Raw genomic sequence first — 57671 nt, 5'->3', positions numbered from 1 at the left:
GCCGGGGCCGCTCTCCGTCGCCGAGCTGATCCGGCTGCTCTCCCCGCTCGGTGTGGATCCGCCGTCCGTGCGTCCGGCGGTCTCCCGGCTGAGGAGCCGCGGGGTGCTCACCGCGGGGCAGGCGGCGGACGGCGGCGCCGGGTACGAGCTCTCCGCCGAGACCCTCCAGTCACTGGCCGACGGCGACCGGCGGGTCCATGCCCGGCGGGCGCCGCTGCTCAGCGAGGGCTGGGTGCTGGCGCTCTTCTCGGCACCGGGTGCGGAACGCCATGAGCGGCAGTTGCTCCGCTCCCGCCTGCACCGGCTCGGTTTCGGAACCGTGGCGCCGGGGGTGTGGATCGCTCCGGCGCGGCTGTACGAGGAGACGCGGCACACCCTGCGGCGGCGCAGGCTCGATCCGTACGCCGAGCTCTTCCGCGGCGAGCACCTCGGTTTCGCGGCGACGGCGGAGGCGGTGGCGGGCTGGTGGGATCTGACCGTGCTCGCCAAGGCGCACGAGGAGTTCCTGGGCGTCCACGAGCCGGTGCTGCGGTCCTGGCCGAAGGGCCGGGAGGCCGATCCCGTGGACGCCTACCGGGACTATCTGTACGCGCTCGACGCCTGGCGGCGGCTGGTGTACACCGATCCCGGGCTGCCGCTGGAGCTGCTGCCGGAAGGGTGGCCGGGCATCCGGTCGGCGGAGGTGTTCGCGACCCTGCACGAGCTGCTGCGGGACGCGGGGGCCGTCTTCGCGGGGGCGGCATGCGGTACGGGGCGGTGAGCACGCGCCCCACCGGGGCGCGGACCCCACCGGGGGCGGCGCGGGGGCCGCGCCGGGTCAGCCGGCGGCTCCGGAGAGGGTCGCCACCAGGACGGCCTTGATGGTGTGCAGCCGGTTCTCCGCCTCGTCGAAGACGACCGAGTGCTCCGACTCGAACACCTCGTCCGTGACCTCCAGCTCGGACAGGCCGTACCGCTCGTGGATGTCGCGGGCGACGCTGGTGCCGAGGTCGTGGAAGGCCGGCAGGCAGTGGAGGAACTTGACCTCCGGATTGCCGGTGGCGCGCAGCACGTCCATGGTCACCGAGTACGGGCCGAGCGCCTTGATCCGCTCGTCCCAGATCTCCTTGGGCTCCCCCATGGAGACCCAGACGTCCGTGACGACGAAGTCCGCCCCCGGGACGCCCTCGGCGATCTCCTCGGTCAGGGTGATCCTGGCGCCGCTGGTCTCCGCCGCCTCGCGCGCCCGGCGCACCACCTCGTCATCGGGCCAGTACTGCCGGGGCGCCACGATCCGTACGTCCATCCCGAGCAGGGCGCCGGTGATCAGATAGGAATTGCCCATGTTGTGGCGCGCGTCGCCGAGGTAGGCGTAGGAGATGCGCTCCAGCGGCTTGGTGCTGTGCTCGGTCATGGTGAGCACATCGGCGAGCATCTGGGTGGGGTGCCACTCATTGGTGAGGCCGTTGTAGACCGGGACGCCGGCGAATCTCGCCAGCTCCTCCACCGTGGCCTGGGAGTCACCGCGGAACTCGATGGCGTCGAACATCCGGCCGAGGACCCGTGCGGTGTCCCTGGCCGACTCCTTGCCGCCGATGTGGGAGGCGGACGGATCGATGTAGGTGGTGGACGCGCCCTGGTCCGCGGCGGCGACCTCGAAGGCGCAGCGGGTCCGGGTGGATGCCTTCTCGAAGATCAGCGCGATGTTCCTGCCGCGCAGAAACTGCTCCTCGGCGCCGGCCCTCTTGGCGGCCTTGAGTGTGGCGGCCAGCTCGACCAGGCCGCGAAACTCCCCGGCCGTGAAGTCCAGCTCCTTGAGGAAGTGGCGGCCTTCGAGATGTATCGCCATGATGGCTGCTCCTGCGTCGCGGATGCGGTGACGATGGAAGTCTATACGAGTCGCCGCATTGCTATACAGCATTTTGAGGGTTCACCGGGATGCGCGGGGGCGCGCCCGGCTATACGGCGTCCCGCTCCACCGGGCAGCTCATACAGCGCGGTCCGCCCCGGCCCCGGCCCAGCTCGCTGCCGCGGATCTCGATCACCTCGATGCCCTGCTTGCGCAGATGGGTGTTGGTGGTGGCATTGCGCTCATAGGCCACCACCACCCCCGGCTCGACGGCGAGCACATTGCAGCCGTCGTCCCACTGCTCCCGCTCCGCCGAGTGCACGTCCTGGGTCGCCGTCAGGACACGGATCGCCGGTATCCCCAGCGCGTCGGCGATCGCCCGGTGCATGTGCTCCGGCGGATGGTCGCTCACCCGCAGCCCCCGGGTGCCCGAGGCCGGTTCGATGGTGTACGAGCGGAGCATCCCCAGCCCCGCGTACTGCGTGAAGGTGTCCGCGCCGACCATGGTCATCACGGTGTCGAGATGCATGAACGCGCGCCGCTTGGGCATGTCCAGCGCCACGATGGTGCGCGCCGAACCGGCCGCGAAGAGCCCGCGGGCCAGCATCTCCACCGCCTGCGGGGTGGTCCGCTCGCTCATCCCGATCAGTACCGCGCCATTGCCGATCACCAGCACATCGCCGCCCTCGATGGTGGAGGGGTAGTCGTCCTGCCCCTCCGACCAGTGGTGGAACTCCCCGGCGGACGGTCCGGTGAAGAGCGGATGGTGTTTGTAGATCGCCTCGAAATGGACCGTCTCGCGCTGCCGGGCGGGCCACCGCATGGCGTTGATCGAGACACCGTCGTAGATCCAGGCGGAGGTGTCGCGGGTGAAGAGATGGTTCGGCAGCGGATCGAGGAGGAAGTCGTCCATCTCCATCACATGGAACCGGACCGAGGTCGGCTCGGGATGGCCGGCGAGGAAATCCCGCTTGGTCATCCCGCCGACCAGCGCCTCGGTGAGCGCGGCCGTCTCCATCCCGTCGAACACGGCCCTGAGGTGGTCGGTGGCGAGCGGCCCGTACGCCTTCTCGTCGAAGACCCGGTCCAGGACGAGCTTCCGGGCCTCGGGGATGTCCAGCGCCTCCTGAAGCAGCTCGCCGAAGAGGTGCACGTGGACCCCGCGCTCGCGCAGCACGGCGGCGAACGCGTCGTGCTCGTGCTGGGCCCGGCGCACCCAGAGCACATCGTCGAAGAGGAGCGCGTCCTTGTTGCTCGGCGTCAGCCGCTTCAGCTCCAGGCCGGGCCGGTGGAGCACGACCCGGCGCAGCCGCCCGGCCTCGGAGTCGACGTGGAATCCCATGCACCCATCCTCACCGCGCGGTACGCGCTTCACTCGGCGAACTCCCCGGATCTCTCCTCTCGTATCCCGCACCGCGCCGCTCCGTACACCGGTTCGGAGCCGCGAACGCCGGGCGCGGCCCGGAAACGTCCGGCCGGCGGGCGGGGAGCGGGGCGGACGGCGGGGCGAGCGGCGGGGCGAGCGGCGGGGCGGGGAGCGGCCGGAGATTTTCACCGGCCGCTCCCCCGCTGATGGCGTCGTACCAGGTCAGAGCCGCGGGTCGACGGGCTCCGACTCCAGGGCCAGGACGGCGAAGACCGCCTCGTGGATCCGCCACAGCGGCTCCCCGTCGGCCAGCCGGTCCAGCGCCTCCAGACCCAGCGCGTACTCCCGCAGCGCCAGCGACCGCTTGTGGCCGAGGAACCGGCCGCGCAGCCGGGCGAGGTTCTCCGGGCGGGTGTACTCGGGGCCGTAGATGATCCGCAGATACTCCCGGCCGCGGACCTTGATGCCCGGCTGGACGAGTCTGCCCTTGCCGTCCCGGGCCAGCGCCTGAAGCGGTTTGACGACCATGCCCTCACCGCCGCGGCCGGTCATCTCCAGCCACCAGTCCGTGCCGGCGGCGACCGACGCCTCGTCCGAGGTGTCGACGATCAGCCGCCGGGTCACCTGGAGCAGCCCGGTCGGGTCGTGCTCCACCAGCCGGTCGATCCAGGCGAGCTGCTCGTCGTGGGGCACGGCCGCGAGCGAGCGGCCCCGGACGGCGAGGAGCTGGAACGGCGCCATCCGGACCCCGTCCAGGCCCTCCGTGGTCCAGCAGTACCGGCGGTACGCCTCGGTGAAGGCGGCGGCGTCCGCGGCGCGCTCCCGCTGGGCGGAGAGCAGCCCGCCGACGTCGATCCCGCGTGCGCCGGCCGCTTCGAGCGCCGCGGCGGCGGCCGGCAGCGCGGCGCCGGAGGCCGCGCCGACCGCCGCGTACTGCGAGCGCAGCAGCCCGGCTGCCTTCAGCGACCAGGGCATCAGCTCGGTGTCGAGCAGCAGGAAGTCCGTGTCCAGCTCGTCCCAGAGCCCGGCCGCGGTGACGGCGGTGCGCAGCCGTCCCAGGATCTCCTCGGTGACGGCCTCGTCGTCGAGGAAGGGGCGGCCGGTACGGGTGTAGAGCGCTCCGGTGGGGCCGTCGACGCCGAATCGCTCACCGGCCGCCGCGGCGTCCCGGCAGACCAGCGCGACCGCGCGGGAGCCCATGTGCTTCTCCTCGCACACGACCCGCTCGATTCCGTCGGCGCGGTACTGGGCGAACGCCTCCGCCGGGTGCTCCAGCCAGCCCTCCCGGCCGGAGGCCGCGGTCGGTGCCATGGTCGGCGGCAGATAGGGCAGCAGCCGGGGGTCGACGGCGAACCGGCTCATGACCTCCAGCGCCGCCGCGGCGTTCTCCTCGCGGACGCCGATCCGGGCCATCTGCCGCGTCTCCACGACCCGCCGCCCCTGGACATCGGCGAGGTCCAGCGGCCGTCCCTCGCGGGCGCCGGGCGCCTCGGTGAGCAGCGGGCGGACGGGCTCGTACCAGACGCGCTCGGCGGGTACGTCGACGAGCTCGCGCTCGGGCCAGCGCAGTGCGGTCATCCGGCCGCCGAAGACGGCTCCGGTGTCCAGACAGATGGTGTTGTTGATCCAGGAGGTGCTGGGCACCGGGGTGTGGCCGTAGACGACGGCGGCGCTGCCCCGGTAGTCCTCGGCCCACGGGTAGCGGACCGGCAGGCCGAACTCGTCGGTCTCGCCGGTGGTGTCCCCGTAGAGCGCGTGGGCACGGACCCGGCCCGAGGTGCGGCCGTGGTACTTCTCGGGCAGCCCGGCGTGGCAGACGACCAGCTTGCCGCCGTCCAGGACGTAGTGGCTGACCAGTCCGTCGATGAACTCCGCGACCTGTGCGCGGAAGGTGTCGTCCTCCTTCTCCAGCTGCTCGATGGTCTCGGCGAGTCCGTGGGTCCGCTGGACCTTCCGTCCCCGGAGATAACGGCCGAGCTTGTTCTCGTGGTTCCCGGGTACGCAGAGGGCGTTGCCGGAGGCCACCATGGACATGACGCGGCGCAGCACACCGGGGCTGTCGGGTCCCCGGTCCACCAGGTCGCCGACGAAGACGGCGGTGCGCCCGCCGGGGTGGACGCCGTCCGCGTATCCGAGCTCGCCGAGCAGGGTCTCCAGCTCGGAGCTGCATCCGTGGATGTCGCCGATGATGTCGAACGGGCCGGTGAGATGGGTCAGGTCGTTGTAGCGGCGCTCCAGGACGACCTCGGCGGTGTCGGCCTCCTCGGCGGTGCGCAGGATGTGCACCTTGCGGAAGCCCTCGCGTTCGAGTCCGCGCAGCGAGCGGCGGAGTTCGCGCTGGTGGCGCTTGATGACATGGGCGGGCATGCCGGCCCGGTCGGGGCGGGCGGCGTTCCGTTCGGAGCAGACCGACTCCGGCATGTCCAGGACGATGGCGATCGGGAGTACGTCGTGCTCGCGGGCGAGCCGGATCAGCGCGCGCCGGCTCTCGGACTGGACGCTGGTTGCGTCGATGACCGTCAGACGGCCGGCCGCGAGCCGCTTCCCGGCGATGTAGTGGAGGACGTCGAACGCCTCCCGGCTGGCGCTCTGGTCGTTCTCGTCATCGGCGACGAGCCCCCGGCAGAAGTCGGAGGAGATGATCTCGGTGGGCTTGAAGTGCTTTCGCGCGAAGGTGGACTTGCCGGATCCGGTGGCGCCGATGAGGACGACGAGGGACAGGTCGGTCACCGGGAGGACGCGCTGGGCGGGCCCGGTCTCGGTGGTGGTGGTCGTGGTGGTCATCCGGCCTTCGCCTGCTTCGTGTCGATGTTCTTCGCCGGCTCGCGGTGGGCGGTCTCGGGCTGGGCGGTCTCGGGCTGGGCGGTTTCGGAGTGGGTGGCGTCGGGGCGGGCGGTCTCGCCGAAAACGGGCTCGGGGCGGGCGGTCCCGGCATCGGCGGCGGGGTCCTTCCCGGCGGACTCCCCGGCACGGGTGAAGACGGCCATCTGGGTGGGCGGCCCCACCTCGGGGTCGTCGGGCCCGACGGGGGTGAACGCGACCTCGTAGCCGTGGCGCTCGGCCGCCTTGGCCGCCCAGCCGGCGAATTCGGCGCGGGTCCACTCGAAGCGGTGGTCACCGTGGCGCGCATGCCCGGCGGGCAGGGTTTCCCAGCGCACGTTGTACTCGACGTTCGGCGTGGTCACGATCACGGTCCCGGGCCGGGCGGAGCCGAACACGGCGTACTCCAGGGCGGGCAGCCGCGGCAGGTCGAGATGTTCGATCACCTCGCAGAGCACGGCGGCGTCATAGCCGGTGAGCCGCTTGTCGGTGTAGGTGAGCGAACCCTGTGTCAGTTTGACCCGCGCGGCCTGCCGCTCGCCCATGCGGTCGAGCTTCAGCCGGCGTTCGGCGATGGTCAGCGCCCGCGCGGAGACATCGACGCCGACGATCTCGGTGTACCGCGGCTCCTTGAGGAGCGCCTGCACCAGCTGCCCCTGTCCGCAGCCGAGGTCGAGCACCCGGCTCGCCCCGGCGGCGCGCAGCGCCTCCAGGATGGCGTCCCGCCGCTGTGCCGCGAGCGGTACCGGCTTCTCCTCCGTGTCGGTCGTCTCGTCGACCGCGTTGTCCACGTCCTCGACGTCGAGACCGTCCGCCTCGGCCAGCCGGACCAGCTCCAGCCGCTCCGTCGCCTGCCGGGTGAGACTCCAGCGGCGGGCGAGATAACGGCTGGTGATCAGCTTCTGCTCGGGGTGGTCCGCCAGCCAGCCCTCACCCGCGCGCAGCAGCTTGTCGACCTCGTCGGGCGCCACCCAGTAGTGCTTGGCGTCGTCCAGCACCGGCAGGAGCACATAGAGCTGGCGCAGCGCGTCGGCGAGCCGGAGCTCGCCCTCCAGCACCAGCTGGACATAGCGCGAGTCGCCCCACTCGGGGACCTGTTCGTCCAGCGGTACGGGACGGGCCTCGACCGAGCTCCAGCCGAGCGGGCCGAAGAGCTTCCGGACCAGCTCGGCACCGCCGCGCGCCGGGAGCGCGGGCACCTCGATCCGCAGCGGCAGCGGCTCCTCGGCCCGCCCGGGCAGCGCGGCGCACACACCGCGCAGGGCGCTCTTGAAGACGGTGCTGAGCGCGACGGCCAGCAGTGAGGAGGCCGCGTACGGGCGGTCGTTGACGTACTGCGCGAGCGCCGTGTCGGGCGCACCGCCCCGGCCCTTGCCCTTGCCCCGCCGCACCAGGCCGATGGGATCGACCTCCAGGAGCAGCGCGGCCGTGCAGCGCTGCTCGGTCGCCTCGGGGTAGAAGACATGCGCCTCGCCGTGCGCGGTGGAGAAGCGCTGCGCCTTCCCCGGATGCTTGTGCAGCAGGAAGCCGAGGTCGGTGGCGGGGCGCTCTGGGGTGCCGGTTGTACTGATTGTCAGGAACACCCGAGTCATTATGGTCGTAGGGAAAACCACTTGACCAGGCATTTCCCCGTGCCCACGGCACCGGCCCCCGGGTCATGTCACCCGGCACCTTGACCATGGCCGGCGCTGTCGCTGTTGCTGTCGGCGTCGGCGTCGGCGTCGGCGAGCGCGGCCAGCCGGGCGATGGTGTCCGGGCCGACCCGGCAGCATCCGCCGATCAGGGCGGCGCCCGAGGCCCGCCAACGCCGCATCAGCTCGGGCCGATACGTGACGGGCCCCCGCCAGGCGCGCCGGACGGGGTCCCACCGCTCCCCGCTGTTGGGGTAGACGACCACCGGCTTCCCGGTCACCCGGGCCGCGAGGGCCACCGCACGGTCCGCGTCGCGCGGCTCACAGCAGTTGACCCCGACGGCGATCACCTCGTCGCGGCCGGCCGCGAGGGCGAAGGCGTCCGCCAGCGGCTGACCGGCCCGGGTGCGCTCACCGGCGACGGTGTACGAGAGCCAGACCGGGATCCCGCAGCCCTCGGCCGCCCGCAACAGCGCCGCCGCCTCGTCGGTGTCGGGCACTGTCTCCAGGGCGAGCACATCGGGGCCCGCCGCGGCCAGCGCCTCGATCCGGGGACGGTGGAAGCGCTCCAGCTCGCGCACGGACCGCCCGTACCGGCCCCGGTACTCACTGCCGTCGGCGAGCGTCGCACCGTACGGCCCGACCGAGGCCGCCACCCAGACCGGCGCCCGGGCCGTCCCGGCGGCGGCGCGGGCCAGCCGGACACTGTCGGCGAACAGCTCCGCGGCCCGTGCCCGCCCGATGCCGGCACGGGCGAATCCCTCGAAGCCCGCCTGATAACTCGCGGTGACGAGCACCCGCGCACCCGCCCGCACATAGGCCGCGTGGGCCGCCTCGATCCGTCCGGGGTCGTCCGCGAGAAGCCGCGCGGACCAGAGGGCTCCGGACAGATCGCACCCCCGCGCCTCCAGCTCGTTGGAGAGGCCGCCGTCGAGCACGACGGCCGTCCCGGCACCGGCCGCCCCGGTGAGGGCGGCGGCGAGCGCGTGTGCGGGGCGCACCGGGATCAGCCCAGCTGGGACTGGACCTGCGCGGAGATCAGCTCCAGGTGGTCCAGATCGTCCAGGTCGAGCACCTGGAGATAGATCCGGGAGGAACCGGTCGCGGCATAACGGCCGATCTTGTCGACGACCTCGGCGGGCGAGCCGGCGAGACCATTGGCGCGCAGTTCGTCCACCTCACGGCCGATGGCGGCGGCGCGGCGCGCCACCTCGGCGTCGTCCCGGCCGACACAGACGACCAGGGCGTTGGAGTACACCAGATCGCCGGCCGGCCGCCCGGCGGCCTCGGCGGCGTCCCGCACCCGGCCGAACTGCCGCTCGCTGTCCTCGACCGAGGCGAAGGGGATGTTGAACTCATCGGCGTACCGCGCGGCCAGCCGGGGCGTGCGCACGGCACCGTGCCCGCCGATCAGGACCGGCACCTTGCCCTGGGCGGGCTTGGGCAGTGCGGGCGAGTCGGTCAGCTGGTAGTGGGTGCCCTCGTACGAGAAGGTCTTGCCGGCCTCGGTCGCCCACAGACCGGTGACGATCGCCAGCTGCTCCTCCAGCCGGGCGAACTTCTCCTTGGGGAACGGAATGCCGTACGCCTTGTGCTCCTCCTCGAACCACCCGGCTCCCAGACCCAGCTCGACGCGTCCGCCCGACATCTGGTCCACCTGGGCGACCTGGATCGCCAGCACACCCGGGAGCCGGAAGGTGCCCGCGGTCATCAGGGTGCCGAGGCGGATCCGCCGGGTCTCGCGGGCCAGCCCGGCGAGGGTGATCCAGGCGTCGGTGGGTCCGGGCAGCCCGTCGGCGGAGCCCATGGCGACATAGTGGTCGGAGCGGAAGAACGCGTCGAAGCCGAGGTCCTCGGTGGCCTTGGCGACGGTCAGCAGAGTGTCATAGCTCGCCCCTTGCTGGGGCTCGGTGAAGATTCGCAGGTCCATGGCTCCATCCTGCACCTTCCCCGGCCGGCCGACGGCACCGCCGGGCCCGGGCCGCCCCGGGGCCGGTCGGGTGAGACCTGCGGGCGGACGGCGGGCCGCCCGCCGGGACGGACGGCGCGGAGGGCAGCACGAAGGACGGCGTGACGGCGTGAAGGGCAGCGCGAAAGACGGTGTGACGCACGGCGCGGAGGGCGGCCCGAAGGACGGCCGGCCGCGCGGGCGGCGGGTCAGGCGGGGCCCGCCGCCGAGTCGACCGCGTCCGGCACCTCCCGCGTGCCCAGGGACCCGCCGCGCCCGCACGACGCGGGGACGCCGGAAGGAGCGGGAAGCCCCGGCGGGCGGGGGGCACCCGGGGAGGGACCGGGCGGCCCCGGCGGGCCGAAGGAGCCGAAGGAGTCGGACGGGCCGGACGAGCCCGGCGGGGTGGGTATGCCCGATGCCCTCGGCGCCCCGGACGGTGGCCGGGGCATCCCCCGCGCCTCCGGATTCCCGGCGGGGTAGGTGCGGCCCGGCCGTGTGCCGGCCGGGCCGGCTCTCTCCCTGGCGGAGTCGGGAGGCCGGCCCGCCTCCCGCGCCGCGATCTTGCGCAGCATCGAGTGGACCCGGTCATTGGACTCGTCGGCCGCGTCCATCGCCTCGATGCACTGCCAGTACAGACTCTCCTCGTCGGTGGCACAGGCGACACCCACCAGGGCCATGCCCACATCCTCCAGGAGCTCGCCCAGCACGAGCAGGGTCTGGCGCGGGCCCGCCACCCCGGACATCCGCGCGGCCCTGATCCCGCCGCTGCGCACACCCGGGTGATCCAGCGCTCCGACCCCTCGTCCACCGGACTCGCTCAGCCCGCGCGCGTCACCTCTCAACTCCGGCGGTCCGTAGACCGCGAGGCGCCCGCCGATCGCCTGGGCGAGCGCCTGTGCCTGCCATGCCTCCGCCACGATGTCCGGTACCGACCGGCTCTGTGCCAAGGCACGCCGACTGACGATCACGAGTCGCTCCGCGTCCATGTACGCCACCCCCGTTCGTACGTTTTACTGCCCACTCATTCCATTACCCAGAGTGAGGCGCGTTGAGCCCAAAAGCCAGAGGAAATCGGAAATCTGTGGACAGCCAGACGGTTGTGAACAAGTTCATAACTCCATAGAGTGACGAAGACATGATCCAACCCCGATCCGCCCCGGTCCACGGGGGTCCGGGGGCCCCGATCCCCCCTGATCCCACGGCGAACTCACGTCACCGGAAAGCGTCCCTCATTGCGTTCGATCTTGTCGGCGAGCACGGCCAGCGCGTCCACCCCGAGCACCTCGCAGAGCTGGAGCAGATAGGCCAGCACATCCGCGACCTCGTCCCGGACCCGATGCGCCGTCTCCTCCCGGTCCATCACCCGGGCCGCTTCCTCAAGGGTCAGCCACTGGAAAATCTCCAGGAGTTCGGATGTCTCCACGCTGAGCGCCGCCGCGAGATTCTTCGGGTTGTGGTACCGCCCCCAGCCGCGCGCCTCCGCGAATCCCGCGAGCCTGCGCTGCAACAGCGCGACATCCAGCCCATCGGTCCGCCCGTCGTCCAACCCGCCGGTCCGCCCGTCCGCCGGAACCCCGTCACCGTCACCATCGCCGTCACCGGCCACCCGCGGCCCGCTCTCGTTCGTCTCCGTCACGGCACCAGATCTACCACCGTCGCCCCCGCCTCCCCCGCCGGCCCGCGCGCGGACGACACGTCCGCGACCGTCCCCACCAGCCGCACATGCCCCCGACCCGCCATCTCCGCGGCCAGCGCGACGAGTCCGCGCGTCTGGCGGAGATCGAGGGACCGGTCGAACCCGTCCGCCAGAACGGTCAGCGACTGATACGCGGCGGGCACCTCCGCCACCGGATCCATGGCGAGCACCCCCGGCCCGGTCAACAGCACCACCGCGAGCGCCAGATAGCGCAACTCCCCCTCGCCGAGCCGCTCCACCGGAGTCGCCCCGCGCCCCGGCCCCCGGGCGAGCAGGGCGCGCACCCTCCCGTCGGCGAGTTCCTCCACGGCAAGATCCGCCACCTCCCCCGCGCATCCCGCCCGCGCGGCGGCAGTGAGCCGGGCATGGCGCCGGGCGCATTCGGTCCGGGTGCGGTGCAGCACCTCGGCGAGATTGTCACAGGAGCGCCGGAGCCTGCCCTCGCCCGCCGGCACCGGACGGCGCATCCCGTGCGGCTGCGGATCGCAGACGAAGACCGACCGCAGCGCGACCACCACCTGCTCGGCCGCGGCCAGCACCAGTAACTGACCATCCGTCCGGCCCGCCACCCGCAGCGGCAGCAGCGCCGTGGCCAGCCTGTCGTCCGGCAGCGGCGCGCGCGTCACCCGGCCCGATCCGGCGGTGTACCAGGCGGCCTCCACCGCGGGCCGCCGCGGATCCCGCATCGCCGTGGTCAGCAGGGTGCGCCCGCCGCAGGTCAGCCGTTCCCCGGCGATCCGGAGCTCGGGCTCCGCCTGGACCGCGAGGTCGAGCCGTACCGGGCCGGCCGGGCCGTCGACCGTACAGCCGATCCGGAATCCGCGCCGCCCCTGTTCATCGGCCCCGGCCCGCTCCGGCACACACCGGCCGGGATCCGGGAACGCCTCCCGCAGCCCGCCGCCCGCGGCAAGCCGGGCCAGCGCCTCGTACGCCCGCAGCGCGCTGGACTTGCCGCTGCCGCTCGCCCCCGCGAAGAGTGTCAGCGGGGTGAGCGGCAGGGTGACGCCCCGGTGCACCCCGAAGGCGGAGAGCCGCAATTCGGTCACAGCAGGGCGGGCGCCTCGGGTGTCCACGGCGCCGCTGAGCAGGGTATTCGCGTCCATGTGCCGGACGGTACGCAGCGGTTGCCGCGCTGAACCGTTCCGCCGCCGCGATCTTCCTACTAATGAGGGACCACGGAGGGACTAGTGGGGGACGGAGCGGGTGAAGGTGTCGGTGGCTCCGGTGATCCCGTCGACCTCCATCCCGAGGGGGGCAAGGAGGAAGACATTCCGGTCGACCCGGTGCATGGCGCTGCCGAGGCCGAAGACAACACCACTGCTGAAGTCCAGAATCCGCTTCGCCACATCGGCATCCGCGCTGGTGAGATCGAGGAGTACCGGAATCTGGTTGATCAGATACTCGGCGACCTCTCGGGCGTCGGAGAAGATCCGTACCCGCAGCACGACCATACGGCGCGGTTCGGTCTCCGCGCCGTCCTGCGGAACCGTGTGGTCCGACCGCGAGGACCATTCGCCGCGCCCCCGCAAGGGGACGACCTGTGCAAGACCTTCCCACTGCTCATCGGTGACGTCGTACCTCTCGTACCTACTCATGAACCCATCCTCGCGCCCCTCACCCGTTCGGCCCAACTCCGACACGGATACCAGCGGTGCGGATCCTCCGGGCGGGGACGGCGGCAAGCCGTCCGCCCCCTCCTGACAGAGTGTCGGAGACCACACCATTCACAGAAGTCCCGGCAGCCACACGGGCCGCGGCGTCCCGCCATTCGGCTCCGCACCGGGCCGGCCCGCCGTCCGCCACCCGGTTCGCCGATGACGCTCCGGGCACCGTACCGCCGATGACCGTGAGGGACTCACGGTACGGGACGCCGCCCGCGGTCCTCACCCGACCCGCCTCTCCAGCGTGTGCCGCCTGCCGTGGACCTCGCACCGGTGGCCCGGCAGGTCGTATCCGCCGGACGGACCGGCGAACGGCGAGTGCACCGGCCGGTATCCCGTCGTCCGGTAGATGGTCTCGGCCTGCCGCCGGGCCCGGCTCGCGGCGTCGATGTCGCCGCGGCCGGCCTGGGCCAGGGCGATGACGATCTGTGCCTGGCCCTCCAGCAGGCGCAGCTGTGACTCCTGGGCGAGTTCCAGCGCGGCACCCGCGTGGCAGAGCGCGTCCAGCGGGCGGTCCGAGCGGGCGGCGCAGACACCGAGACCGAGCAGGGCCATGGTGCGGCCCTTCAGCAGGCCGATTCCCTCGGCGATCCGGCAGGCGATCCGGAAGTGCTCGTGGGCGCGCGCGTACTGGCCGAGCTGATAGCGGGCGTGCCCCATCGCGAGCATCGCCTCCATCCGGAGCCGCGGGCGCCCCGCCCGGCGGCTGAGCCGGCAGGCCGCGAGCCCGAACTTCAGCGCGGCGGGCCCCTCGCCCGAGGTGGCCGTGATCATGGCGAGAGCGCAGACCGTCTCGGCCTCGCCGGCGAGATTGCCGATCGACTGGAAGCCCTTGCGGGAGGCCGAGGCCAGTTCGTGGGCGGTCTCCAGCTCGCCGAGATGGGCCGAGATATGGGCCAGGGTCGTACTGATCCGGGCGATGCTGTCGGGCGCGGCGATCTTCCGGGAGAGGGCGAGCGCGCTCCGGCAGAGCTGTTCCGCTTCCTTCAGCCTGCCCATGCCGTGCAACACCTCGCTCAGGCCCTGGAGCGGCTGATGCGGTGTGCGCTCCAGCCTCCGGTTGAGGGTGATGCACTGGTCGTAGTACTCCGCGGCCTGGTTGAGCAGGCCCAGATCGGCGGAGACACCGGCGAGGTTGGAGAGCGCGACCGATTCGCAGACGCCCCAGTCGGCCCGCCGGGCCAGCTCGATGGCCTGCTCGAAGCGGCCCCGGCTCAGTTCCAGATCGCCCATGGTGAAGGCGGCGAGACCCAGGCTCTGATACGCGGCGGCCTGGCCGCGGAAGTCGCCGGCCTGCTGGGCGGCGCGGAGTCCGGCGGTGGCCACCGCGATCCAGGTCTCGGCGTCCCGGCGGAGCCAGAAATAGCCGCGCATGATGTCCGCGAGGATCCAGACGGCGGGGCAGGGCTCACGGTCCGACTCGGCCTCGATCAGCCGGACGAGATCGGTGTGTTCGGCGTCGAACCAGTCGGCCGCGCGCTCGGGGTCGGCGAAGGTCTCGGGCTCGGCCACCGCGTCCAGCTGTTCGATCCCGAGGCGCAGTATCTGGGGGTAGAGACTGCGGGCCGCCGCGTCGGCCGACGCGGTGTACCAGTGGAGCAGCCGGAGCCGGGCCTCGCGGTGCGCGGCCTTGTCCTCGTCGGCGTCGACCAGGAGCCGGGCGTACCACCAGATCAGATCGTGCAGCCGCAGGCGCTCCTGGCCGTTGTGCTCGACGAGGTGTTCGGCGAAGAGCCGGTCCAGGACGTGGTGCGCGGCGCAGGAGCCGTCGCCGAGGAGGGCGCCGACGGCGGCGACGCTGGTCGAGGGTCCGGGCAGCAGCCCGAGCATCCGGAACGCCTTGGCGGCCTCCGGGTCGAGCCGCCGGTAGGAGAGTTCGAAGGCGCGGCGGACGGCCGAGTCGGGGTGGCCGGCGACGGCCAGGCTCTCCAGCGGGTTGCCCGACCGCAGGTCCCGGACATGGTCGGCGATGGAGACGTCGGGGCGCAGCGCGATGTTGGCCGCGGCGATGCGCAGGGCGAGCGGGGTGCGTCCGCAGATGGCCACGAGCTCGGCCAGGGCCTCCGGTTCGGCGGCGGCCCGGCACTCCCCGACGACGCAGCGGACCAGTTCCTCCGCCTCGTCGGAGGCGAGCGGGCGCAGCGGGAGCATGGCGGCGCCATGGCTGACGATCAGTGCGCCGAGGCGGTTGCGGCTGGTGACCAGGGCGAGGCAGCCCGCTTCGTACGGCAGCAGCTGGCGCACCTGGTCGGCGGATTCGGCGTTGTCGAGGACGATGAGCACCCGGCGCCCGGCGAGGGTGCGCTGGTAGAGCTCGGCCATCTCGGCGCAGTCGTGCGGAATGTCCTTGAAGGGGACGCCGAGGGCGCGGAGCAACCCGGAGAGCGCTTCCCAGGGGCGCATGGGGCTGTCGTCGCTGTGGCCGCGGAGGTCGAGGAAGAGCTGCCCGTCGGGGAACTCGGCCTCGGTGCCGCGGCACCACTGGAGGGCCAGCGCGGTCTTTCCGCTGCCGGCCGGTCCGACGATCATCACGACGCCGGAGCCGCCGTGGGCGCCGGCCGCGAGCTCGGTGAGCTGTTCCAGTTCCAGGGCGCGCCCGATGAAGGCGCCGGTGCGGGACTGCCGCCGCACGGACTCGGCGACCGAACGGGCGGGCAGCGGACCGGGTGCGCCGGAGGCCCGTCCGGCGGGGCCCCGGCCCGGGGGCGGGTGACCGTGCGTGGCCATGCCGCGGCCGTCGTGGCCGGCGGCGGTACGGTCACGGGCGGCCCGGTCCCGGCCGGTGTCCGGGTGGGTGTCGCGCGGGTGGTGCTGCCCGTCCCGGCCGGAGCCGGTGCGGAAGCCGTCCCCGGGGTCCGCGGCGCCGGGACGGCGGTCGCCGGGGCCGGGGCCGGGGTCCGAGGGAGAGCGGGGGCCGGCGTTCCCGTAGCCGTCACCGCCGCCGCCGGAGGTGACGGCGGGGTCTCTGTTGTTCCCGCGTTTGCGGTTGTCCCCATCGCCCCGGCCCGTCCCTTCCTGGACGGTTTCGCCGCGCCAGGCGTTCCGCTGTTCGGCGGCGGGCGCGGCGGAATGGCCGAAAACATCCGTATGGCCGGGCCGGTCCGGGTGGTCCCGGTCGGTACTGCCGTGTCCCGCGGCCGGCCGGCCCGGGGTGGCGGCCGGCGGCCGGGCACCGCCGTCGCCGGAGCGCCGGTCCCCCGGAACCGCGTGGTTCTCCAGGAGCGCGGAGTCCGCGCGGAGGATCATGCTCTGCACCCGGCGCAGGTCGGCGCCCGGGTCGAGGCCGAGGTCCTCGGCGAGCCGGGTCCTGGTCTCGTTGTAGACCTCCAGCGCCTCCCCCCGGTGGTCGGCGCGGTAGAGCGCCACCATGCGGAGCAGCGCGAGACGTTCGTGGTGGGGGTGGTCCGCGGTCGCCCGGGCCAGCTCCTCCAGGACCAGACCGCGCTGGCCGAGCGCGAGACGGGCCTCGGCGCGCTGGGTGACGGCGGAGAGATAGAGCTCGTCGAACCCGGCCCCGAGGCGCCGCACCAGCCCGTCGGGCGCGGTACCGGCGAGGACGGGGCCGCCCCAGTCGGCGAGGGCGGACTCCAGCAGCCGGAGCCGGTCGGCGTACTCCTCCGTGCGTTCCGCTTTGCGGAGCAGGCCGCGGAAGCGGTGTACGTCGACGGCTTCCGGATCGCCCTCCACGAGATAGCCGTCGCTGCCCTTGGCAAGGGCGAACCCATGGCGCTCCGCACCGGCCTCCAGAAAGCGGCCGCGCAGGCGCGAGACATGGACCTGAAGACTGCCGCGCGCGCTCGCCGGCGGTTCCCCCTCGTCCCAGAGCAGGTCGATCAGACGGTGCGCCGGGACCACCCGGCCCATATCCAGCAACAACAGACCGAGCAGGAGTCTTTCCCGCCGACGGCCAATGTGCAGCGAGACACCATGGGAGTCCCATTCCAGGCCCCCCAGGACGCGAAAACGCATACCCCCATCGGTCATGCAATGCATCCTCTGCAATCGCTTGCCGTGTGGCAAGCGAATGGCAAAGTCATGGCCAGGCAGTGGCCGGTCGTGCCTGAGATCTTGCCATTCTGCCCGGGGTTACAGGCGGGGAACTCGGGCGGCAGGCAAGAGGAAGGGTTCCATCAGCATGTCAATCGAGATGTTCACCGAAGTCGACCCTGGGCAGCCCCACTCAGACGCCACCCTCCGGCACCCCACGGAGCTGCCACTGAGCTGGATCGGTCAGAACCCCGACAATCCGCGTGAGGCACTGCGCGACCTCGGTCCGCTGACCACCAGTATCCGCGAGATCGGCCTCGTCAACGCCATCACCGTGGCGTCGGTCGAGGCGTACGCAAGTGAGCGGCCGAGCCGGTTGCGGGAGCTGGACCCGGCGGCGCGGTACATCGTTGTCGACGGTCACCGCCGCCTGGAGGCGGCACGGAGCGCGGGGCTGACCCATGTCCGCGTCAGTGTCGACGACGCCCTGGTGTCCACCGATCGGTCCCTGCTCGAAGCCGCTTTCGTCGCCAATGTGCACCGCGACGACATGAACCCCCTGGAACAGGCGCACGCCCTGAAGAAACTGGTGGAGTTCTACGGTTCGCAGAACAAGGCGGCGAAGCGGCTGGGGATCGCCCAGTCGACGATCTCCTCCAAGCTCTCCGTCCTCGAACTCGGCCCGGAGCTCCAGGCCGATCTCCTGGCGGGGCGCCGCAAGGTCGTCCATGTGCGGAATCTGTCCCGGCTCACTCCCCAGCAGCAGAAGCAGCGGGCCGACGCCCGCGCCGCGGCCACGGAGTCGCGGGCCATGTCCCGGCTGCCGGAGCCGCGTTCGCCCGAGACCCGCTCGGCCGATCCCCGGCACCAGCACGGCCGGGGATCGAACACCCTGCCGGGGATCCCCAGGCAGCGGCCCACGCTCACCATGCCGTGGGCGGACGGTGTCGCCTGCGCGGAGATCGCCATCGCGCGGATGCGGCCCGCCGAGCGTGCGCGGATGCTGCGCCGCCTGTGGCAGGAGGCGGAGAAGGAAGCCCGCGCCGCACGCCTGGCCGCACCCCGCCGGGACTGACCCCGCACCGGGCCGCGTTCCGCCGGAACGGGTCCGCGCCCCACCCGGTACGAGCCGCTCCGGACCACGGGGAGGCACCTCGCACCACCGACCGCGCCACCTGCCTTCCGCACTTCCCGCACTTCCCGCACTTCCGCATCACCCTCTCCATCCGCGCCACCCGCTCCACCCGCTCCACCTGCCTCGCACCACATCGCCTCCCGCACACCTTCCGCCCACCGCACGTCTCCGCAGGACATGTGTCCCCCTGCTCGTCATGAGCACGCCAGGAGATGGCAACAGGGTTCAGCGCCGCCCTTCGGCCCCGGCCGGCCCCCGCCGACCGGGGCCGTTTGCTGTGTGTTCGCTGTCGGTTCGCTGTTCGCGGGCTGTCCGCCGCCCTGTCGCCGACTGCCCACCGCCCGATCGCGGGGCCGTTCGGCACGGCCCGCCGAGCCCGGCCGGACGCGTCGCCCCGCGAAGGAGAGCGGCCCGGTGCCGACCTACAATTTGCACCCGAACAACTCACCTGTCCGGGGGATCACACCGAGGAGGGTCCATGCCTGGTCAGCGACCCATCGCCGAGACCGAACGCATGATCCGCGCCAAGCTGGGCGATACGCCGATCCGGCACGATCAGATGGCCATGGTGGGAAACATCCATCGCGCGGCCGCCGCGGTCCGCCAGCATGTGGAGAACTCCGTACTGCGCGGATCGGATCTGACCTGGACCGGTTTCGTGGTGCTCTGGGTGGTCTGGATCTGGGGCGAGATGGAGACCCGGCTGGTGGCCGCGGAGGCCGGGATCTCCAAGGGCACTCTGACGGGAGTCTCCCGCACCCTGGAGTCGCGCGGACTGATCCGGCGCACCGAACACCCCTCGGACGGCCGCCGGGTGCTGCTGGCGCTCACCGCCGGGGGCGAGGAGCTGATGCGGAGTCTGTTCCCGGAGTTCAATGCCGAGGAGGCGTTTGTCGCCGGCCCCCTGAGCGACGAGGAGTGCCGCAGCACGGCGGACGCCCTGCGCCGTGTGGTGGTGCAGATCGAGAGCCATGGCGAGGAGCGCCGGGCCCAGCTGCTGGGCGGTGAGCCGCCGGTCCCGCGCCGGAGCGGGCGGCGCCCGAGGCCCGCCGGCGGCCCGCTCGGCTGACCCCCGGCCGGGCGGCTCTCAGCGCCTCGGCGGCCGGATGCCGCGGAACTCCCAGTCGCCGCCGAGCGCCGTGGAGAGCACTTCCTCCGACTCGGACGGCTGCGCGCCCACGTCGGTGCGGATGGCGGCCGGCCCGCCGACGATGTGATTGGTGAGGCGGCCGAGCCCCTCGACCGTCACCTCCACCACATCGCCCGGCTCGACCGGCCGTGAATGGGCCGGTGTCCCGGAGAGCAGCACATCGCCGGGGAGCAGGGTGATCGTGCGGGCGATGTCGGCGACGAGATAGTGCATGTCCCACTCCATCTCATCGGTGGAGCCGTCCTGGACGAGTTCGCCGTTGACATGGGTGCGGATGGACCTGCCGCGGAAGTCCCACTCCGTGACCAGCCCGGGGCCGATCGGCGCCAGGGTGTCCGAACCCTTCACCCGCAGCATCGAACCGGCGTCGGTGTCGCGGAAGTCATGGAGCCCGAAGTCATTGGCGACGGTGTATCCGGCGATATGGGCGCCGGCGTCGCGCGGGGCGATGTTGCGGCAGGTGCGGCCGATGACGATGGCGATCTCGCCCTCGTAGTTGAGCCAGCGGCAGCCCTCGGGCCGGACCACGGCACCGCCGTGCGCGTTGAGCGCGGAGACGGGCTTGTGGAAGTAGGTGGGCGCGGCCGGCAGTACGGCACCGAACTCGGCCGCCCGGCTGCGGTGGTTGAGATGGACCGCGATGATCTTGCCGGGGACCACGGGCGGCAGATGCCGGGCCTCGCGGGCGGCGATCCGGCGGCCGTCCCCGGCGACCAGCTCATCGCCGTCGCGCACGGTCTCGGTCACCACCCCGTCGAGCAGGATGCGGCGGTACTCGGGCATGGTCAGCTCTCCCGGGGGTCGGGCATGTGGGGTACGGGGATGTCGGACGGGCCGGACGGGGCGGACGGGCGGGCGGGTTCGGACGGGGCAGAGGGGCCGGACGAGGCAGAGGGGGCGGAGAGGTCGGAGAGGTCGGACGGGGCGGTCCAGCCGGCGGCCGGACGGTCGAACCACAGATGCGCCTGGCCGGTGCCGATCGCGTTCTCGTACTCCCCGTACTGCCGGGCCCGGGCGGTGCAGGCACTCTCCCCGAGCGCTCCGGCCATCATCAGATAGTGGGAGAACCCGGCCTCGGGCCGGAATCGCGCGAACTCCGGCATGGTGGCCAGCACCCGGTCGTGGCGCCCCTCCTTGAACCAGGCGATGCGCTCGCGGTCGGCCGCGCGGGCCCCCGCGCTGAAGACATGGGACGGATCCCCGGACTCGTGGTCCCGCAGTTCGCGCAGCGGCCAGAAGGTGTGCGAGAGGGCGCCGGAGGCGATCAGCAGCACCCTGCGGCCCGGGGTGGCCGCGATCCCGTCGGCGAGCGCGCGGCCGAGCCGCAGATGATCCTCCATGTCGCCGGTCTGCACCACACCGATGCTGATCCAGCGCTTGCCGGGGAGCCCCTCGCCGAGGAACTTCCACAGATTGAGGGTGGCGTAGTGCACCGGGAGACAGCTGTCGTCGACGGCGGTGATCCAGGTGCCGCGCCCGGGCCCGGACCGGGCGATGTTCGCGGCCAGCTCGGGATCGCCGGGATAGTCGTACGGCATGCGGCGCATCCCGCGCGGGAGTTCGTCGGAGGTGAAGAGCCCGGCCCTGCGGGCGTGGGCGGAGACCACGAATTCGACAGTGGTGGCCCAGTGCGAGTCCAGGACGACCACGGTGTCGTACGCGGCGGTCTCGAAGACCTCGCGGCGCAGCCGGCGCAAGCCGGTGACCAGGGTGATCTCCCGGCCCTCATTGAGCTCCCGGCGCTGCTTCCCGGGGAGGACCATGGTGGGAACGTGCGAGAGCAGTCCGGCGCCGGTGATCTCACCCATGGTCGCGCCATCCCTTCGGTGCGGTCACGGTGTTCTTGACGTCGCAGTGGAAGTCGAAGCTCCAGCCGCCGCCCTCGCGGCCGGTGCCGGAGTCCCGCGAGCCGCCGAAGGGGGCCCGGAGGTCGCGTACGAAGAAGCAGTTGACCCAGACGGTGCCCGCGACGAGCTGTGCGGCGACCCGGGCTGCCCGGGCGCGGTCGCCGGTGACGAGGGTGGCGGCGAGACCGAAGCGGGTGCCGTTGGCGAGGCCGACGGCCTCCTCCTCGGTGGTGAAGGTCTGGAGGGTCAGCACCGGCCCGAAGACCTCCTCCTGGACGATCTCGCTCTCCTGCGCCACATCGGTGAGCAGGGTGGGACGGTAATGGAGCCCGGACTCACCGGTGCCCGAATCGCCGGTGCCGGGGCCGCCGCCGATGACGGCGCGGGCGCCCGCCGCGAGCGCCCGCCGGACGAAGCCGTCGATCCGCTCCAGCTGGCGGGCGTCGACGACCGGGCCGAGGTCGGTCCCCGGCTCTCTCGGGTCGCCCGGACGCAGCCGCTCCGCCCGCTCCGTGAAGAGCCGGGTGAACTCCCCGGCCACGGACTCCTCCACCAGGAGCCGGGTGGCGGCGAGACAGACCTGGCCCGCGTTGTCGTACTGCTCCACCGCGAGGTCGGCGGCGAGACCGAGATCGGCGTCGGCGAAGACCAGCAGGGGCGATTTCCCGCCGAGTTCCAGACTCAGCGGGGTGAGGTTGGGGGCAGCGGCGGCGGCGATGCGCCGTGCGGTGGGCACGGAGCCGGTGAAGCTGATGCGGCGCACCCCGGGGTGGGAGACGAGCGCCCGGCCGAGGTCCTCCCCGTACCCCTGGACGACATTGAGCACACCGGGCGGGACTCCGGCACCGGCCGCGATGTCGGCGAGGAGTGAGGCGGTGAGCGGGGACCACTCGGCCGGTTTGAGGACGACGGTGTTCCCGGCGGCGAGCGCGGGGGCGATCTTCCAGCTGGCCAGCATCAGGGGCGCGTTCCACGGGGTGATGAGCACACAGGGGCCGGCCGGGTCCCAGCTGATGTGGTTGGTGTGGCCCCGGGTGGCGAAGTCGTCCCGGCCGAGGGTGAGCAGCCACTCGGCGAAGAAGCGGAAGTTGTGGGCGACCCGGGGCATGACGCCGCGGCGGTGCGAGCGCAGCAGGGCGCCGTTGTCGTGGGTCTCGACCGCGGCGAGGTCTTCGAGGCGCTGTTCGACACCGTCGGCGACGGCATGCAGGATCCGGGCGCGTTCGGCGCGGCCGGTGGCGGCCCAGCCGGGAAAGGCCGCCCGCGCGGCGGCGACGGCGGCCTCCGCCTCAAGGGCGGTGCCCCGGGACATCTCGGCGAGGGCGGTCCGGGTGACGGGTGAGGTGGTGGTGAAGGTGCCCGGGGAGGCGACCCGCCGGCCGCCGATCCAGTGCCGGGTGTCGACGGGGACGCCCGCGACGATCGCCCGCTCGGTCATGAGCGGCTGCCCGGGCCGGCGGATTCCAGCAGCCGGCCGCCGTCCCACACCACGCCGACCTGCCGGTAGTACGCGGCGATCGGCTCCCGGACCGCGAGTCCGGCCAGCTTCTCCACCGGGGAGTCGAAGAGTTCCAGCTCGGCCTCCCCGCGCCAGGCGGGACCGGCCTCGAAGGACGCCGCGCCGGTCTCGATCAGTTCGTCGAGCGCGAGACCCCGCCCCTTCTCGATCGCGCGCACCCTGCGGTGATGGGCCATCGGATGGCCATTGACGAAACCGCCGGTCTCCGAGGGTCCGGTGAGGGTCACCACCGCCTGCGCCAGCCGCCGGTCCGCCGCCGCCAGTGTCGCGCCGATGCGGGCCCCGGCCTCGATCCGGGGAGCGGGGCCGTACGGATGCGGCCGGGTGAGGTGGACGGAGCCGAGCCGCTTCGGGTAACCCTGGTGGAGTCCCCGGGCGATGGCGAAGTCCTTGTCGACCCAGATGTGAACGCAGCGGGAGAAGGTGCGGCCCCGGTGGGAGCAGCGGACCACCGCGAACGTTTCCTTGTACTGGGCCCGTACCGGATCCAGGAGTTCCTCCCGCGAGGGGCCGCAGGACTGCCAGTCCGCCCAGATCAGGGCGACCGCGCCGGGGTCCTCCGCGGCGAGTTCCAGGGGTTCGGGGAGGAGTTCGCGCACCCGGCCGGGGTCGGTGCGGTACTCGATGGTGAGCAGGTCCCCGGAGTAGTGCCAGGGAGGTGCGGGGATCAGCGAGAACTCGCCGGTGTCCGGTGCGGGGTGAAAGTCTCCGCGCGTCTGCGGCACGGTGCCTCCTCGTCCGATGGGTGGCGGCACACTTCATTCATTTGGGGCCAAATAATAATGCCCGCAGACCGCCCGTCAACCCCCCGCCGATCCCCGCCGCCAACCCCTGCCGACCCCCGATGGCGTTGGTGCGCAAGGCTTGCCACCGCACTCGCGCAGCGAATACGTTTGAGTCCAAATGGAGCGTCGGGGCGCCCGGAGCCGGGCCGCTGGGCCGCCGGCCGGACCACCCGGACAACCGGAATGGAGCAGTCCGTGCCCCGACCTCTCTCCCCCGGCCGATCCACGTCCCGCCGGCCCGCCCCCGGCCGGCCCGCGCCCGGCGATCTCACCGCGCGGGCCGGCGATCTCACCGCGCTGGCCGCCGCGCTGACGGACCGGGGCATCGATCTCGTCCGGGTGCTCTGGAGCGATCTCCACGGCGCCGCGCGCGGCAAGGAGATCCATGTGAGCGAGGTGTCCCGGTTCGCCGCCCCCGGGCTCTCCTTCTGCCGGGCCGTGATGGTGACGGATCTCGCCGGGAACCCCCTGGATCTGCCCGAGAGTTCGGGCGGCGGCTGGCCGGACGCCCACGCCAGGATCGACCCGGAGACCCTCGCCGTACCCGACCACACACCCGGGACCGCCTATCTGCTGGCCGATCTGGTGGAGGCCGGGGCCGGGCATCCGCCGCTCGCCCTCGATCCGCGCGGCATCCTGCGGCACCAGGTGGACCGGCTCGCGCTCCGCGGTCTGCATGCGGTCGCCGCCCCCGAGCTGGAGTTCTATCTCCTCGCCCCGGACCCCGCCGGACCGCTCGGCTGGCGGCAGTACTCGGCGCACGACACCGCGGGCTACACCGTCGGGACCGCCCATGACCCGGACCGGCTGCTCTCCCTGATGATCCGTTCCTGTCATGCGCTGGGGCTCGGTGTCCACGCGGGCAACCAGGAGTTCAGCGGCGGGCAGTTCGAGCTCAACCACACCCACGGCCCGGCCCTGCGCGCCGCCGACCGGGCGTTTCTCTTCAAGTACACGATCAAGGAGATCGCCGCCGGACGCGGGCTGCGGGCGACCTTCATGGGAAAGCCGTTCAACGGGAAGGCGGGCAGCGGGCAGCATGTGCATCTCTCGCTGAGCGGCGGCGACGGAGTGAACCTCTTCGCGGATCCGGCGGCGGACGACGGCCTGAGCTCGCTGGCCCGGTCGTTCCTGGCCGGGATCCTGACCCATGCCCCGGCACTGACGGCGGTGCTCAACCCCACCGTCAACGCCTACAAACGACTGGCCGCGCCCGACTCCCTCGCCCCGGCCGCCGCCGACTGGGGCCATGACAACCGGACCGCGTACGCCCGGATCCCGCCCGAGCGCGGTGCCGGCACCCGGATCGAGATCCGGGTCGCGGACGGCGCGGCCAACTCCCATCTCGTCCTCGCGGCACTGCTGGCGGCCGGGCTGGACGGGGTCGAGCGACGGCTCGTCCCGCCCCCGCCGGTCACCGGAGCGCCGTCGGGGGGAGGAGCGCCGCTGCCGGCCGGTCTGCGGGACGCGCTCATCGCGCTGGAGCGGGACACCGTACTGGCCGCGGCCCTCGGCGCCCGCTTCACCGAGGTCTTCATCGCGATGAAACGCGCCGAGCTGAAACGTTTCGAGAGCACCGTCACCGAGTGGGAGTTCCGCGAGTACGCCCGGATGCTCTGATCCGCGTACGCCTTCCGTCCACGGCCCCCGTCGCCCCGGGCGTGGCTCACGCGCACCGGTCCGCCGCCCCCGCCCGGCGCCGGGCATCGCCCTGCCCCGATCCACGTACGAAGGGACACGACATCACCCATGGACCTCCAGCACTGGCTCCGCGAGGCGGCCAGATCCAACCAGGAGTGGTCGGCCGCGTTCGGCCCGTATGAGACGCACCCCTCGCTCCGGGTCGACGACGGCCGCTTCGGCGAGGTCTTCGGTGAGTTCACCGAGCGGCTGAAGGACAATTACCCGTTCTTCCATCCCCGTTACGCCGGCCAGATGCTCAAGCCGCCGCATCCGGCGGCCGTGGTCGGCTATGCGACGGCGATGATGATCAACCCCAACAACCACGCGCTGGACGGCGGTCCGGCGACCGCCCGGATGGAACGGGAGGTGGTCGCCGATCTGGCGGGGATGTTCGGATTCGCCGCCCATCTCGGCCATCTGACCACCAGTGGCACGGTCGCCAACCTCGAAGCCCTCTTCGTCGCCCGCGAACTCCACCCGGGTCTCGGGGTGGCCTACAGCGAAGAGGCCCACTACACCCATGGCCGGATGTGCGGAGTACTCGGGGTGACCGGGCACCCCGTGGCCGTGGACGACCGGGGCCGGATGGACTTGGACGCCCTGGAGGAGCTGCTGCGCACCGGACGGGTGGGCACCGTCGTCCTGACCGCCGGCACCACCGGGCTCGGGGCGATCGACCCGATCGACCGGGCCGTGGCGCTGCGCGAGAAGTACGGCATACGCCTGCATGTGGACGCCGCGTACGGGGGCTTCTTCACCCTGCTGGCCGGGGCGGCGGGGCCCGAGGGGCTGGCGGAGGGCCCGTGGCACGCCATCGCGCGGTGCGATTCGGTGGTGGTCGACCCGCACAAGCACGGGCTCCAGCCCTATGGCTGCGGTGCGGTGATCTTCGCCGATCCGGAGGTGGGCCGGTTCTATCTGCACGACTCGCCCTATACGTACTTCACCTCGGCCGAGCTCCATCTCGGGGAGATCAGCCTGGAGTGCTCCCGGGCGGGCGCCTCGGCCGCCGCGCTCTGGCTCACCCTGCGGCTGCTGCCGCTCACCGCCGGCGGACTCGGCGGGGTGCTCGCCGCCGGGCGGCGGGCGGCGCTGCGCTGGTCGGAAATGATCGGCGGCTCCGAGGTGCTGAAGCTCTATCAGCCGCCCGAGCTGGACATCGTCTCCTACTACCCGGTGACCGACCCGGCCGCGCTCTCGGCGATCGACCCGGCGTCCGAGCGGATCCTCCAGCGGGGCATGGCCGGGGAGGATCCGGTCTTCGTCAGTACCCTGCGCGCCTCGGACCGCGCCTTCGCGGCCCGTCACCCCGGGGTGACGGCGGACGCGGACGGCGCGCGGATTCTGCGGAGCGCGCTGATGAAACCGGAGTCGGAGGGCCGGGTGGAGTGGCTGCACACCCGGCTGGAGGAGCTGGCGGCCACCCGGACCTAGGCCGTTTCTCACGGATCTTGCTGGGCGGAGAGGCGGGGGCCGTGCGCCCGGGGCGTACGGCCCGCGCTCAGTCCTGCTTCTTGCGGCGGGTGCCGAAGACGATCTCGTCCCAGCTGGGCACGGCGGCCCGGCGGCCCGGACGGACACCGTCCGCCTCCGCCTGACGGTCCGTCGTACCGGTCAGCCGGTCGCGGTGACCCGCCACCGAGCGGGGCATCAGAACATCCGCGTACGCCGATCCGGCGCCCGCCGAGGCCACCGGCTCCTCTTCCTCCGGCTCCTCCTCGGACTCCGCCGAGACGTCCTCGGGGGCCGAGAGGTCCGGTACGACCATGTCGCCGCGGAAGCTGGGCACCGCCTCCAGCAGGCTGGTCAGCGAATCCCGCTCACTGGTGTCGTCGGGGCCCCCGGTGGGGCCGTTGGCGCTCGGCCGCTCCATGGGGCGGTCGAGTGTGCGGTCCAGCGGACGGTCCCGGGGCAGCCGCGCGATCCTCGGTACGAAGGGAAAGCTCGGTTCCTGGGTGGTGATGGTGTCGTCGGTCTCGCCGATGAGAGCGCGCGCCTCGTCGTCGACGGCCTGCACCAGCCGGCGCGGCGGATCGTAGGTCCAGCTCGCGGAGTGGGGTTCACCGGCCACCCGGTAGACGAGCAGCACCTCCCAGGTGCCGTCGTCACGGCGCCAGGAATCCCACAGCACGGTGTCCTTCTCGGCCCCGCGCAGCGTCAGCCGCTCCTGCACGGCCTCGCCGAGCTGGGGGCCGGCATTCTCACCGGGACGGCGTACGGGGGTCTTGCGCGCCCGCTCCGCCATGAACGCACGCTCCGCGAGGACCGGGCCCTCGAAGCGGCGCACCCGCTCCACCGGAATCCCGGCGAGCTGGGCGACCTCCTCGGCGGACGCTCCGGCTCGTATCCGGGCCTGGATGTCACGGGGGCGGAGATGGCTCTCCACCTCGATCTCGATCTGGCCGAGCCGGGCGCGGTCGTTGCGCACCGCGGCGCGCAGCCGCTCGTCGATGGGGAGGGTGTACTCCGTGCTGTCGGCAGCCTTGAGCACCAGTCGTGTGCCGTCGTTGGAGACGGCCACGACACGCAGTTCGGGCATGGGGACCTCCCGGGTGGTGCCTGCCGACGTCACCTGTGCGTCGCTGCTTCCGCTAGTCGAGTGTGGCCTGCCCGGGTGCAGCCTGCCACAACCTTGCCGAGTTGACCGGCGTACCGGGCTCAGGCCCTTGATCGCCGTTGTGGCAAGGTTACCCGTTCGCCACTCAGTGTAACCACTTGGTCACTCCGAGTGCGGATCTCCATGCGATACCGCGGCGCCGCCGGATCGAGCGCCAGTTTCGGCCCCCTCCCCCGAATCCGAGCACCCATGAGGGAGCGCAGGCCCGGGGCTCGTCACAGTACTCCATTCGGGCCATCCGGGTGGACTGCCGCGCCGCCGAACTTCTCACCGCATACGGCAGTTCACGCCGGGCACACGGGTGCGGGGTGTCCTGATTCACAGAATCTCCGCAAGGGGAACTATTCAATTCACTCATTTGTCCCTGATAGGTGCAGACACCAACAGAAAGGCCCACAGGGACTGAGGATGCGTCAGACGCCGGAGACCGGATCAGACCAGCACGAGCAGTGGCACGAGCGGGGGCACGACGACCGGGGGGACGAGCGGCGGGAGGAGCGGACCGGACGGTTGGATCTGAGCGTTCCGCAGGTCGCGGGCAGCGCCCTCGCGGCCGTCGCGGCGGCGGTGCTCGCCTCCAGACTCGGTGTGTACGGCACGATCATCGGCGCGGGTGTGGTCAGTGTGGTGGCGACCTGCGGGGGCTCGGTCTTCCAGCACATGTTCAGCCGTACCGGCGAGCAGCTGAAGGTCTCCCGGGTGCGGACGCCCGCCCCGGCGGCGGCTCCCGGCCCCGTCCCGGAGCGGGCGGCCGGGCGGACGGAGAGCGGGGAGTTCGGCCCGGCCGCCACCCACGGCACCCGTTTCCGGGGAGCGCGGCGCCCGCTCGCGGCGGCCGCCGTGGTCTTCGGCGTCGCCATGGCCGGCATCACCGGATACGAGCTGCTCTCGGATTCCGGGCTGAGCGGCGGCCGGGGCACCACCGTGGGTTCCGCGGTGCGCGGCGGTGACGACGGCGGCGGCTCCGGCACCACCGGACCGGACGGCGGCGGCGAGCGGAATCACCGGACGGAGGAAGAGGAGGGCCCGTCCGGCGGGGAGCCCGGTGACGGGGAGCGGGAGTCCGTACCCGGCGGGAAGGGCTCCGATTCGGAGTCCGGGGAGCCGGGCCCCGGCGACGAGTCCCCCGGCCCCGGTTCCGGTACGGAAACGGCGGAGAAGCCCGGTGACGGATCCGCCTCACCCGGCGCGACCACCCCGGAGACCTCCGCGCCGGCCGGCGAGGGCGGCGGCAACGGCGATGGCAACGGCACAAGTCCAGGTACAGGTACAGGTGAGAGCGGCACGGCACCGGATCCGGCGAAATCCCGCCCCGGCGCCGGCTCCGCACCCGGGTCCACTCCCGGCTCCGGCGGCTGACGCACGCGCCCGGGCCCGCTTCCCGCCCCGGCCGGTACGGGGTGCCGGGCCCTCAGGCGCCCAGCACCCGCCGCAGATGGTCGTTGCCGAACCGGCGCTCCGGATCGAGCCGGTCCCGTACCGCCGTGAACTCACCGAACCGCGGATAGACCGCGGCGAGCTCGTCCGCGGTGCGGGAGTGGATCTTGCCCCAGTGCGGACGGCCGCCGTGCGCGGTCATGAGGCGCTCCACCGCGGAGAAGTACGCGCGGTACGGCGTGCCCCGGTAGAGGTGGACCGCGATGTAAGCGGTGTCGCGCTCCGAAGCCGTGGAGAGGGTGATGTCGTCGGCCGGGGCGGTGCGCACCTCCACCGGGAAGCTGATCCGCAGCGGGGAGCGCTCGATCATCGCCCGGAGCTCGCGCAGCGCCATGACCGCGGCCTCGCGCGGAATCGCGTACTCCATCTCCACGAAGCGGACCCTGCGCGGTGAGGTGAACACCTTGTACGGGATGTCGGTGTAGGTACGGGCGGAGAGCGCCCGGCTGGCGAGCCGCGCGATCCCGGGAATGGCCGCGGGGACGGCCCGGCCGAGGGAGTTGGCGGCCTGGAAGAGGCCATTGGCGAGGAGTTCGTCCTCGATCCAGCCGCCGACCCGTCCGGGCGGGGCGGCGGGACCCGCGCTGCGGTTGTTGCGCTTGGTGTTGCAGTTGCCGGTGTGCGGGAACCAGTAGAACTCGAAGTGCTCGTTCTCGGCATGCAGCCGGTCGAACTCGGCGGTGACCCGGTCGAAGGACATCGGCTCCTCGCGGGCGCGGAGCAGAAAGAGCGGTTCCACGGCGAGGGTGACCGCCGTGATCACACCGAGCGCCCCGAGCCCGATCCGCGCCGCCGCGAAGACCTCCGGATTCTCCTCCTTGGAGCAGGTCAGCAGGGAGCCGTCGGCGGTGACCAGCTCCAGTGCGGTGATCTGCGCGGCGATGGAGGCCGAGTCGCGGCCGGTGCCGTGGGTGCCGGTGCTGATGGCACCCGCGAGGGTCTGCTCCATGATGTCGCCCATGTTGGTGAGCGAGAGACCCTCCCGGGCGAGGGCCGCGTTCAGCCGCTTCAGGGGCATACCGGACTCGGCGGTGACCGTCATCGCCGTACGGTCGACCCGGCGTATCCCGGTCAGCAGATCGGGGCGGATCAGCACTCCGTCGGTGGCGGCTATCGCCGTGAAGGAGTGACCGGAGCCGACGGTCTTCACCCGCAGACCGCGCTCGGCCGCCTGCCGCACCGCGTCGGCGACCTCCTCGGCGGAGGCCGGGGAGACCTCCCGGGCCGGGCGGGCGGTGACCGTGCCCGCCCAGTTACGCCAGGTTCGTGTCGCGCTCGTCGTGCTGATGGTGCTCATCGATCCGCTGCCCCTCCCGCGTCGGCACCGGCGTGTTGAGCCGGCGGTATCCCAGGAACGCCACCACCGCCGCGGCGGCTCCCGCGACCCCGGGCACCCCGTACGCCGTCTCGGCGCCGTACGCGTCGACGGCCCGGCCGCCGGCCGAGAAGCCCAGCGCCACCCCGACGGCGAGGCCGGTGCTGATCCAGGTCATGCCCTCGGTGAGCCGGGAGCGCGGCACCCGGGCCTCGACGAGAGCCATGGTGGTGACCATCGTGGGAGCGATGGCCAGGCCCGCGACGAGCAGTGCCACGGACAGGAACACGAGGTTCCCGGCCATCTGGAGGGGGATCATACTCACGGCCATCGCGCAGACCCCCACCAGCCAGCGCCGGGCCGCCGGGCCGCGCGGATCGAGCAGGCCGAAGACGAGTCCGGCGACGCAGGAGCCGAGTGCGTACACGGCGAGGACGATGCTGGCCGCCGCCTTGTGCCCCTGCTCCTCGGCGAAGGCCACGGTGATCACGTCGACCGAGCCGAAGACCGCGCCGGTGGCCACGGCGGTGAGCACCAGGATCCGGAGCGGGCCGGAGGCGAGCGCCGAGCCGCCGCGGTGCTCGCGCGGATGCGGCGCCGGTTCGGTGGCGCGCTGGGCGGTCAGCCAGAAGACACCGGTGAGCAGCAGCACCGCCGCCAGTACGGGGCCCGCCGCCGGGAACCAGGCGGTGGAGAGCCCGATCGAGATGATCGGACCGCAGATGAAGCACATCTCGTCGATGATCGATTCCCAGGAGTACGCGGCATGCAGCTCGCGCGGCGATCCCCGGAGGATCTCGGCCCAGCGGGCGCGGACCATGGCGCCCACGCTCGGCACACAGCCCGCCGCGGCGGAGAAGACGAAGAGGGTCCATTCCGGGGCCCCCTGGAGGGCGCAGATCAGCAGTCCGGCGACGGCGGCGACGGAGACGAGCGAGGCCGGCCGGAGCACCTTGGCCTGGCCGTGCCGGTCGACCAGCCGGGAGATCCGGGGGCCGAGCACGGCCACCGAGAGCGCGAGGGTGGCCGAGAGGGCTCCGGCGAGCCCGTACGCCCCGGTGAGCTGGGAGATCATGGTCACAATGCCGATGCCCATCATCGCCAGCGGCATCCGGCCGATGAAGCCCGCGGCGGTGAACCGCCTGCTGCCGGGGGCGGAGAATATGGCGCGGTACGGGCTGGGCAACAGCTCCTCCAGTGGGGCGTGTCCTCGGGTGCGGACGGCGGCCTCGCCAGGCTACGCCCGTCCCGTGCGGTGTACAGGTGTCCGGCGGGCCCGGCCGCGGCCCGCCGGCGCACGGCCGGATTCCTCGGTCGTCGGCGGGTGGGTGGCGGGCGGCGCGGCACCGGGTGGCAGGATCGGTGTCATGTCCGATCAGCGTGATCCCACCCCTTACGACGCCCTGCTGCTGCTCTCCTTCGGGGGCCCCGAGGGCCCGGACGAAGTCGTCCCGTTCCTGGAGAATGTGACACGCGGCCGGGGCATCCCCGCGGAGCGGCTGAAGGAGGTGGGGCAGCACTACTTCCTCTTCGGCGGGGTCAGCCCCATCAATGAGCAGAACCGCGAGCTGCTCGCCGCGCTCCGCGCGGACTTCGCGGAGCACGGGCTGGATCTGCCGGTCCACTGGGGCAACCGGAATTGGTCCCCGTATCTGACCGACACCCTGAGAGAGATGGCCAAGGCGGGTCATCGCCGGATCGCTGTTCTCACCACCAGCGCGTACGCCTCCTACTCGGGCTGCCGCCAGTACCGCGAGAATCTGGCGGACGCACTGGCCGCACTGGAAGCGGAAGGTCTTGAGCCGCCCCGGGTCGACAAGCTCCGGCACTACTTCAACCACCCGGGTTTCCTCGGACCGATGACGGACGGGGTGCTGCGGTCCCTGGCCGATCTGCCCGGCGGGGTACGGGAGGGGGCGCGGCTGGTCTTCACCACCCACTCCATCCCGGTCGCCTCGGCCGACGCGTCGGGGCCGGTGGAGGAGCACGGCGACGGCGGCGCCTATGTGCGCGAGCATCTGGAGGTGGCCCGGCTGATCGCCGGTGCCGTGCGCGCGGAGACGGGCGTGGATCACCCCTGGGATCTCGTGTACCAGTCGCGCAGCGGCCCCCCGCACGTGCCGTGGCTGGAGCCGGATGTCTGCGACCACCTGGAGGAGCTGCACGGCTCCGGGACCCCGGCGGCCGTCATCATCCCGATCGGCTTCGTCTCGGACCACATGGAGGTGCTGTACGACCTCGACACGGAGGCCCTCGCGAAGGCGGCCGAGCTGGGGCTGCCGGTGCGGCGCTCGGCGACGGTCGGCGCGGATCCGAGGTTCGCCGCGGCCGTGCGCGAACTGCTGCTGGAGCGGGCCGCCGGCGAGCGCGGGGTGCCCGTGGAACGCTGTGCGCTGGGGTCGCTGGGTCCTTCGCACGATCTCTGCCCGATCGGCTGCTGCCCGGCGCGGGCGCCGAGGCCCGCGGCGGCGGGCGCCGACAGTCCCTATGCGTGAGGATGCCGTGACCGATCCGACAGGTGGTACCCGTGCCGCACTCGCCGACGAGCTCCTGGGCCTGGCCCTGGAGGCCGCGCGGCGGGCCGGAGAGCTGCTGCGCGACGGCCGTCCCGCCGATCTGGGGGTGGCCGCGACCAAATCGAGCCCCATCGATGTCGTCACCGAGATGGACATCGCCGCGGAGAAGCTGATCACCGGTTTCCTCTCCGGGCACCGGCCGGACGACGGCTTCCTCGGCGAGGAGGGCGCGTCGTCGGCGGGCACCAGCGGGGTCCGCTGGGTGGTCGATCCGCTGGACGGCACGGTGAACTACCTCTACGGGCTGCCGACCTGGGCGGTCTCCATCGCGGCCGAGGTCGGCGGGGAGACCGTGGCCGGGGTGGTGGAGGTGCCGATGCGCGGGGAGACCTTCCGGGCGGTACGGGGCGCGGGGGCGTTCCTGAACGACGCCCCGGTCCGCTGCCGGGCCGCGGCGCCGCTGGAGCAGTCCCTGGTGGCCACGGGCTTCAACTATGTGCGGACGGTACGGGCGCATCAGGCCGGGGTGGCGGAGCGGCTGATCCCGCTGCTGAGGGACATCCGCCGCGGCGGTTCGGCGGCGGTCGATCTCTGCGATGTGGCGGCGGGCCGGCTGGACGGCTACTACGAGCGCGGGCTGCACCCCTGGGATCTGGCGGCGGGCGACCTGATCGCCCGCGAGGCGGGCGCGCTGACGGGCGGGCGCCCGGGCGGCGGTCCGTCGAACGATCTGGCGGTGGCGGCGAGCCCGGGTCTCTTCGGACCGCTCCAGGCTCTGCTGGAGGAGTTCGGCGCCTGGCACGACTGACGGGGCCGGAGGGGCGGCCGGTCACGGAGTGTCACAGGAGGTCGGCGGGGCAGCCGGTCACGGGGGTGGCACCGGGGGTCGGCGGGACGGCAGGTCACGGGGTCGCGTACGGGACCGGCGGGACGGCTGATGTGTCCCGCCGGTACGGGGCGGGCGCAGCCGGCCGCGCGCCCGCCCGCGCGCCGGACAGCCGGGGCGTGCGCACCACGCGAAGCCGCCCCGGCGCGATGGTGATCGCACCGGGGCGGTTCTCCGGCGCCGCGCGCGGCTGCCGGGGTGTCCACCGGGTCGTGCCGGGGACGGGGCTCAGGCGGCGCTGACCTCCACGCCGTGCTCGGCCGCGAGGCGGTGCAGGTCGTCCAGCTCTGCCTGCTCCACGTCCGCGAGGAAGTCGTCTCCGGTCTCACGGGCCACGGTCAGATCCGTCTGGGCGGCCTTGATGCGCTGTAGGAGTCCTGCGGTGAATGCGTCCATGTGCGCCCCCTCGTCGTGGGTCGGTGGCACGGGGGTGTGCCGGGGATACCCCCCGCCGCAGCAGGGGACGGGGTGATCACTCATGGCCCGGATAGCGGCGTGCCACTACGGGGCGTGATCGCGGGTGTTCTGTCGTCCTCCCCCGGCCCTCGGCGGGGGAAACCTCAACCCGCCCGGGAATCCGCCCGCTTGAGCGCCGGGCGCCGCCGGGCGGGCCGGGTGCGCTCCGCCTTACCGCCGGTTTACGCGCGTAACGGGCAGGATGGACGCGCACAGCCAGTGCGTGAGACAGCCCTGATCATGGGTGACGGGCACAAGGGAAGGAACCGAGACGTGCGCGTACTCGTCGTCGAGGACGAGCAGCTGCTCGCCGATGCGGTGGCCACCGGACTGCGCCGGGAGGCCATGGCCGTCGACGTCGTGTACGACGGTGCGGCGGCCCTGGAGCGCATCGGGGTGAACGACTACGACGTGGTGGTGCTCGACCGGGACCTTCCGCTGGTCCACGGTGACGATGTGTGCCGCAAGGTCGTGGAGCTGGGGATGCCGACCCGGGTGCTGATGCTGACCGCGTCCGGGGATGTCAGCGACCGGGTCGAGGGGCTGGAGCTGGGGGCGGACGACTATCTGCCCAAGCCGTTCGCCTTCACCGAGCTGATCGCCCGGGTGCGGGCGCTGGGGCGGCGCACCACCGTGCCGCTGCCGCCGGTGCTGGAGCGGGCCGGGATCAAGCTCGACCCGAACCGCCGGGAGGTCTTCCGGGACGGCCGGGAGATCCAGCTGGCACCGAAGGAGTTCGCGGTGCTGGAGGTGCTGATGCGCAGCGAGGGTGCGGTGGTCTCGGCCGAGCAGCTCCTCGAAAAGGCGTGGGACGAGAACACCGACCCGTTCACCAATGTGGTCCGGGTGACCGTGATGACCCTGCGGCGCAAGCTCGGGGAGCCGCCGGTGATCGTCACCGTGCCCGGCTCCGGCTACCGGATCTGACCGGGTGGCCGCCACTCCGGCGCCGCCGTCGGCGCCCCCGAAACCCACCTGGGATCCGCGCGATCCCGTCCGCCCCCTGCTCCGCCCGACCATCCGGATACGGCTGACGCTGCTGTACGGCGGGATGTTCCTGATCGCCGGCGTACTGCTGCTGTCGATCATCTATCTGCTGGCCGCGCAGGCGCTGCACTCGGGCAGCTCGCTGCCGTTCAAGCTGCTCCCGGAGAGCCGGATCCAGCTGACCAACAACTCCTGCCCGGCGCTGGCCCCCGGCCTCTCGGCGGATCAGGCCAATTCCGAGCTGGCCAAGTGCTTCGCGTACCAGCGCGGGGCGGCCCTGGACGATCTGCTGCGCAGGTCCCTCTTCGCGCTGCTGGGGCTGAGCATCATCGCCTTCGCGTTCGGATACGCGATGGCGGGCCGGGTGCTGTCGCCGCTGGGGCGGATCACCCGGACCGCCCGGCAGGTGGCCGGTTCCGATCTGACCCGGCGGATCGAGCTGGACGGCCCGGACGACGAGCTGCGGGAGCTCTCCGACACCTTCGACGAGATGCTGGACCGCCTGGAGCGGGCCTTCACGGCCCAGCAGCGGTTCGTGGCCAATGCCTCGCACGAGCTGCGCACCCCGCTGGCGATCAACCGCACCCTGCTGGAGGTGCACCTCTCCGACCCCGGGGCCCCGGTGGAGCTCCAGCAGCTGGGCAGGACCCTGCTGGCCACCAATGAGCGCAGTGAGCAGCTGGTGGAGGGCCTGCTGCTGCTGGCCCGCAGCGACAATCAGACCTTTGAGCGAAAGCCGGTCGATCTGGCCGAGGTCGCCACCCGCGCGGTCGACCAGACCCGGGCGGAGGCCGAGGCGAAGGACGTGGAGATCCGCGGCGAGTGCGCTCCCGCGGTGGTCCAGGGCAATGGGGTGCTGCTGGAGCGCATCGCCCTCAATCTGGTCCAGAACGCCGTCCGCTACAACGTCCCGGAGGACGGCTGGGTGGAGGTGACCACCGAGGTGCTGGCCGGCCAGGCGGTCCTGGTGGTGTCGAACACCGGTCCGGTGGTTCCCGCGTACGAGATCGACAGCATCTGGGAGCCGTTCCGGCGGCTCCGGCAGGACCGCACCGGCTCCGACAAGGGCGTGGGGCTCGGCCTCTCGATCGCGAGGTCGGTCGCGCGGGCTCACGGGGGACGTATTATCGCGGAGCCCCGCGAGGGGGGAGGGCTGGTGATGCGCGTCACTCTTCCGGTCTGAGGCAGTTTTCGGTGACCTCCGCTTCGTTCGCTTTACGCGGAATTTTCGTGACCTGTTCCCCGGTGCGGGGTGTGCGATCGATCACAGAGGAGACTTTCAGGCCATCTACTCTCCGTGATCAAGAATCTCTCCGGAAAGCCGGTAAAAGTCCGGGTTTCCGGGGGTCGAGATCACGGGAAGTACACGGGGTGGCGCCCGTGAGCAGCGACATTGGGATCGTGTACGGTCCCCATCGCCGTCCAACCCGATCACTCCACGGAGATCCGGTTGGGTGTCGATTGAGTAACAGACCTTGATGTGAGGCAAAATCTCCGCCTCAGGTCGGGCACAAGACCGGCCTCTCACGCGTTACGTGCGCTGAGACCACCGCAACCACCCAGAGGGGGAGAGCGACATGGCAACGGACTACGACACCCCACGCAAGACCGACGACGACGTCGATTCGGACAGCCTTGAGGAACTGAAGGCCCGCCGGAATGACAAGTCGACCTCGACGGTCGACGTCGACGAATTCGAGGCCGCCGAGGGCATGGAACTGCCCGGCGCGGACCTTTCCAACGAGGAACTGGCCGTCCGGGTCCTGCCCAAGCAGGCGGATGAGTTCACCTGCATGAGCTGCTTCCTGGTTCACCACCGCAGCCAGCTGGCCCGCGAGAAGAACGGCCAGCCGATCTGCCGCGACTGCGACTGAGGCAGGGTCGCAGTGGAAGGCGATACACCGTCCAGGAAACGGCGCTTCCGGCGCCACCAGGAGCCGGAAGCGTCCTGGGGCGGCCCGGGACCGGCGGAAGGCGTCACGCCCCCCGCCGAGGACTCGGGTGCCCTCCTGCCGCACCGTGCGGGAGAGACCGGGCAGGGCAGCCCTTCGGCCCGGCTCGACACCCTCCCGCACAGGGCGGCCGGCGATCCGGCGGCATTTCCGCCCGGCGCGGCGGGCGGGTCCGCCGAGACCCGGCCCGGCCGTCTGGCGGCCATGCGGCAGGGCGTCCGCAGAAGCCGTGAGGGCGCCAAGGCCGCCGTCGGCTACATAGCCGACCGGATCATCGACATCGCACCCCGGGTGCCGGTGCGCGATCTCGCGACGCTCCGCCGGCAGTTCCCCGGGCTGACCCCCGAGCAGCTTGCCGACAAGCTGGTCGCGGGCGCCTCCGGCGCCACCGCCACGGTGGGCGCCGGTATCGGGGCGGCGGCGATGCTGCCGGTTCCGCCGGCGATGCCGGCCGAGCTGGCGGCGGAGATCACCGGCGTCGCCGCGATCGAGCTGAAGCTGATCGCCGAGCTCCACGAGGTCTACGGCGTGCGCGCCGAAGGCAGCCTCAAGGAGCGCGCCACCGCCTATCTGGCCGCCTGGTCGGAGGAGCGGGGCATCGACGTGGGCAAGCCGTCCACGTACAAGAACGCCGCGCTGAGCGGCGGTCTCAAGCGGGAACTGCGCCAGCAGATCATGAAGCGCATGATCCGCAATCTGCCGAACCTGCTGCCGTTCATGGTCGGCGCGGCCGTCGGCGCGGTGATGAACCGCCGGGACACCAGGGCACTCGCGGAACGCGTGCGCAAGGATCTGCGGACCAAACAGGTCCCGTGGGAAGCACTGCCCGCGCTGCCCCCGCTGGAGCAGCCCAGACACCCGCTGGAGGGCCTTCACAGCCCTCGTGAGCTGGAGGGCTGAGCCCGCCGCGCAGAGCCGCCGGGGAGCGGTACACCTCTCCGGGGCACCGCGGAAGCCATCACATTTCCGTTCCCACCGGGCACTGCGGTGCCCGGGATCATTCCTTCGGGCCCGTGGCGGCCCCGGCCCGGCCGACCGGGCAGGAGACCGCCCCGGGCCTCTTTGGTCTGTCCGCGTCCGGGCGGACCGGTGCCCTGTCGCCGGGCACGCCGCGTTCGCGGTGCGCGGCCCGACCGGGCGGGTGGCGGTCGCCGGGCACGCCGTCCGCGGTCGTCCGCTCCGCGATCCGCGAAACGGTTCGGCGCTCACCCCCCGTACCCGCCGGCTGCACGGCGCGGGCCGCCCGCGCCGGGAGGCGCCCCCCGGTCAGGACGTCAGCGCGGCGGCCAGGCCCTCCGGGTTCCGGGTGGAGAGGTAGACGTACGGGGTGGGGTCGGCCGGGTCGGTGATCTCGATCCGCACCGCCGTCGGCACATAGCTGCGCAGCAGCATGAAGGCCCTCGGGTCGGCCTTGTACGAACGCCAGGCGCGCGCCTCCTCCGGGTCGAGCACCTCGGGGGTGCCCAGCGCGGTGAGCGGGATCCGCGCCTCGCCCGCCACGAGGGAGTCCGCGACCACCCGGATCCGCGCCGAGCCGTAGGAGCTCACCACGACCGCCGCCAGCGCGGCGGCGGCGACCACTCCGCCGAGCATCCACAGGGTGCCGAGGGGCAGGGTGACCAGGCCGCCCGAGACCCCCAGCAGGGCGGCGATGAGCCACCAGGCGCGGGGAGCGGTCAGGCGTTCTTCGTAGCGGGGGACGGAAGGCTGCATACGGGCAAGCTTGGCACGCGTCCCTTCCCCGCCCGGCGGCGGGAGCCGGGGCGGGAAGGGGCGCTCGGGCGGCGGGGCGGAACCGGCGGGCCCGCGGGAGCGGACCGGGCGGGCGGCGCATGGGGGCGTGCGGGCCGCGCGCGGGTAAGGTCTGCGGCTGTGAGCACAGCGAATTCCCCGGAGGCGTACCCCGCGCCCCCGGCTCTGACCCCTCCCCCGGACGCCCGGCCGCCGGTGCGGCATCCCGATGCCCCGGCCCCCGGTGAACTGCTCGGTTCCCACTACGACCACTGTTTCGGCTGCGGTGTCGGCCAGCCGCACGGTCTGCACCTTCAGGCGCGGGCCGGGGACGGTGTGAGCATCACGGCGGAGTTCACCGTGAAGCCGGCCCACCAGGGCGCGCCGGGTCTGGCGCACGGCGGTGTGCTGGCGACGGCCCTGGACGAGACACTGGGCTCGCTGAACTGGCTGCTGCGGGTGATCGCGGTGACCGGCAGGCTGGAGACCGATTTTCTGCGTCCCGTGCCGGTGGACACCGTGCTCTTCCTCCGGGCCGAGGTCACCGCGGTGGCCGGCCGGAAGATCTTCTCGACCGCCGTGGGCCGGATCGGCGGCCCCGACGGGCCGGTGGCCGTCCGCGCCAGGGGCCTCTTCATCGAGGTGAAGGTCGAACATTTCATCGACAACGGCCGCCCGGAGGAGATCCGGAGCGTGATGTCCGACCCCGACCAGATCCGGCGCGTGCGCGCCTTCGAGGTGAACCCCTGATGCCCCAGAACCCCGGCGAGGCCGTCGACGTACTGATCCGGCGGGTGGACCCGGAAGTGCCCCTTCCGGTCTTTGCCCATCCCGGCGACGCCGGCGCCGATCTGGTCACCCGCGAGGCCGCCGAGCTGGCCCCCGGGGAGCGGGCCGTGCTGCCCACCGGGATCGCCATCGCGCTCCCGGACGGGTACGCCGCCTTCGTGCACCCGCGCTCCGGACTGGCCGCCCGGTGCGGTGTGGCTCTGGTCAATGCCCCGGGGACGGTTGATGCCGGGTACCGTGGGGAAATCAAGGTGATCGTGGTCAATCTCGACCCGCGCGAGACGGTGCGGTTCGAGCGATTTGACCGTATTGCCCAACTGGTTGTCCAGCAGGTCGAGAAGGTGCGCTTCCACGAGGTGGCGGAGCTCCCCGGCTCTGCGCGGGCCGACGGGGGCTTCGGGTCCACCGGCGGTCACGCCGCTGTGGACGGCTCAACGGGTGGGAATCGATACGCTTCCGTCGTATCCGACCGGGAAGGACAGTGACGTGTTCGGACGTCGCAAGAAGAGTGGTTCCGCGGAGGACGCGGACGCAACGGGCGAGGCCGAGCGAGTCGCCGGGCAGTCAGCAGAGCTCGACAGTGAATCCGCCGCAGGCGACGAGGCCCCCCGCCGGGTGAACCTCCCGCCCGCGCCGCGGCCCGACGGCCCCTGGGATGTCTCCGAGGTGACCAAGCCCGGCGAGGGCCGGGTCGACCTGGGCGGGCTCTTCGTGCCCGGAGTCGAGGGCATGGAGCTCCGCGTCGAGGTCGCCGGTGACGCGATCGTCGCCGCGACGGTCGTTCTGCGCGACAGCGCCGTACAGCTTCAGGCATTCGCCGCGCCCAAGAAGGAGGGCATCTGGGGCGAGGTGCGCGATGAGATCGCCTCGGGCATCACCCAGCAGGGCGGCATCATCGACGAGGTCGAGGGCCCGCTGGGCTGGGAGCTGCGGGCCCAGGTGCCCGTACAGCTGCCGGACGGCACCGGTGGAGTGCAGCTGGTGCGCTTCGTCGGCGTGGACGGTCCCCGCTGGTTCCTGCGCGGAGTGATCTCCGGGCAGGGCGCGGTGCAGCCGGAGGCCGCCGGGCTGCTGGAGCAGATCTTCAAGGACACCGTCGTGGTGCGCGGCGAGGCCCCGATGGCCCCCCGCGACCCGATCGTCCTGAAGCTGCCGGAGGACGCCCAGATGGTCCCCGAGGGCGTGCAGCAGGAGGAGCAGGAGAATTCCCGCTTCTCCGGCGGCATGGGACAGCTCCAGCGCGGTCCCGAGATCACCGAGGTGCGCTGATCCGCTCCGCCGCCGCGGGCCGTACTCCCCGACGGGGGGTGCGGCCCGCGCGCTTTCCCCCGTACTGTGCCCGCACGGGGGTCCCCACCAGGGGGTTCCCCGCTCGTACAAGGGGGTCCGATGGCCGGGAGTACTGAGGCGCGCGGCGGCGCTGCCCTCGCGGAGACCAAGACGGCGGAGCCGATGGTGCGGGTGGAGGACGTGCACCGCTCATACGGCTCCGGGGCGGCGGCCGTGCATGCGCTGCGGGGAGTCTCCTTCGAGATCCCGCGCGGTGAGCTGGTCGCCCTCAAGGGAAGATCCGGTTCGGGGAAGACGACCCTGCTCAATCTCGTCGGCGGACTGGACTTCCCCGACGCGGGGCGGGTCACCGTGGACGGCACCGATCTGGCCGGCCTCGGCGAGAACGGGCTGCTGGAGCTGCGCCGTGACCGGGTCGGCTTCATCTTCCAGTCCTTCGGGCTGATCCCGATTCTCACCGCCGCCGAGAATGTCGGTGTGCCGATGCGGCTGCGCCGGACCCCGCCGCGCGAGCGGGACGAACGCGTCGAGCTGCTGCTCTCCCTGGTCGGGCTGGCCGACCAGGCCGCACAGCGGCCCGGCGAGATGTCCGGCGGCCAGCAGCAGCGGGTCGCCATCGCACGCGCGCTGGCCAACCGTCCGGCGCTGCTGATCGCCGATGAGCCGACGGGCCAGCTCGACGCGGAGACCGGTCTGGCGGTGATGGAGCTGCTGCGCGCGGTGGTGCGCGCCGAGGGGGTCACGGCGCTGGTGGCCACGCACGACGCCCAGCTGCTGGGTCTCGCCGACCGGGTCCTGGAACTGAGCGACGGCGAGATCGCCGAGCGCTGAGGGCGGGGGCCGGCCCCGCTCTCCGTGCCCGGGAGGGGGCGGGGCGGCGCATCAGAGTTGCGTCAAATAGACCGCTCTCGCCCACCCCGGGCCCGATTTGCCGGAATCCGTGGCCGTATGGTCGTGGCAGCACGACCAGCAGTTTCGGGAAGACAATGAGGCCATGGGACGCGGCAAGCTACGGATCTATCTCGGCGCGGCGCCGGGCGTCGGCAAGACGTACGCCATGCTCTCGGAGGCGCATCGCCGGGTGGAGCGCGGCACGGACTGTGTCGTGGCCTTCGTCGAGCACCACGACCGGCCGCGCACCGAGGTGATGCTGCACGGCCTGGAGCAGATCCACCGCCGTGAGCTGGAGTACCGGGATTCGATCTTCACCGAGATGGACGTCGACGCGGTGCTGGAGCGCCGCCCCGCGGTCGCGCTGGTGGACGAGCTGGCGCACACCAATGTGCCCGGTTCGCGGAACGCCAAGCGGTGGCAGGACGTCGAGGAGCTGCTGGCCGCCGGGATCGATGTGATCTCGACCGTCAACATCCAGCACTTCGAGTCGCTGGGCGATGTCGTCGAATCGATAACCGGGGTGCGGCAGCGGGAGACCGTGCCCGATGAGATGGTGCGCCGGGCCGATCAGATAGAGCTTGTCGACATGTCTCCGCAGGCGCTGCGGAGACGGATGGCGCACGGCAACATCTACAAGTCCGACAAGGTGGACGCGGCCCTCTCCAACTACTTCCGGCCGGGGAATCTGACCGCGCTGCGCGAGCTGGCGCTGCTCTGGGTGGCCGACCGGGTCGACGAGTATCTCCAGCAGTACCGGGGCGAGCACAACATCCGCTCCACCTGGCAGGCCCGGGAGCGGATCGTCGTCGGGCTGACCGGCGGTCCCGAGGGCCGCACCCTGATACGGCGGGCCGCGCGGATGGCGGCCAAGGGGTCGGGCAGCGAGATCCTCGCCGTCTACATCGCCCGCAGCGACGGGCTGACCTCGGCCTCGCCCAAGGAGCTGGCGGTTCAGCGGACCCTGGTCGAGGATCTGGGCGGCACCTTCCACCATGTGATCGGCGATGACATCCCGGCCTCGCTGCTCGATTTCGCGCGGGGGGTCAACGGCACCCAGATCGTGCTCGGCTCCAGCCGCCGCAAGGCATGGCAGTACATCTTCGGCCCCGGTGTCGGAGCGACCGTCGCCCGGGACTCCGGGCCCGATCTCGATGTCCACATCGTCACCCATGACGAGGCGGGCAAGGGGCGCGGGCTGCCGGTGGCGCGGGGGGCGCGGCTCGGCCGGACCCGGATCATCGCGGGCTGGCTGGTCGGGGTCGTCGCGCCGGTGCTGCTCTCGCTGCTGCTCACGGCGGTGGACGACAGCCTCGGCCTCGCCAATGACGTACTGCTCTTCCTCTTCCTGACGGTGCTCTCGGCGCTGCTCGGCGGTCTGCTGCCGGCGCTCGCCTCGGCGGCCGTCGGGTCCCTGCTGCTGAATTTCTACTTCACTCCGCCGGTACGGACGCTGACCGTGTACGACCCGAAGAACATCGTCGCCATAGTGATCTTCTTCGCGGTGGCGGTCGCGGTGGCCTCCGTGGTGGATCTGGCGGCCCGCCGCACCCATCAGGCGGCCCGGCTGCGGGCCGAGTCGGAGGTGCTGTCCTTCCTGGCCGGCAGTGTGCTGCGGGGCGAGACCTCGCTGGAGGCGCTGCTGGAGCGGGTCCGGGAGACCTTCGCGATGGAGTCGGTGGCGCTGCTGGAGCGCGCCAGCGAGGTGGAGCCGTGGACACCCGCGGGGAGTGTGGGCCCGCGCTCAGTGGTGCGGCCCGAGGACGCCGACGTGGACATGCCCGTCAGCGACAACATGGCCCTCGCCCTCTCCGGGCGGGTGCTGCCCGCCGAGGACCGGCGGGTGCTGGCCGCCTTCGCGGCGCAGGCAGCCGTCGTACTGGACCGGCAGCGGCTGGTCGGGGAGGCGGAGGACGCCCGGCGGATGGCCGAGGGCAACCGGATCCGTACCGCGCTGCTCGCGGCCGTCAGCCATGATCTGCGCACCCCGCTGGCGGCGATCAAGGCCGCCGTCTCCTCGCTGCGCTCCGATGACGTGGCCTGGTCGGACGAGGACGAGGCGGAGCTGCTGGAGGGGATCGAGGACGGCGCCGACCGGCTGGATCATCTGGTGGGCAATCTGCTCGACATGTCCCGGCTCCAGACCGGCACGGTCACCCCGCTGATCCGGGTGACCGATCTGGACGAGGTGGTGCCGATGGCACTGGTCTCGGTGCCGCCGGAGAGCGTGGAGCTGGACATCCCGGAGTCGCTGCCGATGGTCGCGGTGGACCGGGGACTCCTGGAACGGGCGGTCGCCAACATCGTCGAGAACGCGGTGAAGTACAGCCCGGACGGGATACCGGTGACGGTGGCCGCGAGCGCGCTGGGCGACCGGGTGGAGGTGCGGGTCGCGGACCGGGGCCCCGGGGTCCCGGACGACGGGAAGGACCGGATCTTCGAGCCGTTCCAGCGGTACGGGGACGCGCCGCGGGGTGCCGGGGTGGGGCTCGGGCTGGCGGTGGCGCGCGGTTTCACCGAGGCGATGGGCGGCACTCTCTCGGCCGAGGACACTCCCGGCGGGGGTATGACGATGGTGCTCACGCTGCGGGCGGCGCCGGGTCTCGAACCCGTCTCGCCGGATCTTCCCGCGCGGGTCACCTCGTGAACCCGGTGAGCCCCGCGAACCCCGCGAACCCGGTGACCGGCGGGGCGGGGACCGGCACAGGTATCGGCATCGGCTCGGGAACGGGCTCGACGACAGTGACAGCGCAGAAAGGCAGGCCCGCATGACCAGGGTGCTCGTGGTCGACGACGAGCCGCAGATCGTCCGCGCCCTCGTGATCAATCTCAAGGCGCGGAAGTACGAGGTCGACGCGGCCCCCGACGGCGCGACCGCGCTCCAGCTCGCCGCCGCCCGGCACCCCGATGTGGTCGTGCTCGACCTCGGTCTGCCGGACATGGACGGCGTGGAGGTGATCCGGGGGCTGCGGGGCTGGACCAGGGTGCCGATTCTGGTGCTCTCCGCGCGCCAGACCTCCGACGAGAAGGTGGAGGCGCTGGACGCCGGCGCCGACGACTATGTCACCAAGCCCTTCGGGATGGACGAGCTGCTGGCCCGGCTGCGGGCCGCGGTCCGCAGGGCCGAGCCCGTGGGCGGCGGTGACGACGATGTGGTGATCGTCGAGACGGCGGGGTTCACCGTCGATCTGGCGGCGAAGAAGGTGCACCGCGAGGGCCGCGATGTGCGGCTCACCCCGACCGAGTGGCATCTGCTGGAGGTCCTGGTGCGCAACACGGGACGGCTGGTCAGCCAGAAGCAGCTGCTCCAGGAGGTGTGGGGGCCGTCGTACGGGACGGAGACCAACTACCTCCGGGTCTACATGGCGCAGCTGCGGCGGAAGCTGGAGGCCGACCCCTCGCACCCGAGGCACTTCGTCACCGAGCCGGGCATGGGGTACCGCTTCGAGCGCTCCTGACTCCCCCGGCGACCGCCCCGGGAAGGCTCCCGGGGCATACGGTCCGCGACACCGTTCGACCAGGGGAAGTGTCGGCGATGGCCGGTACGCTTGCTGCATGAGCGCCACACCCCGCACCGGGAAGACCTCCGGGAGCGAAACCGACCCCGGCCACGGCCCCCGGACCCCGTCCGGGCACGGTCCGGCGAGCGCCGGCGGGGCGCCCGCCAAGCCCGCCGGGCGCTTCCGCCGCATGCTCGACCGGCTCTCCAGCTCCCAGCAGGATCTGGAGTCCGAGGAGCTGCGGGAGGACTCCCAGGCGTCGGGGTGCACCCGCATCGCCGAGTGCGGTGACCGGCAGATAGTGAGAGTGACTGGTACGTTGCGCACGGTCACCTTCCGTCCCCGTGCCGGTGTGCCCGCTCTGGAGGCGGAGCTCTTCGACGGCAGTGCCCCGCTGGATGTCGTATGGCTCGGCCGGCGCTCCATCGTGGGCATCGAGCCGGGCCGCAGGCTCATAGCCTCCGGCAGAATCTCCATGAGCCACGGCCGACGTGTGCTGTTCAACCCCAAATACGAACTCCGACCGCTCGGACAGGAGTAGCCGGTGACGTCCCTCGACAAGCCGACCACCACGACGAACACCAATGACCAGCCGGAACCGGACGACAGCGCGCAGTCCCGCCCCGCCGCCCCGGACGACTCCAGGGCCGTGACGGAGGCGGCGCTGTTCGAGGCGTTCGGCGGCGTGCGCGGCACCGTGGAGACGGTCCTGCCCGGACTGCTGTTCGTCACGATCTACACCATCAACAAGGACCTGCACATCTCGGCCATCGCCGCGCTGGCGGTCTCGCTCGCGCTGGTCGCCGTCCGGCTCATCCGCAAGGACACCGTGAAGCACGCCTTCAGCGGGGTCTTCGGGGTGGCCTTCGGTGTGGTCTTCGCGATGATGACCGGCAATGCGAAGGACTTCTATCTGCCGGGGATGCTCTACACGCTCGGTCTGGCGCTGGCGTACATCATCACCACCATCGCGGGCGTGCCGCTGATCGGGCTGATCCTGGGCCCGGTCTTCAAGGAGAACCTCTCCTGGCGCACCCGGAACCCCGGCCGGAAGAAGGCGTACGCCAAGGCCAGCTGGGCCTGGGGGCTGATTCTGCTCACCAAGTGCGCGATCCTCTTCCCGCTGTACTGGTGGGCGGACACCACCCAGCTCGGCTGGGTCCTGGTGGCGCTGAAGATTCCGCCGTTCCTGCTGGCGGTCTATCTGACCTGGCTCTTCCTGGCGAAGGCGCCGCCGCCGATCGATGTCTTCGCGGAGATGGAGGAGCAGGACCGCCTGAAGGAGGAGCGCAAGGCGGCCGCCTCGGCCGCCGGGCAGCCCGAGGCGTAGCTCCCGGGCGGCGTCGCGCGGTCGCGGTACGAGTCCCGCGCTCGCCTCCCGGTGTGTGCGAAGGGCGCGCCGACGGCCCCGGCCACAGCCCCGTCATGATGACGGGCTCGTGGCCGGGGCCGTCGGCGTTTCGCCACGGGGACGGCGTGTCCGGCGGGCGAGTCGCACCCGTGGAGCGAGGGGCGGCCGCCGGACGGCGAGGGCTCGGGACTCCCGGCCGCCGGAGCCGGACTCGGACGGGGCGGGGCAGCACCTCGCGGCCGGGCGTGTCCGGGGGCCGGGCGGAAACCGCCGTCCGGCCCGCGTCCGCGGAGCGCCGGGCCGGGACCACCGCACGGCAGCCCGTACGCCGGAGAAATCGTCCGGCCCCGCTCCGCCGGGCTGGTGAGGGGCCGGGCGGGGCGATCAGCCGGTGAGCCGGTCGCGGCAGCGCGTCACGGCGAGATCCGCGCCGGACCGGCGATCACCGCGCCGCGGGGGCCGGCGGTCGCGCCGGGGGTGACGGTACGGCCGTCCCCCGGGCCGCCAGGGTGATCCCGCCGAGTTCACCGGGCTCCGTCGTGACACAGCTCACGGCCACCCGCGGAACCCCTCCCGCGGCTTTTCCCTCCGGGCTCCGGCGGGTCCCGACCGGCGTGGTCACGATCTGGTGAAGTCCCGCCGGAGGGCGTTCTCCTGACTCCGTGTGCTCTGAAAGCATCCTGGTGAAAGGGCTTTCGGGGGATGTACGGGGATCAGGGGGCAGTCGGTGGCGGGGTTTCTGTTTCGCCGTGCCCGGGGGCACCGGGCGCTGCTCGCCGCGGTGCTCTTCGCGGTGCTGCTGACCACGTCCGTCCTCGCCACCCTGGCCGCCTTCGCCGACTCCGTCGGGGACGCCGGTCTGCGGCAGGCGCTGCGCGGCCGGGAGAGCTCGGCCGCCGCGCTGCTGGTCACCGCGGAGAACAGCGGGGCCGACCGGGCGGACACCGGCCGGGACGTACGGCGCGGGGCGGAGCGGGCCTTCGACGGTCTGCCGGTCACCCTGCGGCCGTTCGACAGCTCGGGGCCGTACGCGCTGCCGCGTGAGCCGCGCGCGGAGCGCGGCGGCGAACCCGACCTCACCACCCTCGCGGTGCTGGACCGTTCCCGGGTCCGGCTGACGGCGGGTGCGTGGCCCGGTGCCGGCGGCGCGGCGGGCACGCCGACCGGGGTCGCCGTGCCGGAGGCCGCCGCCGAGCGGCTGGGACTGAAACCCGGGCCGCGCGTGCTGAAGCTCACCGACCGGATGGGCGGACCGCCCGTACGGATCAGGGTCACCGGTGTCTACCGGCCCGCCGACCGGAGCGACGCCTACTGGCAGCTGGACGAGCTGGGCGGGCGCGGGGTGCGGCAGGACTCCTTCACCACCTACGGGCCGCTGATCACCGATGCCGCCGCCCTCGGGTCGGGCCGGATCAGCCGGGGTGCCCAGGCGTGGCTGGCCACCGCCGACTTCGGCTCGCTGCGGGCCGAGCGGATCGGCGACCTCCGGGCCGCCGCGAAGAAGAGCCAGCAGCTGCTCTCCGCCCAGCCCTCGCTGGGCAGCGGGGTGATCGCCAGGACATCGCTGCCCGGCGCCCTCGACCAGCTGGAGCGGGCGCTGCTGGTCTCCCGTGCGACGCTGCTGATCGTCGCCCTCCAGCTCGTGCTGCTCTCCGCGTACGCCCTGCTGCTGGTCTCCCGGCTGCTGACCACCGAGCGCGAGAGCGAGACGCGGGTCCTGCTGGCGCGGGGCGCCTCCCGGGGCCGGATCGCCGGGCTCGCCGCGCTGGAGGCGCTGCTGCTCGCGGTGCCCGCCGCCGTGCTCGCGCCGCTGCTGGCGGGGCCGCTGACCCGGCTGCTGGCCGGGCAGGGGCTGCTGGCCAGGATCGGGGTGGATCTGGACGGTGCCGGCGGGCCCACTCCGCTGATCCGGCTGATCGGCGCCCTGGTGGCGCTGGCCTGCGCGGTGGCCGTGGTGCTTCCGGCGCTCACCGCCGCCCGTGCGCCGCGCGGCCGGGAGCGCTCGCTGCCCGCGCCGCTGCGCGCCGGGGCGGATCTGGCGCTGCTGGCCGTCGCCGGGGTGGCGTACTGGCAGCTGGAACAGCGCACTTCGGGCAGCGGGCCGCTGAGCACGGACCGGGACGGGCGGCTGGGCATCGATCCGCTGCTGGTGGTGGCGCCCGCGCTGGCGCTGCTCGCCGGTACGGTGCTCACGCTGCGGCTGCTGCCGCCCGCCGCCCGGCTCGCGGAGCGGCGGGCCTCGCGGGGGCGCGGTCTGACGGCCCCGCTGGCGGGGTGGCAGCTCAGCCGGCGCCCGCTGCGCGGCGCCGGCCCGGTGCTGCTGCTGGTGCTTTCGGTGGCGATGGGCATGCTGGCGATCGGACAGGGCGCGTCCTGGGAGCGTTCCCAGGACGACCAGGCGGATTTCCGTTCCGGTGCGCCGGTGCGGGTGATCGGTGGCGGATCTGTTCAGCAGCTGGGCAGGGGCGGGGTTTACGACAAGCTGCCCGGGGTCGCGGCGACGGTGCCGGTCGCCCGTACCGGACTTCCGCTCTCCGGCGGCCGGCAGGCGGCCGTGCTGGCGGTGGACTCCGCCGCCGCCGAGGGACGGCTGCGGGTGCGGGCCGATCTGGCCGGCACCGGGGTCGACCCGGAGCGCCCGCTGTCGGCGCTGCGGCCGGCGACGGCCGCGCGGGCCGGGATCGTACTGCCCGACCACACCGACCGGCTGATTCTCGATGTGACGCTGGGCACCGCCGGGGGCGGTGCGTACCGGCCCAAGGCGGACGACCGGCCCGATCTCTCCTCGACGGAGGCGGCGGTGACGGTGGAGGACCGTTTCGGCGTCCCCTACCGGCTGCCGCTCGGCACGCTCCGCCCGGACGGGAAGCGGCATGCGCTGACGCTGGATCTCGCCGAGGCCGCGGACGCCCCGACGGGCCGGCCGGCCGGACCGCTGGCCCTGACCGGGGTGGAGTTCGACGAGGCGGGCTTCCCTGGCCGGGTCGTGCCGAAGCGGTTCGCGGTCGGCGCGGTGCGGGCCGTGGTCGCGGGCGGCGGCGCGCGGGCGGTTCCGGTACCGGCGGATCTGGTCTGGGAGGGGGCGGCGACCCCCAGTGTCGAGCCCAGTGCGGCGGACGGCCGGGAGGCCGCCCCGGCGGTGACCCGGGTGACGTCCGCCCCCGGGGCCGCGGTGACGGCGGCCTTCCACACGGGTACCGCGATGGACGACGGCTGGGGCCCCGAGCGCACGGTGAGTGTGCGCCTCTCGGCGAAACGGGCGGCCCCCGCGGTGCCGGCCGCGCTGGTGAGCGAGCGGTTCCTGGAGTCCACCGCCGCGAAGGCGGGTTCGCTGATCGACCTTCAGATGCCCGGCGGTGCCGTGAAGGTGCGGATCGCCGGTGTGCTGCGGAGCGTTCCGACCACCGGGACGGCGGCGGCTTCCGCCGGTCCCGGCCGGGCGCCCGCCGACGGCGGTGCGCTCCTGCTCGATCTGCGCTCGGTCAACCGGGTCCTCGCGACCCGGCCGGACGCCGCGCTCCCGCCCTCCGAGTGGTGGCTGTACACCGCGCCCGGCGGGGCCGCCGATGTGGCCGCCTCGCTGCGGGAGCGGCCGGAGCTGGATCCGGGGCAGGTGGAGGTGCGCGACGAGCTCGCCGCCGAGCTGCACGGCGATCCGCTGGGCGCCGGTCCGCAGTCGGCGCTCTTCGCGGCGGTGGCGGCGGCGGCCGCGCTGGCCGCGGTCGGCTTCGCGGTCTCCACGGCCGGGGCGCTGCGGCAGCGGGCGGCGGAGTTCGCCGTACTGCGGGCGATCGGCGCGCCCCGGCGGCAGCTCGCCCGGCTGGTCGCGGTCGAACAGACCATGCTCATCGGGCTGGCGCTGCTGATCGGAACGGTTCTGGGCGCCCTGCTGACCCGGGCCGTCGTACCGCTGATCGTGCTGACGGGACAGGCCACCCGGCCCGTGCCGGAGGTGCTGGTCCAGCTGCCCATGGGTGAGGTGGCGGTGCTGCTCGCGGCCGTCGCCGCCGTACCCGTACTGATCGTGACGGTGCTCGCCCTGCGACGCGGTGAATCCGTGACGGCGCTGCGCGCCCGGGGAGGCGAGTGAGATGACCCGACGGACGGGAGAGACACCGATGGCGCGGCGGAGCGGCGAGTGCGCGGCACCATGCCTGCCGATCGCGGCCGCGGGGAGGGGAGCGCTGTGAGGGCGGTCGCCCCCTGGGTGCGCACCCGGCTGCGCACCGCGCCCCTGGCGGCGGTCGCGCTCGCGCTGCTGGTCGCGGTCACCTCCTTCCTCGCCTCGGTGTATCCGCGCGCGGTCGACGCGCAGGAGAGCGAGGGTCTGACCCATGCGCTGCGCACCACTCCGCCGGACGAGCGGGGGCTGAGGTTCTCCGTCGCCCCGGCCGAGTTCGAGACGCCGGAGGAACGTGCCCGGCTGCTCCGTCCCGCCCGGCTGCGGGAGATGAACCGCACCCTGCTCGCCGGGCTGCCGGAGCCGCTGCGCGCCGACACCCGCCAGGCGGACTTCGGTGCGCGCACCACGGTGCCGGTGCCGGCGAGCAGTGAGTGGCTACCCCTGCTGGAGGGCGGGATGCCGCAGTTCACGCTCACCGCCCGGTCCGGACTGGCCGAGCACAGCACGCTCCGCTCGGGGCGGCTGCCGAAGGCCGGGCCGACCGCGCCGGGCGCCCGGCTGGTGGAGGGCGCGGTCACCGCGCGGACCGCCGCCGATCTGAACATCACGGTGGGTGCGACGGTCTCGCTGCCGCGCGAGGGCACCGAGGGCCCGCTCGGGGTCAGGATCACCGGCATCGTGGAGCCGGCCGGCCCCGGCCGCGCGTACTGGGCGGCCGAGCCCGTACTGCGTGCTCCGGCGAAGGTGTACGAGGGCACTCCGCCCGCGCCGCACTGGCACGGCGGGCTGTTCCTGGCGCCGGAGGCGGCGCCCGCGCTGCTGTCGCTGATGACGGAGACCGAGGCGTACTGGCGGATTCCGCTGGATCCGGCGGGGCTGCGGATCGGCGATCTCCCCCGGCTGAAGGCGGCCATCGCCTCGGTGGACGGCGGCCCGGCCGGGGCCGCGCTGCGGTCATCGGTCGATTCGGCGCTGGTGATCGAGACCGGTGTGGACTCGGTGCTGATCCGGTACGACGAGACCCGCACCGCGATCGGCGCGGTGACCGCCGTCGCCGGATTCGGCGCGGCCGCCGTCGCGGTGATCGTGCTGCTGATGGCCGGCGGCCTGGCGACGATCCGGCGGCGGACCGAGCTGACGCTGCTGCGCGCCCGGGGCGGCTCCGTCGCGGGTCTCGCCGGCAGGCTGCTGGCGGAGACGGCGGTGGTGGCGCTGCCCGCCGCGGCCGGCGGCTGGGCGCTGGCCCGGGCCGTCGTCCCCGAGGGGCGGCCGCTGCCGTCGCTGTCGGCCGCCGGCGCGGTGGCGCTGGTCGCCTGCGCGGTGCTGCCGCTGCGGGTGGTGTTCACCCACCGGAGGCTCCGGACGGGCGGCGAGCGCGACGACGCCGTACGGGCCAGGCCCTCGCGCCGGCGCACCGTGGCCGAGGTGACGGTGCTGGCCCTGGCGGTGGCGGCGGTGGAGACCCTGCGCCGGCGCGGTACGGCCGAGGGCGGTGCCGATGAACTGGTCAGTGCCGCTCCGGTGCTGGTCGCCGTGGTCGCCGCGCTGGTCCTGGCACGGCTGTATCCGCTGCCGCTGCGGCTGGCCGCGCTGCCGATGGCGCGGCGGCGGGGCGCGATCGGTTTTCTGTCGCTGGCGCGGGCCGGCCGTTCCCCCGTTCCGGCCGGGCTGGTGCTGCTGGCGCTGATCGTGGCGCTGACGACGGCGGCGTTCGGCGGTTCGGTGCTGGCCGGGGTCTCGGACGCGCGCTCGGGGGCGTCGCTGGCGGCGGTCGGCGGTGACGCCCGGATCGAGGCGCGCGCCGAGGAGCTGCCCGCCGGGCTGGCCGAGCGGGTGCGGAAGGTGTCGGGGGTACGGGTGGTGGCTCCGGTGCGCCGTGAGTTCGACCTGAATCTGCGGGACGGCGATCAGACCGTGGTGACCATGCTGGCGGTCGACCCCGCCTCGTACGCCACGCTGTCGGAGCGTACCGGAATGGGCCGTTTCGGCACCGGGGAGCTGCGGAAACGCGGTGGTGTACTGCCCGCGCTGGTCTCTCCCGCGGTGGCCGAACGGCTGGGTTCCGGCCCGGTGACGGTCGCCGGCGAGGACGGGACCTTCACGGTGCGGGTGGCGGCGGTGAGCGAGTCGACGCCGGCCATGAACACCGGGAACTTCCTGGTGGTCGACGCCTCCGGGCTGCCCGCCGAGCGGGCTCCCTCGGCCCTTCTGGTGGACGGCCCGGGCACTTCGGGGCCCGAGCTGCGCGAGGCGGTCGGCGAGGCCGGCACAGTGCTGCTGCGCTCCGCCGTGCGGGACCGGTTCGTGGAGTCGCCGCTTCAGGACGGCGCGGAGCGGATCTATACGGCGGCGGTGGCGGCGAGCGCCGGATTCGCGGTGCTCGCGATCCTGCTGTCGCTGCTCCAGGCCGCGCCCGAGCGCTCCGCGCTGCTGGCCCGGCTGCGGACCATGGGTCTGACCCGGCGTCAGGGCAGGCGGCTGCTCGTCCTGGAGAGCCTGCCGCAGGTGCTGCTCGCGGCGGCCGGCGGTGCGCTGGTGGGGTGGGCGGCGATCGCGCTGCTCTCCCCAGGCGTCGATCTGGGCCGGCTGGCGCTGGCGAGCCAGGAGGGTGTGGCCTCGCTCGGTGCTCCGCGGCTGCGGGCCGAGTCCTGGAGTCTGCTGCTGCCCGCGCTCGCCGTGGTGGTGATCGCGGCGTCGGTCGCCGGTGCGCAGGCGTGGCTGGCCACCCGGCGTACCGCAACTACTGAGCTGAGGGTGGGAGACGCGCGATGACGGACACCGCTGATCTGCGGGAGCTGGAGCGCCGGGCGGCCGCCCGGCGGGAGAGCCCCGCGTACGGTCATGACGCACTGATCACCTGCGACCGGCTGGTGCGGATCTTCACCGCCGACGGGGTGGAGGTGCAGGCTCTCCAGGGGCTGGATCTGCTGGTCCGGGAGGGTGAGCTGATGGCTCTGGTGGGGGCGTCGGGCAGCGGCAAGTCGACCCTGATGAACATCCTGGCCGGGCTGGACGAGCCGACGGCGGGCGCGGCGAAGGTCGCCGGGCACGATCTGCTGACGATGGGTGCCCGGGAGCGGCTGCGGTACCGGCGCGAGGCGGTCGGCTTCGTCTGGCAGCAGACGGCGCGCAATCTGCTGCCGTATCTGACGGCGATTCAGAATGTGGCGCTGCCGATGCAGTTGCGGGGCCGCGCGGCCGGCGGCCGGCGGCAGCGGGCGGAGCGGGCCGAGTCGCTACTGAGGATATTGGAGGTCGGCGAGTGCCGGGACCGGCGTCCGCATCAGATGTCCGGGGGGCAGCAGCAGCGGGTGGCGATCGCGGTGGCGCTGGCGAACGAGCCGTCGGTGCTGCTGGCGGACGAGCCGACGGGTGAGCTGGACTCGCACACGGCCGAGCAGATCTTCGAGGCGTTCCGCACCGCGAACAAGGAGCTGGGGACGACGATCGTGATCGTCACCCATGACCAGGCGGTGGCGAGCGAGGTCCGCCGTACGGTCGCGATCCGCGACGGGCGCACCTCGACGGAGATCCTGCGGCGCACGGAGGTCGACACGGCGACCGGCCAGGAGTCGGTGGTGGCGCGGGAGTACGCGATGCTCGACCGCGCGGGCCGGCTCCAGCTGCCGGCGGAGTACGCCAGGGCGCTGGGGATGCGGGACCGGGTGATGCTGGAGCTGGAGCCGGATCACATCCAGGTCTGGCCGGACGCGCCGGAGGGGCCGGAGGGGCCCTGACGGGTGCCGCGGCGGGGGCTCTCCCCGACCCGCTGTCGGGCACCGGAGGGCTCAGCCGGGTACGGCGCCGGAGGGCTCAGAGCTCCCAGTCGGTCTCGTAGAACACCACGCGTTCGTCCCGCCCGGCCGGCCGCATCCCCGCCGCGGCCATGACGCGCTGGGAGGCGGTGTTGTCGTGGTCGGCGTCGCCCTTGACCCGGCTGATGCCCTGCTCCCGGGCGGATGCCAGCAGGGCCCGCAGGGCCTCGGCCGCGTATCCGTGCCCCCGGGCGGACGGGACGAGGCCGTAGCCGACGGTGACACTGCCGTCCGCCTCCCCGGGCCCGTGGAAGCCGACGCCGCCGATCGCGAGGCCGTCCTCCCGGCGGCGTATCTCGTACACCCCGGGGTGCCGGCACGCGTCGCCGCCCGCCCGGGCCATGAGCAGTCCCCGGGCGGCCCTGATGTCCCCCGCGTCGGGATAGCCGGGTGCCCAGTGGGCAGCCGCGACCGGCCCGCCCGCCACCAGGGTCCGTGCCTCGGCGGCGGTGAGGGGATGGAGGATGAGCCGTGCCGTCACCAGATCGTTCATGGACGAGGTGACTATCACGGACGGCGGCCGGCCCGCATCCGAAATGGCCGGGTCGGGGCACGGCTGCGGGGCGGGGCACGGCGCCCCGCCCCGCACTCCGGCGCTACTGCTCGCGGCGGACCGAGAGCAGCTCCTCCAGCTGTTCCTCACGGGCCTGCGCGGCGACGAAGAGCAGTTCGTCGCCGTCCTCCAGGGTCTCCTCCGGGCTCGGGGTGAGCACCCGCGAGCCGCGGATGATCGTGACCAGGGAGGTGTCCTGCGGCCAGTCCACATCGCCGACCTGGGTGCCCCCGAGACCGGACTCCGGCGGCAGGGTCAGCTCGACCAGATTGGCGTCTCCGTGGCTGAACCGGAGCAGCCGCACCAGATCGCCGACGCTGACCGCCTCCTCCACCAGCGCGGACATCAGCCGCGGGGTGGAGACGGCGACATCGACCCCCCAGGACTCATTGAAGAGCCATTCATTCTTGGGGTTGTTGACCCGGGCGACCACCCGGGGCACCGCGTACTCGGTCTTGGCGAGCAGCGAGACGACCAGATTCACCTTGTCGTCACCGGTGGCCGCGATCACCACATGGCAGCGCTGGAGCGCCGCCTCGTCGAGCGAGGTGATCTCGCAGGCGTCCGCCAGCAGCCACTCGGCCTGCGGCACCCGCTCCACCGAGATCGCCGTCGGCGCCTTGTCGACCAGCAGGACCTCGTGTCCGTTCTCCAACAGTTCACCCGCGATGGAACGGCCCACCGCGCCGGCGCCCGCAATAGCGACCCGCATCAGTGACCGCCCTCCTCGGGGCCCTCGGCGAAGACCGCCTCGACCTTCTCGATCTCATCCGTACGCATCATCACATGCACCAGGTCGCCCTCCTGGAGGACGGTCTGCGAGGTGGGCAGCACCGCCTCGCCCAGCCGGGTGAGGAAGGCGACCCGGACCCCCGTCTCCTCCTGGAGCCTGCTGATCTTCTCCCCTATCCACGCGGGCGAGGTGTGGACCTCGGCCAGCTGGACCGCACCGCTCGGATCGCGCCACAGCGGCTCCGCACCGGACGGCAGCAGCCGCCGGAGCATCTGATCCGCCGTCCAGCGGACCGTGGCGACGGTCGGAATGCCCAGGCGCTGATACACCTCGGCGCGGCGCGGGTCGTAGATACGGGCCGCGACATTCTCGATGTTGAACATCTCGCGGGCCACCCGGGCGGCGATGATGTTGGAATTGTCCCCGCTGCTCACGGCGGCGAAGGCACCCGCGTCCTCGATGCCCGCCTCGCGCAGGGTGTCCTGGTCGAATCCGACACCGGTGACCCTGCGGCCCCCGAATCCGGAGCCCAGCCGGCGGAAGGCCGTGGGGTCCTGGTCGATGACGGCGACCGTGTGCCCCTGCTGCTCCAGGGTCTGCGCGAGAGCGGCTCCCACTCGCCCGCATCCCATGATGACGATGTGCACGACCGTCCTTCCGGCTGCCACTGCCGCGGCATTTCTTTGCTCAGTATTTAACGGTGCTCTGGCTTAAAGGGTCTCAGACCTCGGCCAAAGCTACACATGCGCGGCGTGGACCGGACACCGGGTATGTGGGGAGCGAAGGATTCCGTGAGACAACGGGGGTGGTGGGTGGGCTCCGCCCATATCGAACGCTTACGATCCTCTCCGTGTCCAAACTGACCGACCTGCCCAAACGGATTCTCATCGGCAGGGCGCTGCGCAGTGACCGGCTGGGTGAAACGCTTCTCCCGAAGCGCATCGCACTGCCCGTCTTCGCCTCCGACCCGCTGTCCTCCGTGGCGTACGCGCCCGGAGAGGTCCTGCTGGTGCTCTCCATCGCGGGTGTGTCGGCTTACCACTTCAGCCCGTGGATCGCCCTGGCCGTCGTGGTCCTGATGTTCACGGTGGTGGCCTCCTACCGCCAGAATGTGCACGCCTATCCGAGCGGCGGGGGCGACTACGAGGTCGCCAACACCAATCTCGGCCCGCGCGCCGGGCTGACCGTGGCGAGCGCGCTGCTGGTCGACTACGTACTGACGGTGGCCGTCTCCATCTCCTCCGGCGTGGAGAACCTGGGTTCCGCGATCCCGTTCGTGGTCGAGAACAAGGTCCTGTGCGCGGTGGCGGTCATTGTGCTGCTGACACTGATGAATCTGCGCGGGGTGCGGGAATCCGGGAAGCTCTTCGCGATTCCGACGTATGTCTTTGTCACCAGTGTCTTCGTCATGATCGCCTGGGGTGCTTATCAAGGGTTCGTTCTGAATGACACCCTCAAGGCACCGACCGCGGATTTCGACATCAAGGCGGAGGAGCAGGGCCTCGCGGGCCTCGCGCTGGTCTTTCTGCTGCTGAGGGCCTTCTCATCGGGCTGCGCGGCGCTCACCGGTGTGGAGGCGATCAGCAACGGCGTGCCCGCCTTCCGCAAGCCCAAGTCGCGGAACGCGGCGACCACGCTGGCGCTGATGGGCGGGCTGGCGGTGACGATGT

The 57671-nt window shown here is 72.7% G+C and carries 46 protein-coding genes and 1 pseudogene (2 of these 47 running past the window's edge); 24 read left to right on the top strand and 23 right to left on the bottom strand.

Annotated elements, in window-relative coordinates; translation table 11 throughout:
• A protein-coding gene (locus AAFN69_RS17735; protein ID WP_347729494.1) for a PaaX family transcriptional regulator C-terminal domain-containing protein crosses the window boundary here: on the top strand, positions 1-760 show its 3' portion. Its footprint begins 65 nt before the window's first position; the window shows 760 of its 825 coding nt (coding positions 66-825); its start codon lies beyond the left edge, outside the window; its stop codon occupies positions 758-760.
• A 57-nt stretch (positions 761-817) separates the two neighbouring features.
• On the opposite strand, the gene argF is transcribed toward AAFN69_RS17735, so the two are convergent.
• The 11 genes and pseudogenes from argF to AAFN69_RS17680 form a co-directional block, all read right to left on the bottom strand.
• Positions 818-1828, bottom strand: a complete 1011-nt coding sequence (argF, locus tag AAFN69_RS17730) for an ornithine carbamoyltransferase (protein WP_347729493.1) — start codon at positions 1826-1828, stop codon at positions 818-820.
• Between the two features lie 109 nt (positions 1829-1937).
• A complete protein-coding gene (locus tag AAFN69_RS17725; RefSeq protein WP_347729492.1) occupies positions 1938-3170 on the bottom strand; it encodes an arginine deiminase in 1233 nt (410 codons plus the stop codon).
• 246 nt (positions 3171-3416) lie between these two features.
• Positions 3417-5978: a polynucleotide kinase-phosphatase gene (locus tag AAFN69_RS17720; RefSeq protein ID WP_347729491.1), complete on the bottom strand. Its 2562-nt coding sequence runs from the start codon at positions 5976-5978 to the stop codon at positions 3417-3419.
• Entirely contained in the window at positions 5975-7597 is a 1623-nt protein-coding gene (locus AAFN69_RS17715; protein ID WP_347729490.1) for a 3' terminal RNA ribose 2'-O-methyltransferase Hen1, read from the bottom strand. The genes AAFN69_RS17720 and AAFN69_RS17715 overlap by 4 nt, the downstream gene beginning before the upstream one ends.
• 77 nt (positions 7598-7674) lie before the next feature.
• Positions 7675-8646, bottom strand: a complete 972-nt coding sequence (gene mmuM / locus AAFN69_RS17710; protein ID WP_347729489.1) for a homocysteine S-methyltransferase — start codon at positions 8644-8646, stop codon at positions 7675-7677.
• Positions 8647-8651: 5 nt separating this feature from the next.
• Complete coding sequence (locus tag AAFN69_RS17705) at positions 8652-9575, bottom strand: LLM class F420-dependent oxidoreductase (RefSeq protein WP_347729488.1); 924 nt, start codon at positions 9573-9575, stop codon at positions 8652-8654.
• Between the two features lie 566 nt (positions 9576-10141).
• A pseudogene (locus AAFN69_RS17700) lies at positions 10142-10582 on the bottom strand (DUF6099 family protein); the annotation flags it as partial.
• A 221-nt stretch (positions 10583-10803) separates the two neighbouring features.
• Positions 10804-11142, bottom strand: a complete 339-nt coding sequence (locus AAFN69_RS17695; protein ID WP_347729588.1) for a nucleotide pyrophosphohydrolase — start codon at positions 11140-11142, stop codon at positions 10804-10806.
• 86 nt (positions 11143-11228) lie between these two features.
• On the bottom strand, positions 11229-12395 hold the full coding sequence (locus AAFN69_RS17690) for an ATP-binding protein (protein WP_347729487.1): 1167 nt from the start codon (positions 12393-12395) through the stop codon (positions 11229-11231).
• Positions 12396-12476: 81 nt separating this feature from the next.
• Positions 12477-12887, bottom strand: coding sequence for a cell division protein SepF (locus AAFN69_RS17685; protein WP_347729486.1), 411 nt, complete (start codon positions 12885-12887; stop codon positions 12477-12479).
• A gap of 288 nt (positions 12888-13175) precedes the next feature.
• On the bottom strand, positions 13176-16937 hold the full coding sequence (locus AAFN69_RS17680; RefSeq protein ID WP_347729485.1) for a BTAD domain-containing putative transcriptional regulator: 3762 nt from the start codon (positions 16935-16937) through the stop codon (positions 13176-13178).
• Between the two features lie 151 nt (positions 16938-17088).
• Between AAFN69_RS17680 and AAFN69_RS17675 the strand changes: the two genes are divergently transcribed.
• Both AAFN69_RS17675 and AAFN69_RS17670 read left to right on the top strand, forming a co-directional pair.
• On the top strand, positions 17089-18015 hold the full coding sequence (locus AAFN69_RS17675) for a ParB/RepB/Spo0J family partition protein (RefSeq protein ID WP_347729484.1): 927 nt from the start codon (positions 17089-17091) through the stop codon (positions 18013-18015).
• 538 nt (positions 18016-18553) lie between these two features.
• On the top strand, positions 18554-19144 hold the full coding sequence (locus AAFN69_RS17670; protein ID WP_347729483.1) for a MarR family transcriptional regulator: 591 nt from the start codon (positions 18554-18556) through the stop codon (positions 19142-19144).
• Between the two features lie 18 nt (positions 19145-19162).
• Here AAFN69_RS17670 and AAFN69_RS17665 read toward each other — a convergent pair whose 3' ends face one another.
• Genes AAFN69_RS17665 through AAFN69_RS17650 form a run of 4 tightly spaced genes read right to left on the bottom strand, consistent with a single transcriptional unit; the run spans position 19163 to position 23316 of the window.
• On the bottom strand, positions 19163-20008 hold the full coding sequence (locus tag AAFN69_RS17665) for a fumarylacetoacetate hydrolase family protein (RefSeq protein ID WP_347729482.1): 846 nt from the start codon (positions 20006-20008) through the stop codon (positions 19163-19165).
• 2 nt (positions 20009-20010) lie between these two features.
• Positions 20011-21033, bottom strand: a complete 1023-nt coding sequence (locus AAFN69_RS17660; RefSeq protein ID WP_347729481.1) for a catechol 1,2-dioxygenase — start codon at positions 21031-21033, stop codon at positions 20011-20013.
• A complete protein-coding gene (locus AAFN69_RS17655) occupies positions 21026-22510 on the bottom strand; it encodes an aldehyde dehydrogenase family protein (RefSeq protein ID WP_347729480.1) in 1485 nt (494 codons plus the stop codon). Before AAFN69_RS17655 ends, AAFN69_RS17660 begins: the two co-directional genes overlap by 8 nt.
• The gene (locus tag AAFN69_RS17650; RefSeq protein ID WP_347729479.1) at positions 22507-23316 is read right to left on the bottom strand and encodes an acetoacetate decarboxylase family protein; all 810 of its coding nucleotides are present in this window, start codon (positions 23314-23316) and stop codon (positions 22507-22509) included. The genes AAFN69_RS17655 and AAFN69_RS17650 overlap by 4 nt, the downstream gene beginning before the upstream one ends.
• Positions 23317-23571: 255 nt before the next feature.
• Here AAFN69_RS17650 and AAFN69_RS17645 point away from each other — a divergent pair, with 255 nt between their 5' ends.
• Positions 23572-24996, top strand: a complete 1425-nt coding sequence (locus tag AAFN69_RS17645; RefSeq protein WP_347729478.1) for a glutamine synthetase family protein — start codon at positions 23572-23574, stop codon at positions 24994-24996.
• A 129-nt stretch (positions 24997-25125) separates the two neighbouring features.
• Positions 25126-26493, top strand: coding sequence for an aminotransferase class I/II-fold pyridoxal phosphate-dependent enzyme (locus AAFN69_RS17640; RefSeq protein ID WP_347729477.1), 1368 nt, complete (start codon positions 25126-25128; stop codon positions 26491-26493).
• Positions 26494-26560: 67 nt separating this feature from the next.
• Here AAFN69_RS17640 and sepH read toward each other — a convergent pair whose 3' ends face one another.
• Complete coding sequence (gene sepH / locus AAFN69_RS17635; RefSeq protein WP_347729476.1) at positions 26561-27631, bottom strand: septation protein SepH; 1071 nt, start codon at positions 27629-27631, stop codon at positions 26561-26563.
• A gap of 453 nt (positions 27632-28084) precedes the next feature.
• Between sepH and AAFN69_RS17630 the strand changes: the two genes are divergently transcribed.
• Positions 28085-29035 carry a hypothetical protein gene (locus tag AAFN69_RS17630; protein ID WP_347729475.1) on the top strand — a complete coding sequence of 317 codons (951 nt, stop codon included), beginning with the start codon at positions 28085-28087 and terminating at the stop codon, positions 29033-29035.
• Positions 29036-29087: 52 nt separating this feature from the next.
• On the opposite strand, the gene AAFN69_RS17625 is transcribed toward AAFN69_RS17630, so the two are convergent.
• Together AAFN69_RS17625 and AAFN69_RS17620 are read right to left on the bottom strand one after the other, a co-directional pair.
• The gene (locus tag AAFN69_RS17625) at positions 29088-30410 is read right to left on the bottom strand and encodes a D-arabinono-1,4-lactone oxidase (RefSeq protein ID WP_347729474.1); all 1323 of its coding nucleotides are present in this window, start codon (positions 30408-30410) and stop codon (positions 29088-29090) included.
• On the bottom strand, positions 30367-31614 hold the full coding sequence (locus tag AAFN69_RS17620) for an MFS transporter (RefSeq protein WP_347729473.1): 1248 nt from the start codon (positions 31612-31614) through the stop codon (positions 30367-30369). The genes AAFN69_RS17625 and AAFN69_RS17620 overlap by 44 nt, the downstream gene beginning before the upstream one ends.
• Before the next feature lie 181 nt (positions 31615-31795).
• Here AAFN69_RS17620 and AAFN69_RS17615 point away from each other — a divergent pair, with 181 nt between their 5' ends.
• Together AAFN69_RS17615 and AAFN69_RS17610 are read left to right on the top strand one after the other, a co-directional pair.
• Positions 31796-32923, top strand: coding sequence for a ferrochelatase (locus tag AAFN69_RS17615; RefSeq protein ID WP_347729472.1), 1128 nt, complete (start codon positions 31796-31798; stop codon positions 32921-32923).
• Between the two features lie 7 nt (positions 32924-32930).
• Positions 32931-33752 (top strand): inositol monophosphatase family protein, encoded by an 822-nt coding sequence (locus AAFN69_RS17610; RefSeq protein ID WP_347729471.1) that lies wholly within the window; start codon positions 32931-32933, stop codon positions 33750-33752.
• Between the two features lie 306 nt (positions 33753-34058).
• On the opposite strand, the gene AAFN69_RS17605 is transcribed toward AAFN69_RS17610, so the two are convergent.
• Entirely contained in the window at positions 34059-34226 is a 168-nt protein-coding gene (locus AAFN69_RS17605; protein ID WP_347729470.1) for a hypothetical protein, read from the bottom strand.
• A 333-nt stretch (positions 34227-34559) separates the two neighbouring features.
• Between AAFN69_RS17605 and AAFN69_RS17600 the strand changes: the two genes are divergently transcribed.
• From AAFN69_RS17600 to AAFN69_RS17585, 4 genes are all read left to right on the top strand, one after another.
• Positions 34560-35213, top strand: coding sequence for a response regulator transcription factor (locus AAFN69_RS17600; RefSeq protein ID WP_190123731.1), 654 nt, complete (start codon positions 34560-34562; stop codon positions 35211-35213).
• 4 nt (positions 35214-35217) lie between these two features.
• Positions 35218-36456, top strand: a complete 1239-nt coding sequence (locus AAFN69_RS17595; protein ID WP_347729469.1) for a HAMP domain-containing sensor histidine kinase — start codon at positions 35218-35220, stop codon at positions 36454-36456.
• 394 nt (positions 36457-36850) lie between these two features.
• Positions 36851-37147 carry a DUF4193 domain-containing protein gene (locus tag AAFN69_RS17590; protein WP_005310959.1) on the top strand — a complete coding sequence of 99 codons (297 nt, stop codon included), beginning with the start codon at positions 36851-36853 and terminating at the stop codon, positions 37145-37147.
• Positions 37148-37159: 12 nt separating this feature from the next.
• Complete coding sequence (locus tag AAFN69_RS17585) at positions 37160-38125, top strand: hypothetical protein (protein ID WP_347729468.1); 966 nt, start codon at positions 37160-37162, stop codon at positions 38123-38125.
• 366 nt (positions 38126-38491) lie between these two features.
• On the opposite strand, the gene AAFN69_RS17580 is transcribed toward AAFN69_RS17585, so the two are convergent.
• Positions 38492-38938, bottom strand: coding sequence for a DUF3093 domain-containing protein (locus AAFN69_RS17580; protein WP_347729467.1), 447 nt, complete (start codon positions 38936-38938; stop codon positions 38492-38494).
• Positions 38939-39097: 159 nt separating this feature from the next.
• Between AAFN69_RS17580 and AAFN69_RS17575 the strand changes: the two genes are divergently transcribed.
• The 11 genes from AAFN69_RS17575 to AAFN69_RS17525 all read left to right on the top strand — a co-directional run bounded on the left by AAFN69_RS17575 (position 39098) and on the right by AAFN69_RS17525 (position 54637).
• Positions 39098-39706, top strand: coding sequence for a PaaI family thioesterase (locus AAFN69_RS17575; protein ID WP_347729466.1), 609 nt, complete (start codon positions 39098-39100; stop codon positions 39704-39706).
• On the top strand, positions 39706-40230 hold the full coding sequence (dut, locus tag AAFN69_RS17570) for a dUTP diphosphatase (RefSeq protein WP_347729465.1): 525 nt from the start codon (positions 39706-39708) through the stop codon (positions 40228-40230). Before AAFN69_RS17575 ends, dut begins: the two co-directional genes overlap by 1 nt.
• A 1-nt stretch (position 40231) precedes the next feature.
• Positions 40232-41014, top strand: coding sequence for a DUF3710 domain-containing protein (locus AAFN69_RS17565; RefSeq protein ID WP_347729464.1), 783 nt, complete (start codon positions 40232-40234; stop codon positions 41012-41014).
• Positions 41015-41197: 183 nt separating this feature from the next.
• Positions 41198-41866 (top strand): ABC transporter ATP-binding protein, encoded by a 669-nt coding sequence (locus tag AAFN69_RS17560; RefSeq protein WP_347729587.1) that lies wholly within the window; start codon positions 41198-41200, stop codon positions 41864-41866.
• Positions 41867-42029: 163 nt separating this feature from the next.
• Positions 42030-44573: an ATP-binding protein gene (locus AAFN69_RS17555; RefSeq protein WP_347729463.1), complete on the top strand. Its 2544-nt coding sequence runs from the start codon at positions 42030-42032 to the stop codon at positions 44571-44573.
• Positions 44574-44694: 121 nt separating this feature from the next.
• The gene (locus AAFN69_RS17550; protein WP_347729461.1) at positions 44695-45384 is read left to right on the top strand and encodes a response regulator; all 690 of its coding nucleotides are present in this window, start codon (positions 44695-44697) and stop codon (positions 45382-45384) included.
• A gap of 232 nt (positions 45385-45616) precedes the next feature.
• A complete protein-coding gene (locus tag AAFN69_RS17545; RefSeq protein WP_347729586.1) occupies positions 45617-45967 on the top strand; it encodes an OB-fold nucleic acid binding domain-containing protein in 351 nt (116 codons plus the stop codon).
• Between the two features lie 3 nt (positions 45968-45970).
• The gene (locus AAFN69_RS17540) at positions 45971-46756 is read left to right on the top strand and encodes a DUF3159 domain-containing protein (protein WP_347729460.1); all 786 of its coding nucleotides are present in this window, start codon (positions 45971-45973) and stop codon (positions 46754-46756) included.
• A 748-nt stretch (positions 46757-47504) separates the two neighbouring features.
• Complete coding sequence (locus AAFN69_RS17535) at positions 47505-50867, top strand: ABC transporter permease (RefSeq protein WP_347729459.1); 3363 nt, start codon at positions 47505-47507, stop codon at positions 50865-50867.
• Positions 50868-50963: 96 nt separating this feature from the next.
• Entirely contained in the window at positions 50964-53672 is a 2709-nt protein-coding gene (locus AAFN69_RS17530) for an FtsX-like permease family protein (RefSeq protein ID WP_347729457.1), read from the top strand.
• Positions 53669-54637, top strand: coding sequence for an ABC transporter ATP-binding protein (locus AAFN69_RS17525; RefSeq protein WP_347729456.1), 969 nt, complete (start codon positions 53669-53671; stop codon positions 54635-54637). The genes AAFN69_RS17530 and AAFN69_RS17525 overlap by 4 nt, the downstream gene beginning before the upstream one ends.
• Before the next feature lie 76 nt (positions 54638-54713).
• Here the strand turns inward: AAFN69_RS17525 and AAFN69_RS17520 are convergent, their stop codons facing one another.
• The 3 genes from AAFN69_RS17520 to AAFN69_RS17510 all read right to left on the bottom strand — a co-directional run bounded on the left by AAFN69_RS17520 (position 54714) and on the right by AAFN69_RS17510 (position 56648).
• Positions 54714-55208 carry a GNAT family N-acetyltransferase gene (locus AAFN69_RS17520; protein ID WP_347729455.1) on the bottom strand — a complete coding sequence of 165 codons (495 nt, stop codon included), beginning with the start codon at positions 55206-55208 and terminating at the stop codon, positions 54714-54716.
• Between the two features lie 103 nt (positions 55209-55311).
• Positions 55312-55980, bottom strand: coding sequence for a TrkA family potassium uptake protein (locus AAFN69_RS17515; RefSeq protein ID WP_347729453.1), 669 nt, complete (start codon positions 55978-55980; stop codon positions 55312-55314).
• On the bottom strand, positions 55980-56648 hold the full coding sequence (locus AAFN69_RS17510) for a TrkA family potassium uptake protein (RefSeq protein WP_347729585.1): 669 nt from the start codon (positions 56646-56648) through the stop codon (positions 55980-55982). Before AAFN69_RS17510 ends, AAFN69_RS17515 begins: the two co-directional genes overlap by 1 nt.
• Before the next feature lie 203 nt (positions 56649-56851).
• Between AAFN69_RS17510 and AAFN69_RS17505 the strand changes: the two genes are divergently transcribed.
• Positions 56852-57671, top strand: the start of a protein-coding gene (locus AAFN69_RS17505; protein ID WP_347729452.1) for an APC family permease. It continues 1229 nt past the right edge of the window; the window shows 820 of its 2049 coding nt (coding positions 1-820); it begins with the start codon at positions 56852-56854; its stop codon lies beyond the right edge, outside the window.

It is taken from the genome of Streptomyces sp. CAU 1734 (assembly GCF_039888735.1).
GTDB lineage: Bacteria > Actinomycetota > Actinomycetes > Streptomycetales > Streptomycetaceae > Streptomyces.
This window is presented reverse-complemented; position numbering and strand designations above follow the sequence as displayed.

Excerpts from the sequence above, each read along its gene's own strand:
- argF (WP_347729493.1), bottom strand. The coding sequence starts at position 1,828 with ATGGCGATACATCTCGAAGGCCGCCACTTCCTCAAGGAGCTGGACTTC.
- AAFN69_RS17725 (WP_347729492.1), bottom strand. The coding sequence starts at position 3,170 with ATGGGATTCCACGTCGACTCCGAGGCCGGGCGGCTGCGCCGGGTCGTG.
- AAFN69_RS17720 (WP_347729491.1), bottom strand. The coding sequence starts at position 5,978 with ATGACCACCACGACCACCACCACCGAGACCGGGCCCGCCCAGCGCGTC.
- AAFN69_RS17705 (WP_347729488.1), bottom strand. The coding sequence starts at position 9,575 with ATGGACCTGCGAATCTTCACCGAGCCCCAGCAAGGGGCGAGCTATGAC.
- AAFN69_RS17690 (WP_347729487.1), bottom strand. The coding sequence starts at position 12,395 with ATGGACGCGAATACCCTGCTCAGCGGCGCCGTGGACACCCGAGGCGCC.
- AAFN69_RS17685 (WP_347729486.1), bottom strand. The coding sequence starts at position 12,887 with ATGAGTAGGTACGAGAGGTACGACGTCACCGATGAGCAGTGGGAAGGT.
- AAFN69_RS17680 (WP_347729485.1), bottom strand. The coding sequence starts at position 16,937 with ATGACCGATGGGGGTATGCGTTTTCGCGTCCTGGGGGGCCTGGAATGG.
- AAFN69_RS17675 (WP_347729484.1), top strand. The coding sequence starts at position 17,089 with ATGTCAATCGAGATGTTCACCGAAGTCGACCCTGGGCAGCCCCACTCA.
- AAFN69_RS17670 (WP_347729483.1), top strand. The coding sequence starts at position 18,554 with ATGCCTGGTCAGCGACCCATCGCCGAGACCGAACGCATGATCCGCGCC.
- AAFN69_RS17665 (WP_347729482.1), bottom strand. The coding sequence starts at position 20,008 with ATGCCCGAGTACCGCCGCATCCTGCTCGACGGGGTGGTGACCGAGACC.
- AAFN69_RS17660 (WP_347729481.1), bottom strand. The coding sequence starts at position 21,033 with ATGGGTGAGATCACCGGCGCCGGACTGCTCTCGCACGTTCCCACCATG.
- AAFN69_RS17655 (WP_347729480.1), bottom strand. The coding sequence starts at position 22,510 with ATGACCGAGCGGGCGATCGTCGCGGGCGTCCCCGTCGACACCCGGCAC.
- AAFN69_RS17640 (WP_347729477.1), top strand. The coding sequence starts at position 25,126 with ATGGACCTCCAGCACTGGCTCCGCGAGGCGGCCAGATCCAACCAGGAG.
- AAFN69_RS17630 (WP_347729475.1), top strand. The coding sequence starts at position 28,085 with ATGCGTCAGACGCCGGAGACCGGATCAGACCAGCACGAGCAGTGGCAC.
- AAFN69_RS17625 (WP_347729474.1), bottom strand. The coding sequence starts at position 30,410 with ATGAGCACCATCAGCACGACGAGCGCGACACGAACCTGGCGTAACTGG.
- AAFN69_RS17615 (WP_347729472.1), top strand. The coding sequence starts at position 31,796 with ATGTCCGATCAGCGTGATCCCACCCCTTACGACGCCCTGCTGCTGCTC.
- AAFN69_RS17605 (WP_347729470.1), bottom strand. The coding sequence starts at position 34,226 with ATGGACGCATTCACCGCAGGACTCCTACAGCGCATCAAGGCCGCCCAG.
- AAFN69_RS17590 (WP_005310959.1), top strand. The coding sequence starts at position 36,851 with ATGGCAACGGACTACGACACCCCACGCAAGACCGACGACGACGTCGAT.
- AAFN69_RS17580 (WP_347729467.1), bottom strand. The coding sequence starts at position 38,938 with ATGCAGCCTTCCGTCCCCCGCTACGAAGAACGCCTGACCGCTCCCCGC.
- dut (WP_347729465.1), top strand. The coding sequence starts at position 39,706 with ATGCCCCAGAACCCCGGCGAGGCCGTCGACGTACTGATCCGGCGGGTG.
- AAFN69_RS17560 (WP_347729587.1), top strand. The coding sequence starts at position 41,198 with ATGGTGCGGGTGGAGGACGTGCACCGCTCATACGGCTCCGGGGCGGCG.
- AAFN69_RS17555 (WP_347729463.1), top strand. The coding sequence starts at position 42,030 with ATGGGACGCGGCAAGCTACGGATCTATCTCGGCGCGGCGCCGGGCGTC.
- AAFN69_RS17550 (WP_347729461.1), top strand. The coding sequence starts at position 44,695 with ATGACCAGGGTGCTCGTGGTCGACGACGAGCCGCAGATCGTCCGCGCC.
- AAFN69_RS17545 (WP_347729586.1), top strand. The coding sequence starts at position 45,617 with ATGCTCGACCGGCTCTCCAGCTCCCAGCAGGATCTGGAGTCCGAGGAG.
- AAFN69_RS17525 (WP_347729456.1), top strand. The coding sequence starts at position 53,669 with ATGACGGACACCGCTGATCTGCGGGAGCTGGAGCGCCGGGCGGCCGCC.
- AAFN69_RS17520 (WP_347729455.1), bottom strand. The coding sequence starts at position 55,208 with ATGAACGATCTGGTGACGGCACGGCTCATCCTCCATCCCCTCACCGCC.
- AAFN69_RS17515 (WP_347729453.1), bottom strand. The coding sequence starts at position 55,980 with ATGCGGGTCGCTATTGCGGGCGCCGGCGCGGTGGGCCGTTCCATCGCG.